Annotated in this window: 54 protein-coding genes and 1 tRNA gene (1 of these 55 running past the window's edge); 20 read left to right on the plus strand and 35 right to left on the minus strand. The window is 68.8% G+C overall.

The genetic code is table 11. The features are described from left to right. Positions 1 to 414: 414 nt before the first annotated feature. Together tyrS and FHR72_RS24270 are read right to left on the minus strand one after the other, a co-directional pair. Positions 415 to 1689 carry a tyrosine--tRNA ligase gene (gene tyrS / locus FHR72_RS24265; RefSeq protein WP_311736241.1) on the minus strand — a complete coding sequence of 425 codons (1275 nt, stop codon included), beginning with the start codon at positions 1687 to 1689 and terminating at the stop codon, positions 415 to 417. Positions 1690 to 1706: 17 nt separating this feature from the next. Further along, a complete protein-coding gene (locus FHR72_RS24270; protein WP_183473424.1) occupies positions 1707 to 2318 on the minus strand; it encodes a DNA-3-methyladenine glycosylase in 612 nt (203 codons plus the stop codon). 155 nt (positions 2319 to 2473) lie between these two features. On the opposite strand from FHR72_RS24270, the gene FHR72_RS24275 reads away from it, so the two are divergent. The 3 genes from FHR72_RS24275 to FHR72_RS24285 are packed head-to-tail and all read left to right on the plus strand — an operon-like array spanning position 2474 to position 4631. Continuing rightward, entirely contained in the window at positions 2474 to 3238 is a 765-nt protein-coding gene (locus FHR72_RS24275) for an ABC transporter ATP-binding protein (protein WP_183473427.1), read from the plus strand. Continuing rightward, positions 3172 to 4002 carry an ABC transporter permease gene (locus tag FHR72_RS24280; RefSeq protein ID WP_183473430.1) on the plus strand — a complete coding sequence of 277 codons (831 nt, stop codon included), beginning with the start codon at positions 3172 to 3174 and terminating at the stop codon, positions 4000 to 4002. Before FHR72_RS24275 ends, FHR72_RS24280 begins: the two co-directional genes overlap by 67 nt. Before the next feature lie 5 nt (positions 4003 to 4007). Then, a complete protein-coding gene (locus FHR72_RS24285) occupies positions 4008 to 4631 on the plus strand; it encodes a TetR/AcrR family transcriptional regulator (RefSeq protein ID WP_183473434.1) in 624 nt (207 codons plus the stop codon). Here the strand turns inward: FHR72_RS24285 and FHR72_RS24290 are convergent. From FHR72_RS24290 to FHR72_RS24300, 3 genes are all read right to left on the minus strand, one after another. After that, positions 4625 to 4828: a Trm112 family protein gene (locus tag FHR72_RS24290; RefSeq protein WP_183473437.1), complete on the minus strand. Its 204-nt coding sequence runs from the start codon at positions 4826 to 4828 to the stop codon at positions 4625 to 4627. The genes FHR72_RS24285 and FHR72_RS24290 overlap by 7 nt on opposite strands. A gap of 4 nt (positions 4829 to 4832) precedes the next feature. Then, positions 4833 to 5363, minus strand: a complete 531-nt coding sequence (locus FHR72_RS24295) for a hypothetical protein (protein WP_183473440.1) — start codon at positions 5361 to 5363, stop codon at positions 4833 to 4835. An 89-nt stretch (positions 5364 to 5452) separates the two neighbouring features. Then, positions 5453 to 8419: an acyl-CoA synthetase gene (locus FHR72_RS24300; protein WP_183473594.1), complete on the minus strand. Its 2967-nt coding sequence runs from the start codon at positions 8417 to 8419 to the stop codon at positions 5453 to 5455. Between the two features lie 127 nt (positions 8420 to 8546). On the opposite strand from FHR72_RS24300, the gene FHR72_RS24305 reads away from it, so the two are divergent. After that, on the plus strand, positions 8547 to 10343 hold the full coding sequence (locus FHR72_RS24305; RefSeq protein ID WP_183473443.1) for an ABC-F family ATP-binding cassette domain-containing protein: 1797 nt from the start codon (positions 8547 to 8549) through the stop codon (positions 10341 to 10343). Here the strand turns inward: FHR72_RS24305 and argH are convergent. From argH to argC, 8 genes are all read right to left on the minus strand, one after another. Further along, positions 10340 to 11752, minus strand: a complete 1413-nt coding sequence (gene argH / locus FHR72_RS24310) for an argininosuccinate lyase (protein WP_183473446.1) — start codon at positions 11750 to 11752, stop codon at positions 10340 to 10342. The two genes, FHR72_RS24305 and argH, sit on opposite strands and share 4 nt — an antisense overlap. 85 nt (positions 11753 to 11837) lie before the next feature. Then, a complete protein-coding gene (locus FHR72_RS24315) occupies positions 11838 to 13037 on the minus strand; it encodes an argininosuccinate synthase (protein WP_183473450.1) in 1200 nt (399 codons plus the stop codon). Between the two features lie 35 nt (positions 13038 to 13072). Continuing rightward, the gene (locus tag FHR72_RS24320; protein WP_183473453.1) at positions 13073 to 13558 is read right to left on the minus strand and encodes an arginine repressor; all 486 of its coding nucleotides are present in this window, start codon (positions 13556 to 13558) and stop codon (positions 13073 to 13075) included. A 22-nt stretch (positions 13559 to 13580) separates the two neighbouring features. Then, positions 13581 to 14504, minus strand: coding sequence for an ornithine carbamoyltransferase (argF, locus tag FHR72_RS24325; RefSeq protein WP_183473456.1), 924 nt, complete (start codon positions 14502 to 14504; stop codon positions 13581 to 13583). After that, positions 14501 to 15682 (minus strand): acetylornithine transaminase, encoded by a 1182-nt coding sequence (locus tag FHR72_RS24330; protein ID WP_183473459.1) that lies wholly within the window; start codon positions 15680 to 15682, stop codon positions 14501 to 14503. Before FHR72_RS24330 ends, argF begins: the two co-directional genes overlap by 4 nt. After that, a complete protein-coding gene (argB, locus tag FHR72_RS24335; RefSeq protein WP_183473462.1) occupies positions 15679 to 16551 on the minus strand; it encodes an acetylglutamate kinase in 873 nt (290 codons plus the stop codon). Before argB ends, FHR72_RS24330 begins: the two co-directional genes overlap by 4 nt. Further along, positions 16548 to 17744: a bifunctional glutamate N-acetyltransferase/amino-acid acetyltransferase ArgJ gene (gene argJ / locus FHR72_RS24340; RefSeq protein ID WP_183473465.1), complete on the minus strand. Its 1197-nt coding sequence runs from the start codon at positions 17742 to 17744 to the stop codon at positions 16548 to 16550. The genes argB and argJ overlap by 4 nt, the downstream gene beginning before the upstream one ends. Next, positions 17741 to 18775 carry an N-acetyl-gamma-glutamyl-phosphate reductase gene (gene argC, locus FHR72_RS24345; RefSeq protein ID WP_183473468.1) on the minus strand — a complete coding sequence of 345 codons (1035 nt, stop codon included), beginning with the start codon at positions 18773 to 18775 and terminating at the stop codon, positions 17741 to 17743. The genes argJ and argC overlap by 4 nt, the downstream gene beginning before the upstream one ends. Before the next feature lie 157 nt (positions 18776 to 18932). On the opposite strand from argC, the gene lhgO reads away from it, so the two are divergent. Together lhgO and FHR72_RS24355 are read left to right on the plus strand one after the other, a co-directional pair. Then, positions 18933 to 20141 carry an L-2-hydroxyglutarate dehydrogenase gene (lhgO, locus tag FHR72_RS24350; protein ID WP_183473470.1) on the plus strand — a complete coding sequence of 403 codons (1209 nt, stop codon included), beginning with the start codon at positions 18933 to 18935 and terminating at the stop codon, positions 20139 to 20141. After that, positions 20138 to 21124, plus strand: a complete 987-nt coding sequence (locus FHR72_RS24355; protein ID WP_311736242.1) for a potassium channel family protein — start codon at positions 20138 to 20140, stop codon at positions 21122 to 21124. Before lhgO ends, FHR72_RS24355 begins: the two co-directional genes overlap by 4 nt. Here FHR72_RS24355 and pheT read toward each other — a convergent pair. From pheT to FHR72_RS24375, 4 genes are read right to left on the minus strand one after another with little or no spacing between them, the layout of a single operon-like run. After that, positions 21112 to 23610 (minus strand): phenylalanine--tRNA ligase subunit beta, encoded by a 2499-nt coding sequence (gene pheT / locus FHR72_RS24360; RefSeq protein WP_183473473.1) that lies wholly within the window; start codon positions 23608 to 23610, stop codon positions 21112 to 21114. The two genes, FHR72_RS24355 and pheT, sit on opposite strands and share 13 nt — an antisense overlap. Beyond that, on the minus strand, positions 23610 to 24653 hold the full coding sequence (gene pheS / locus FHR72_RS24365; RefSeq protein ID WP_183473476.1) for a phenylalanine--tRNA ligase subunit alpha: 1044 nt from the start codon (positions 24651 to 24653) through the stop codon (positions 23610 to 23612). Before pheS ends, pheT begins: the two co-directional genes overlap by 1 nt. A gap of 54 nt (positions 24654 to 24707) precedes the next feature. Then, the gene (locus tag FHR72_RS24370; protein ID WP_311736243.1) at positions 24708 to 25466 is read right to left on the minus strand and encodes a rhomboid-like protein; all 759 of its coding nucleotides are present in this window, start codon (positions 25464 to 25466) and stop codon (positions 24708 to 24710) included. 8 nt (positions 25467 to 25474) lie between these two features. Continuing rightward, a complete protein-coding gene (locus FHR72_RS24375; protein WP_311736244.1) occupies positions 25475 to 26344 on the minus strand; it encodes an adenylate/guanylate cyclase domain-containing protein in 870 nt (289 codons plus the stop codon). Positions 26345 to 26563: 219 nt separating this feature from the next. Between FHR72_RS24375 and FHR72_RS24380 the strand changes: the two genes are divergently transcribed. The 5 genes from FHR72_RS24380 (at position 26564) to FHR72_RS24400 (ending at position 30533) form a co-directional block, all read left to right on the plus strand. Beyond that, positions 26564 to 27613, plus strand: coding sequence for an oxygenase MpaB family protein (locus FHR72_RS24380; RefSeq protein WP_396888514.1), 1050 nt, complete (start codon positions 26564 to 26566; stop codon positions 27611 to 27613). Positions 27614 to 27617: 4 nt separating this feature from the next. Next, positions 27618 to 28856, plus strand: a complete 1239-nt coding sequence (locus tag FHR72_RS24385; RefSeq protein WP_183473482.1) for an acyl-CoA dehydrogenase family protein — start codon at positions 27618 to 27620, stop codon at positions 28854 to 28856. Between the two features lie 28 nt (positions 28857 to 28884). Beyond that, positions 28885 to 29667, plus strand: coding sequence for an SDR family NAD(P)-dependent oxidoreductase (locus FHR72_RS24390; protein ID WP_183473485.1), 783 nt, complete (start codon positions 28885 to 28887; stop codon positions 29665 to 29667). Between the two features lie 66 nt (positions 29668 to 29733). Then, a complete protein-coding gene (locus FHR72_RS24395) occupies positions 29734 to 30216 on the plus strand; it encodes an SRPBCC family protein (protein ID WP_183473489.1) in 483 nt (160 codons plus the stop codon). After that, a complete protein-coding gene (locus tag FHR72_RS24400) occupies positions 30213 to 30533 on the plus strand; it encodes an ArsR/SmtB family transcription factor (protein WP_183473492.1) in 321 nt (106 codons plus the stop codon). The genes FHR72_RS24395 and FHR72_RS24400 overlap by 4 nt, the downstream gene beginning before the upstream one ends. Positions 30534 to 30549: 16 nt before the next feature. On the opposite strand, the gene FHR72_RS24405 is transcribed toward FHR72_RS24400, so the two are convergent. Genes FHR72_RS24405 through infC form a run of 4 tightly spaced genes read right to left on the minus strand, consistent with a single transcriptional unit; the run spans position 30550 to position 32574 of the window. Then, positions 30550 to 31323 (minus strand): TrmH family RNA methyltransferase, encoded by a 774-nt coding sequence (locus FHR72_RS24405; RefSeq protein ID WP_183473606.1) that lies wholly within the window; start codon positions 31321 to 31323, stop codon positions 30550 to 30552. Then, on the minus strand, positions 31320 to 31709 hold the full coding sequence (rplT, locus tag FHR72_RS24410; protein WP_183473495.1) for a 50S ribosomal protein L20: 390 nt from the start codon (positions 31707 to 31709) through the stop codon (positions 31320 to 31322). Before rplT ends, FHR72_RS24405 begins: the two co-directional genes overlap by 4 nt. 52 nt (positions 31710 to 31761) lie before the next feature. Then, on the minus strand, positions 31762 to 31956 hold the full coding sequence (rpmI, locus tag FHR72_RS24415; protein ID WP_183473499.1) for a 50S ribosomal protein L35: 195 nt from the start codon (positions 31954 to 31956) through the stop codon (positions 31762 to 31764). Positions 31957 to 31962: 6 nt separating this feature from the next. After that, positions 31963 to 32574 carry a translation initiation factor IF-3 gene (gene infC, locus FHR72_RS24420; protein ID WP_183473609.1) on the minus strand — a complete coding sequence of 204 codons (612 nt, stop codon included), beginning with the start codon at positions 32572 to 32574 and terminating at the stop codon, positions 31963 to 31965. Between the two features lie 230 nt (positions 32575 to 32804). On the opposite strand from infC, the gene FHR72_RS24425 reads away from it, so the two are divergent. The 4 genes from FHR72_RS24425 (at position 32805) to FHR72_RS24440 (ending at position 38247) form a co-directional block, all read left to right on the plus strand. After that, positions 32805 to 33167, plus strand: a complete 363-nt coding sequence (locus FHR72_RS24425; protein ID WP_183473504.1) for a DUF1844 domain-containing protein — start codon at positions 32805 to 32807, stop codon at positions 33165 to 33167. A gap of 62 nt (positions 33168 to 33229) precedes the next feature. After that, positions 33230 to 36565, plus strand: a complete 3336-nt coding sequence (gene lysX / locus FHR72_RS24430; protein ID WP_183473507.1) for a bifunctional lysylphosphatidylglycerol synthetase/lysine--tRNA ligase LysX — start codon at positions 33230 to 33232, stop codon at positions 36563 to 36565. Between the two features lie 121 nt (positions 36566 to 36686). Beyond that, positions 36687 to 37991: an alpha/beta hydrolase gene (locus FHR72_RS24435; protein WP_183473611.1), complete on the plus strand. Its 1305-nt coding sequence runs from the start codon at positions 36687 to 36689 to the stop codon at positions 37989 to 37991. Between the two features lie 10 nt (positions 37992 to 38001). Next, on the plus strand, positions 38002 to 38247 hold the full coding sequence (locus FHR72_RS24440) for a hypothetical protein (protein WP_183473510.1): 246 nt from the start codon (positions 38002 to 38004) through the stop codon (positions 38245 to 38247). On the opposite strand, the gene FHR72_RS24445 is transcribed toward FHR72_RS24440, so the two are convergent. Together FHR72_RS24445 and FHR72_RS24450 are read right to left on the minus strand one after the other, a co-directional pair. Beyond that, positions 38241 to 39329: a hypothetical protein gene (locus FHR72_RS24445; protein ID WP_183473513.1), complete on the minus strand. Its 1089-nt coding sequence runs from the start codon at positions 39327 to 39329 to the stop codon at positions 38241 to 38243. The two genes, FHR72_RS24440 and FHR72_RS24445, sit on opposite strands and share 7 nt — an antisense overlap. Continuing rightward, complete coding sequence (locus FHR72_RS24450) at positions 39326 to 40693, minus strand: hypothetical protein (protein WP_396888512.1); 1368 nt, start codon at positions 40691 to 40693, stop codon at positions 39326 to 39328. The genes FHR72_RS24445 and FHR72_RS24450 overlap by 4 nt, the downstream gene beginning before the upstream one ends. Here FHR72_RS24450 and FHR72_RS24455 point away from each other — a divergent pair. Then, positions 40692 to 41021 carry a hypothetical protein gene (locus FHR72_RS24455; RefSeq protein WP_183473519.1) on the plus strand — a complete coding sequence of 110 codons (330 nt, stop codon included), beginning with the start codon at positions 40692 to 40694 and terminating at the stop codon, positions 41019 to 41021. The two genes, FHR72_RS24450 and FHR72_RS24455, sit on opposite strands and share 2 nt — an antisense overlap. 3 nt (positions 41022 to 41024) lie before the next feature. On the opposite strand, the gene FHR72_RS24460 is transcribed toward FHR72_RS24455, so the two are convergent. From FHR72_RS24460 to FHR72_RS24470, 3 genes are read right to left on the minus strand one after another with little or no spacing between them, the layout of a single operon-like run. Continuing rightward, positions 41025 to 42236: a CHAT domain-containing protein gene (locus FHR72_RS24460; protein ID WP_183473522.1), complete on the minus strand. Its 1212-nt coding sequence runs from the start codon at positions 42234 to 42236 to the stop codon at positions 41025 to 41027. After that, complete coding sequence (locus tag FHR72_RS24465; RefSeq protein WP_221194362.1) at positions 42218 to 43918, minus strand: hypothetical protein; 1701 nt, start codon at positions 43916 to 43918, stop codon at positions 42218 to 42220. Before FHR72_RS24465 ends, FHR72_RS24460 begins: the two co-directional genes overlap by 19 nt. A gap of 3 nt (positions 43919 to 43921) precedes the next feature. Next, positions 43922 to 44416 (minus strand): lipoprotein LpqH, encoded by a 495-nt coding sequence (locus FHR72_RS24470; protein WP_183473617.1) that lies wholly within the window; start codon positions 44414 to 44416, stop codon positions 43922 to 43924. A gap of 184 nt (positions 44417 to 44600) precedes the next feature. On the opposite strand from FHR72_RS24470, the gene FHR72_RS24475 reads away from it, so the two are divergent. After that, the gene (locus FHR72_RS24475; RefSeq protein ID WP_183473619.1) at positions 44601 to 45764 is read left to right on the plus strand and encodes a winged helix DNA-binding domain-containing protein; all 1164 of its coding nucleotides are present in this window, start codon (positions 44601 to 44603) and stop codon (positions 45762 to 45764) included. A 25-nt stretch (positions 45765 to 45789) separates the two neighbouring features. Here the strand turns inward: FHR72_RS24475 and uvrA are convergent, their stop codons facing one another. Further along, the gene (gene uvrA / locus FHR72_RS24480) at positions 45790 to 48693 is read right to left on the minus strand and encodes an excinuclease ABC subunit UvrA (RefSeq protein ID WP_183473525.1); all 2904 of its coding nucleotides are present in this window, start codon (positions 48691 to 48693) and stop codon (positions 45790 to 45792) included. 160 nt (positions 48694 to 48853) lie between these two features. Between uvrA and FHR72_RS24485 the strand changes: the two genes are divergently transcribed. Both FHR72_RS24485 and FHR72_RS24490 read left to right on the plus strand, forming a co-directional pair. Further along, on the plus strand, positions 48854 to 49531 hold the full coding sequence (locus FHR72_RS24485; protein WP_183473528.1) for an MBL fold metallo-hydrolase: 678 nt from the start codon (positions 48854 to 48856) through the stop codon (positions 49529 to 49531). 34 nt (positions 49532 to 49565) lie between these two features. Continuing rightward, positions 49566 to 50450 (plus strand): fructose bisphosphate aldolase, encoded by an 885-nt coding sequence (locus tag FHR72_RS24490; RefSeq protein WP_183473531.1) that lies wholly within the window; start codon positions 49566 to 49568, stop codon positions 50448 to 50450. A gap of 60 nt (positions 50451 to 50510) precedes the next feature. On the opposite strand, the gene FHR72_RS24495 is transcribed toward FHR72_RS24490, so the two are convergent. The 6 genes from FHR72_RS24495 to FHR72_RS24520 all read right to left on the minus strand — a co-directional run bounded on the left by FHR72_RS24495 (position 50511) and on the right by FHR72_RS24520 (position 54386). Next, entirely contained in the window at positions 50511 to 50954 is a 444-nt protein-coding gene (locus FHR72_RS24495; protein ID WP_183473534.1) for a universal stress protein, read from the minus strand. A 211-nt stretch (positions 50955 to 51165) separates the two neighbouring features. Beyond that, positions 51166 to 52212 (minus strand): hypothetical protein, encoded by a 1047-nt coding sequence (locus FHR72_RS24500; protein WP_183473537.1) that lies wholly within the window; start codon positions 52210 to 52212, stop codon positions 51166 to 51168. Between the two features lie 164 nt (positions 52213 to 52376). Then, positions 52377 to 53054, minus strand: coding sequence for a cutinase family protein (locus tag FHR72_RS24505; RefSeq protein ID WP_183473539.1), 678 nt, complete (start codon positions 53052 to 53054; stop codon positions 52377 to 52379). A 128-nt stretch (positions 53055 to 53182) separates the two neighbouring features. Then, positions 53183 to 53506, minus strand: a complete 324-nt coding sequence (locus FHR72_RS24510) for a DMT family transporter (protein WP_183473541.1) — start codon at positions 53504 to 53506, stop codon at positions 53183 to 53185. Beyond that, complete coding sequence (locus FHR72_RS24515; RefSeq protein WP_183473544.1) at positions 53503 to 53829, minus strand: DMT family transporter; 327 nt, start codon at positions 53827 to 53829, stop codon at positions 53503 to 53505. The genes FHR72_RS24510 and FHR72_RS24515 overlap by 4 nt, the downstream gene beginning before the upstream one ends. Continuing rightward, positions 53826 to 54386: a TetR/AcrR family transcriptional regulator gene (locus tag FHR72_RS24520; protein WP_183473547.1), complete on the minus strand. Its 561-nt coding sequence runs from the start codon at positions 54384 to 54386 to the stop codon at positions 53826 to 53828. Before FHR72_RS24520 ends, FHR72_RS24515 begins: the two co-directional genes overlap by 4 nt. Positions 54387 to 54740: 354 nt before the next feature. Between FHR72_RS24520 and FHR72_RS24525 the strand changes: the two genes are divergently transcribed. After that, complete coding sequence (locus tag FHR72_RS24525) at positions 54741 to 55217, plus strand: hypothetical protein (RefSeq protein ID WP_183473550.1); 477 nt, start codon at positions 54741 to 54743, stop codon at positions 55215 to 55217. Positions 55218 to 55299: 82 nt separating this feature from the next. Here the strand turns inward: FHR72_RS24525 and FHR72_RS24530 are convergent. Next, positions 55300 to 55370: transfer RNA gene (locus FHR72_RS24530), tRNA-Cys, on the minus strand. Positions 55371 to 55428: 58 nt separating this feature from the next. Beyond that, positions 55429 to 56831, minus strand: the 3' portion of a protein-coding gene (locus FHR72_RS24535; protein WP_183473553.1) for an MFS transporter. 13 nt of this gene lie beyond the right edge of the window; the window shows 1403 of its 1416 coding nt (coding positions 14–1416); the start codon falls outside the window, past its right edge — the gene reads right to left on this strand; the stop codon is at positions 55429 to 55431.

Consider the following 56831-nt stretch of genomic DNA (forward strand, 5'->3'; position numbering starts at 1 on the left):
AAAAAAACATCGCGCCCCCAAACGGGAAAATGCGGACACGACAAAAAAACAACAAACAAAAACCACCAAACACACTATTGAGTTCTCAAACAACACGCCCAGCCTGACCGCGCAACGATCCCTCGGCTGAAAGCCGATGTCTCTAGAGCGGACAGTTGAGGACTCCCGCCGAAGCGGACTTTCCTCCTGGAGGCCGCCGCGCTCTCCGGGTTTTTGGCCCGTGTCGCGGCGACTCCGATAAGTTACGCCAGGGATAACTCTGAGTCAAATGGCCTGCTAGATCGCGGTTTTGGGTCCGGATCCAGCGCGCGCACCGACAGATGCGTCGACTCGTACAACCGCCAACGGCGCGGCCCCGTCGTTTGTTCCCGAGGCGCGGGAGCGACTTCTGACCAGAGCATTCACTGCGACTCCTCAGCCCACACGCTCGATGCCGGCGATGTTCCGCTTCCCGCGCCGCAGCACCAACCACTTGCCGTGCAGGAAGTCCGACGGCTGCGGAACCCACTCGTCTGTGGTGATCTTCACGTTGTTGACGTAGGCGCCGCCCTCGGCGACGGTCCTCTTGGCCGCTCCCTTACTCACCGACAGACCGCTTGCGACCAGAAGATCGGTCACGGAATCCGGTCCGCCCGGCCTGAGTTCGGCAACTGAGGCTTCCCGGAGCGCCGCGGCCAGCGTCGGCTCGTCGAGTCCGGACAGCTCTCCCCGGCCGAACAGGGCCTGGCTCGCGTGCTCCACCGCCGCGGTCGCCGCCTCCCCGTGGACCAGGTCGGTGAGTTCGCGGGCCAGCCGCCGTTGGCCGGCGCGTTCGTGCGGCCGTTCCGCCGTCGCCTGCTCCAACTCCGCCAGTTCCTCAGCGGACAGGAACGTGAACCACCGCAGATACGGCATCACATCCGCATCGGCGGTGTTGATGAAGTACTGGTACCAGGCGTATGGGCTCGTCATCTCCGGGTCGAGCCACAGGCTGCCGCCTCCGGTGGACTTGCCGAACTTCTTTCCTTCGGAGTCTGTGACCAGCGGCGTGGTGAGCGCGTGCACGGTCGCGCCCGCCTTCTGCCGGACCAGACGCACCCCGGCGATGATGTTGCCCCACTGATCGGAGCCGCCGATCTGCAGCGTGCAGCCGTATTGCCGGTTCAACTCCACGAAGTCGTTGGCTTGCAACAACATGTAGCTGAACTCGGTGTAGGAGATGCCCTCTCCCTCCAACCGGCGGCGCACCGTGTCCCGGTCCAACATCACATTCACCGAGAAGTACTTACCGACGTCACGGAGGAACTCGATCGCCGACATCTGGCTGGTCCACGTCAGGTTGTTGGCGACGACGGCCCCGGTCGGTGAATCGTCGAACTCGACGAAGCGCTCGAGCTGTCCGCGGATCCGGCCTGCCCAGTCCGCCACGGTGTCGGCGGTGTTCAGCGTGCGCTCCCCCACCTCGCGCGGGTCTCCGATCATCCCGGTGGCGCCGCCGGCGAGCACGATCGGTCGATGCCCGGCCTGTTGGAACCGGCGCAACGTCAACAAGGGAATGAGATGGCCGGCGTGCAGGCTCGGCGCGGTCGGATCGAATCCCGAATATATGGTCACCGGCCCTTCGGCCAGCGCGTCGGAGAGCGCATCGCGGTCGGTGGACTGTGCGATCAGCCCACGCCATTCCAATTCATCCAGGATCGACATGCCCATGGCTCGATCTTTCCGTACTAGTCGCTGTCTCCCGGAGCCGGTGCCCGCGGGCTGCGCCGGTAGGCCGACACCTCGCGGTATCCGGGCAGCCACATCCGCCAGGGCCGGTCCGCGGCCTTGCTCACGCCGACCCGTGGGCCGGTGTCGCCGACCCGGAGGTCGTTCAGCGTGAGCCCGAGGGGAGCGGACGGGTCGAAGAGGTCGGTGCCGTTGTCGTCCATGGTGATGCCGAGCGCCGAGCACAGGTTGCCGGGACCGCGCGCCAGGGCGGGTTCGGCGACGGTGACGCCGCGCCGGGCCCACGCCGTCTCGAGGCCGGTCTCGATCACCGCGGCCCGCAGCAATACCGCTGCCGCCACCCCGTCGTCGGCGCAGGCGACGTTGGCGCAGACATGGATGCCGTGGCTGCGGTAGGTGTACAGCCTGCCGGGCGGACCGAACATCACGGAGTTGCGCAGACCGGGCCCGCGGAACGAGTGGGCGGAGGCATCCGGCCACGGGCCGTCCGCCGGACCTCCGTAGGCCTCCACCTCCACGATGGTCGCGGTCACGCCTCGGCCTGCGAGCTGCGCACCGAGAAGCAGGCGGGCGGCGCTGAGCGGGTCGACGCGGAGAAGCTCAGCCGACATGCCGAAGTCCGAACGCGGCGGCAGTCGCCTCAACTGCGCACGCCGGGAGCTGTCCCGGATTTGATTCCTCCCGGATCCGGCGCGGCGACTCTTCCACCGTCGACATCCTACGGATGCGGTTGACACGGCTCGCCGCTGCGAGCAATATTCATCGCATGATGAGTTCATCTGTTGATGAATTACAGGCGCAGTCCCGACCACCGGCGGTCGAAGTCAACACTCTGCAGGTCCGACGCGGCCCACGGGTCGCTCTGGACGGTGTCGACGCGCGGGTGGCGCGGGGCTGCATCACCGGACTCCTCGGGCCGTCGGGCTGCGGCAAGACCACCCTGATGCGCAGCATCGTCGGTACCCAGATCCTGTCGGCCGGGTCGGTGACCGTGCTGGGCCATCCCGCCGGCTCCCCCGCGCTCCGCCGGCGCGTCGGCTACGTCACGCAGGACGCCACGGTCTACGCCGACCTGCGGGTGCTCGACAACGTTCGCTACTTCGCCGCGCTCTACGGTGTCCCCGACACCGCCGCCGACGAGGCCGTATCCGCAGTCGGGCTGGATGACCATCGGAAGGCACTGGCGCACAACCTCTCCGGTGGGCAACGCGCCCGCGTCTCGTTGGCGTGCGCGCTGGTCGCGCACCCCGATCTGCTGATCCTCGACGAACCGACCGTCGGACTCGATCCGGTGCTGCGGGCCGATCTGTGGGAGCGCTTCGCCCGGCTCGCCCGCGCCGGCACGACGCTGCTGGTGTCCTCGCACGTCATGGACGAAGCCGATCATTGCGACGACCTGTTGCTCATGCGAGACGGACGGATCCTCGCCCACACCACTCCGACCCGCCTGCGAAAGGACACGGGATGTCAGTCTCTGGAGGAAGCATTTCTGTCGGTCATCACGCACGGCATCGGAGCCGGGCCGGCCTGACACCCTCCGCCGTCCGTCCGTACGCCGCCACCACGGGCCGCATTCTTCGACAGCTGCGGGGCGACCATCGCAGTGTGGCCATGATCCTGGTGGCGCCGAGCCTGATCATCGTCCTGCTCTACTTCATGTTCAGGGACGTTCCCACACCTCCGGCCGGCTCGGCGTCCCCGTTCGACAACGCCTGCCTGATCATGCTGGGCGTGTTCCCGCTGATCGTGATGTTCCTGATCACCTCGATCACGATGCAACGCGAGCGGGTGTCCGGAACGCTCGAACGGATCCTGACGACGCCGCTGCGCCGGTTCGACCTGCTCGCCGCCTATGGCACCGCGTTCTCGGTGGCCGCCGCCGCGCAGGCCAGTCTCGCGTGCCTGGTGTCGTTCTGGCTGCTGGGCCTGGACACCGCCGGCAGCGCCGTCTGGGTGTTCGTCATCGCGATCATCAACGCCGTACTCGGCGTCGGGCTCGGTCTGCTCTGCAGTGCGTTCGCGCGTACCGAGTTCCAGGCCGTCCAGTTCATGCCGCTGGTGATCGCCCCGCAGCTGCTGCTCTGCGGCATCATCGTGCCGCGCGGCCAACTGCCGGACTGGCTGCAGTGGATCAGCAACGTGATGCCCGCGAGCTACGCTCTGGAGGCGCTCCGAGAGGTCGGCGCGCACCCGCAGCTCACCTCGGTCGCGGTGCGCGACATCGCGGTCGCCCTCGGGTTCGCGGTGCTGGCGCTGGGCCTGGCCGCGGCAACCCTACGGCGAAGGACACCTTAGGCACCGTGACGACCACACCGGACCGCAAGCGGCCGGGGCGACCACCCGGCCCTTCGGACACCCGCGATCGCATCCTCGCCTCAGCCCGAGAATTGTTTGCGCGCAACGGAATCGACAACACCTCGATCCGATCGATCGCGTCGGGCGCCGGGGTCGACCCCGCCCTGGTGCATCACTATTTCGGCACCAAGACCCAACTGTTCGCCGCGGCGATCCACATACCCATCGACCCCCTGACGATCATCGGCGCCCTGCGGGAGGTGCCCGTCGACCGGATCGGGCATGTCCTGCCCACGCTGCTGCTCCCGATCTGGGATTCCGAGCTCGGCAAGGGATTCATCGCGACGCTGCGCTCGATGCTGGGCGGCAGCAGCGCCGACGTGTCGATGGTCCGCTCGTTCCTGCAGGACATCGTGGTCGCCGAAGTGGGCAGCCGCGTCGACAGTCCGCCGGGCACCGGACGGGTGCGGGTGCAGTTCGTCGCGTCTCAGCTCGTCGGCATCGTGATGGCGCGCTACATCCTCGAGCTCGAGCCGTTCAAGTCGTTGCCGGTGGAGCAGATCGCCGAGACCGTGGGGCCGAACCTTCAGCGGTACCTCACGGGCGACCTACCCGATCTGACCTACTGACCCGCTGCGGCGACAAGACGGCGATGCTCGTCATCGTCGACCGCGACGGCCTCGTCGACCAGCAACACCGGGATGTCGTCGTCGATGCGGTACTTGCGCTGAAGGCGGGGGTTGTACAGCGATCCATCGACGAACAGCAGGGGTCCGCGGTCCTGCGGACAGACGAGGATCGCGAGCAGCGTTTCGTCGAGTGCCATCAGGTCAGCGACCGGGCATCGGGAAGATGGTGTCGCCGTCCTGCTGCATCGGGTTGCCCGGGCCCCAGGCCGGACCCATCCCCGCATTCGGGCTGCCCGGCGTCGCGACCGGGGGCGCACCGCCACCGGTGGGCTGCTGCTGGGACGCCTGCGCCATCGTCTTGCGCTGGTAGGCCAGCGTGCCCTGCAGTGCCTCGATCAGCGGACCCTGGTTGGGCCTGGCGTCGAGGCCGGCCTGCAGCGCCTGCGCGTTGGCGATCGACGGCCGGATACCGCGCTGACGCATGTTCATCACCTGCTCGATCAGCTTGGAGACCTGGCCGCCACCGCGGCCCACCTGGTACTCCTGCGAGATCATCATCAGGATCTGGTCGGGATTGATCCGCGGGGCGGGCGGCTCCTCGGCCTTCGTCGTGGGTTGCGCGGATGCCGACGGTGCGACGCCGACGATCAGTCCGACGCCGAGTGCGGCCCCCATCAGGGCTCCCGCGGCCACGCGATACAGCGGCGAACCGTTGGTGCTCTGCGACGTCATCTCATCCTCCAGCGCATGTGGCGCGGCCGACCCGACCAGGCGACGACCTGCCGCCAGCGCGAGCCTAACAGTGCGCCTCGAGGCGGGCATCACTGCTGATCGCCCACGATCTCGCTGCGCACGGCAACGGTCAACCGCTTGTACCGATGGGTATCGGGGTCGAGATACCACGCGTTACGCGAGGCTTTCGGCACGCCTTTTTTCTGCAGCGGACCGGCCAACGGACGGAAGGTTGCGGTCAGCGTCATGTCGGGGACCACGTGCACGATGTCGGGCGCATGGCCGACCGGGAGATCGGCCAGTGCCTCCGACAGGTCCGCGGACGGAACGCTGCCGCCCGGCCGCAACGCCAGCGCCGTGACCGCCACGGTCTGTCCGCCGGCGCGCACCCCGTAGGTGACGGCCATGTCGACGGCGCCGAGCCGGCCCACGGCGTCGTTGACCGTTGCGGCGAACACGACCCCGCGGGGCGTGTGGATGACGGCGTCGCGGTTGTCCACCAGCCAGTAGTCGCCGTCCTCGTCGCGCCGGAAAAGGTACTCGGTGGACACCCACGTGTCCGCAGGCGCGAACACGCCTCGCTTGACCGACGCCAGCGGGTCGACCGGGCCGCGCGGATGGGCGAGCAGCACCCCGACCTCGCCGATGTCGGCACGGCGGACGAAGCCGCGGTCGTCTTCCAGGATCAGGTTGTCCTCGGGGTCGTAAGCGGCCAGCGCTATCTCGCCGCCGCCGGGCAGGGGTCTGCCCTTGCTGCCGATCTTGGCGCCCTTGACGTTGGCGAGGACGGCCTGTCCGTCGGTGGTGGCGAAGAACTCGACGACGTGCGCCGGTTCGAAGACGTCGATGACGCGCTCCCACAGACCGGCGGGCATCCCCGAGCCGATGAACAACCGCACCGGGTGGCTGCCGTTGAGGGAGAAGGCCGGATCGTCGATGACCTCGCGCAGCATCGCCCACGTGTAGGAGACGACGGTGACGCCGTACTGCCGGATCTCCTGCACGAAGCGGTCCGGGCGCAGTCCGCGCGACAGCGCGATGCGAGCGCCTCCGACGACGGCGCCGCCGAGGCTGACGAGCAGACCCGACTGGTGGTGCAGTGGCGTCAGGCAGTACACGGTGTCGTTGCGGCTCAGGTTGGCCGCCGAGGCCGTGCCGAACGCCGACAGTGCCCACCGGTAATTCGTGATCTGGCGGGCGACCAGTTCCCCGCTGATCGTGCTGAACCCGATGAACGCGAGATCGCGGGCCAGGCCCGGGTTGGGCCGGTACCAACCCGGCAGCGCGACGAGGTCCGGGTCGATCTTCTCCATGTCGATCACGTCGGCGTCCTGCGGGAGGTGCAGATCGCGGGACTCACCGCCGCCGAGCACCAGCACGCGGGTGTCCAGAGCGCGCGCGGCGTCGAGGCTGCTGGGGTCGGCGATGATCTCGGTGACGCCACCCAGCCGGGCGGCCTCGGCCAGGTCCGCGTCCGGCGGCATCAGGACCGCCACCGCCCCGAGCCGGGACAGTGCCGCGATGGCCACCAGCGCGCTGGGGCGGGTCTCCATCAGCAGGCCGACGCGGGCACCCTGGCGCACGCCGACCTCGATGAGGCCCCGCACCACGTTGTTGATGCGGCGGTCGACGGCCTCGTAGGTGTGCACCCGCCCGTCGAAGAGCAGCGCCTCACCGTGCGGGAGATCCCGCGCCTGCTCGGACATGATGCGCCCCAGCGAGATCCGGGTGTGGTCGTTGACCTGACCCAGTCGCGCCAGGCGTGGCAGGGTGCGGGCCGTCTCGACGGCCAACGTGCGGGCCGATCTGTTGGCGGCGACGAACGCGTCGGCGGCGGACTTCGCCAGGGTCAGCGCCATCTCGGTCGCGGCCGCGGTGCTGTGGGCCAGCCGTGAGGCCAGGGTGACGCCGCTCTCGGTCGGCTCGGCGGGCTGCAGGGCCATCGGCGTCACGCCCTCGGGCATGTCTCCCCCGCCGTCGAGCCAGCGCACCCACTCGGCCACCGTCGGCCAGGTCTGCGTCGCCGCCTTGGAGCCGACCACGAGGCCGAAATGTCCTGCGCGAATGAGGAACTCGTAGACATCGGCCTGGGGTGCGGCGCGCTTGATGCCGCGCACCGAGGCCGGTTGACCGATGTCGTCCACCTCGCCGATGACCGCCAGCACCGGGCAGTCGATGTCCGACAGGGTGACCAGGTCGCCGTGAATGGAGAAGCCGCCGGTCATCATGCGGTTGTGCGCGATGAACTGCTTGAGCAGTTCGGAGATCGCCGGTCCGGACCACGCGATCCAGCCCTCGGAGGCCAGGAACCGCCGCTGCTGCTCGCGGGGCAGCAACGCCTCGCGGTCGTGGAGTTGGCGGAGGAAGTCGACGCGCGACTGCGCGGTCTTGATCGGGTCGAGCATCTGAAAGCCCGTGCGCGCCAGCCACCCCGGGATGTCGATGCGGCTGAACACATGGTCGGCCATGAAGTCGGCCGCCGCGGGAGCCAGGCTGGCGGGCAGGTTCATCGGCAGTGCCGCCAGCGTGTCCACCGGTGAACCGAAGCCCACGATGCTGGCGAGGTCCTTCGACCTGCGGTAGGCCGCGGCCTGGTAGGCGAACATGCCGCCCTGCGAATAACCGGCCAGGTGGACGTCGCGGCCCGTGACGGACTTGACGGTGTCGATGGCTTCGCTGAGCGCCACCACGTGATCGGCGAGGTTGCGCTGCATGCCGCCCTCGACCTTGTCGGGCGAACCGAAGTCGATGACCCAGGGATCGACGCCGGCCTTGTGCAGGATGCCGACCGCCCCTTCGTCGCGGGTGACGTCCCACATGTCGGCCGACATCATCATCGGATGCACCATCAGCACCGGCGGGCCCGCCGGCCTCGCGCCGGGCCGCGTGTCGGGCGGGAAGTAGCGCCGGAGCCGGTACATCGGGACGCTCTCGATGATCTGGAACGGTGACGGCACGGCGCCGGTCTCCAGTCCGCCGTAGCGCAGAACCTCCAGACCGTTCTGGGCGGTGGCGACCAGCCGCCCCACGGGTCTGGTGATCGCCGAGAGGTCCACCACCGAGTCACTCCCCTATCACGCGTTGTGCCTGTTCGTTCCCCCGACTGCCCCGCGTGGTCATGATCGCACAGGCGCAATCGGCGGTTTCTGGTAATCACGGCGCGCCCACTAAGGTCGGCTGACGATGGCACACCTGCTCGGGGGCGAGAACCTCCACCTGGAGTACCCCACCGGAGTGGTGTTCGATTCGCTGACCGTCGGCGTGAGCGAGGGTGACCGCATCGGCATCGTCGGGCGCAACGGTGACGGCAAGTCGACCCTGCTCGGCCTGCTCACCGGCCGCATCGCACCGCACGCCGGACGGGTGACCCGACGCGGTGGGCTCCGGGTCGGCGCCTTGGACCAGACCGACACGCTGGATCCGGAACGCACCGTCGGGTGGTCGCTGGTGGGCGACCGGGCCGACCACGAGTGGGCCGGCGATGCCCGCACCCGGGACGTGATCGGTGGCCTCGTCGCCGACATCGGGTTCGACGCCCTGATCGGCACGCTGTCCGGCGGGCAGCGCCGACGGGTCCAGCTGGCCGCACTGCTGATCGACGACTGGGACGTGATCGCGCTCGACGAGCCCACCAACCACCTCGACATCCAGGGCATCACCTGGCTGGCCGAACACGTGAGGCAACGTTGGGCGCGCGGGTCGGGCGGGCTGCTGGTGGTCACCCACGATCGCTGGTTCCTCGACGAGGTCGCCACCATGACGTGGGAGGTGCACCCGCAGGGCGCCCAGGGCCGGGGCAGCATCGTCGAACCGTTCGAAGGCGGCTACGCCGCGTACATCCTGCAGCGGGTGGAGCGCGACCGCCAGGCCGCGGCCGTCGAGGCCAAACGACAGAACCTGATGCGCAAGGAGCTGGCGTGGCTGCGCCGCGGGCCGCCGGCGCGGACGTCCAAGCCCAAGTTCAGGATCGACGCGGCCAACGCGCTCATCTCCGACGTCCCGCCGCTGCGTAACAGCGTCGAGTTGTCGCGGGCGGCCATGGCGCGGCTGGGCAAGGACGTCATCGATCTTCTGGACGTGTCGGTCACCTACGGCGACCGCGACGTGCTGCGCGATGTCGAATGGCGCATCGCTCCGGGCGAACGGACCGGGGTCCTCGGCGCCAACGGCGCGGGCAAGTCCACCCTGCTGGGTCTGATCGCCGGGACGGTCACACCCACCGCCGGGCGGGTGAAACGCGGCAAGACAGTGCAACTGGCCGTCTTGGACCAGGAGTCGCGCGAGCTCGACCCGCTCGCCGGCGACATGGTGCGCGAAGTGCTGGGACGTCTGCAGACCAGCTATCAGATCGACGGCAAGGACGTGACGCCCGCACAACTGCTCGAGCGACTGGGCTTCGGTCGCGAACACCTGTCCGCCCGCGTGGGAGAACTGTCCGGCGGGCAGCGGCGCCGGCTGCAGCTGATGCTCGTGCTGCTCTCCGAACCCAACGTGCTGGTGCTCGACGAGCCGACCAATGACGTCGACACCGACATGCTCACCGCGACCGAGGATCTGCTGGACTCCTGGCCGGGCACGCTGATCGTGGTGTCCCACGACCGCTACCTGCTCGAGCGCATCACCGATCAGCAGTACGCCATCCTCGACAGTCGTCTGCGACACCTGCCCGGTGGGGTCGAGGAGTACCTGAAGCGGGCGGACAAGGGGTCCGGCGTGGCCACCCCTGCGGCGAAACCGGTTGTCGCCGAGGGGATGTCAGGCGCCGAGCTGCGCACTCTGGAGAAGGAGATCGCGTCCGTCGACCGGTCGCTGGCCAAGCTCGCGGAGCGCATCGCCGCCAAACACGAGGAGCTGGCTGCTCACGACCAGTCCGACCACGTCGGCCTGGGCCGCCTGAGCGGCGAGTTGCGAGACCTGGAAAGCCAGGTGGCCGAGCAGGAGTCGCGCTGGATGGAGCTTTCCGAACGCCTCGAGGGTTAGGCGCGCAGTCGCAGGCGCAGCCGGTCGGCGCGGTCCCGCACCACCCCGAGCTGTCTGGCCACCTGCACCGGCGCTGTGCCACCGCGGGCATCACGCGAATTCACCGACCCGTCGACGGTGAGAACCTCGCGCACCTCGGGGGTCAGGTCGGGGTGGATGCCGGACAACTCGGCGTCCTCCAGATCTTCGAGCCCCACCCCGCGTGCCTCGGCCGCGCGCACCGCCGCACCGGCGGCCTCGTGCGCCACCCGGAACGGCACGCCGCGCCGGACCAGCCACTCGGCGACGTCAGTGGCCAAGGTGTACCCCAGCGGAGCCAGTTCGGCCATCCGGTCGACGTCGAACCGCAGGGTCGACACCAGGCCCGCCATCGCCGGCAGCAGCAGTTCGAGCTGGGCCACCGAATCGAACACCGGTTCCTTGTCCTCCTGCAGATCCCGGTTGTAGGCCAACGGCTGTGCCTTCAACGTGGCCAGTAGACCGGTGAGGTTTCCGATCAGCCGGCCCGACTTGCCACGCGCGAGCTCGGCGATGTCGGGGTTCTTCTTCTGCGGCATGATCGAGCTTCCGGTCGACCAGGCGTCGTGCAGCGTCACGTAGCCGAACTCGGTGGTGCTCCACAGGATCAGGTCTTCGGCGAGGCGGGACAGGTCGACCCCGATCATGCTGAAGACGAACGCCGCCTCGGCCGCGAAATCGCGCGATGCGGTGGCGTCGATCGAATTGTCCGCCGCAGCATGGAAACCGAGCTCCTCGGCGATCGCGTCGGGATCCAGCCCCAGCGACGACCCGGCCAGGGCCCCGGACCCGTACGGCGACACCGCCGCCCGCGTGTCGAAGTCGGCCAGCCGGTCCACGTCGCGCAGGAGCGGGTGTGCGTGTGCGAGCAGATGGTGGGCCAGCAGCACCGGCTGCGCGGATTGCAGATGGGTCTTGCCCGGCATGATCGCGGTGGGGTGCGCTGCGGCCTGGGTCGCCAGCGCCGACACCACCTCGAGGGCACCGTCGGCGACTCGGCGGATCGCGTCGCGCAGCCACAGCCGGAAGAGCGTGGCCACCTGATCGTTGCGGGAGCGCCCCGCGCGCAGGCGGCCGCCCAGCTCGGCACCGACCCGGTCGATCAACCCGCGTTCGAGCGCGCCGTGGACGTCCTCGTCGGTCACCAGCGGCCCGAAGGTGCCGTCGGCGACATCGGAGCCGAGGCTGTCGAGCCCGGCGAGCAGGCCGTCGCGCTGCTCTTCGGTGAGCAGTCCGGCGCGGAACAGGACGCGGGCGTGCGCTCTGGACGCCGCCACGTCGTAAGGGGCGAGCACCCAGTCGAAATGTGTCGACTTGCTCAGCGCAGCAAGGGCTTCGGAGGGTCCGTCGCTGAACCGGCCGCCCCACAGGGACCCCTCGTTGGTGCTCATGGGAAATCCTTCCGCGAGCGTGCGTGAACTCCGGTCTGGCAGCGGCGCGTCGCCTGCAGACGCGCACGCTCGCGGAAGAGTGGGGTCACGAACCCAGGTCCCGCTTCGCGGCGATCTTCGAGGACAGGCCGTGCACGTGGACGAAGCCCTTGGCGCTGGACTGGTCGAAGGTGTCGCCCTCGTCGTAGGTCGCGAGGTTGAAGTCGTAGAGGGATTCGGCACTGCGACGGCCGTTGACCGCGATGTGGCCGCCGTGCAGCACCAGGCGGATCTCGCCGGTGACGTGCTCCTGGGTGTGCTCCACGAACGACTCCAGCGCGCGCTTGAGCGGCGAGTACCAGAGTCCGTCATAGACCAGCTCGCCCCACTTCTGATCGGTCCCCCGCTTGAAGCGGCCGAGTTCACGCTCCAGCGTGACGTGTTCGAGTTCGGTGTGGGCGGTGATGAGCACCATGGCGCCCGGGGCCTCGTAGATCTCGCGGCTCTTGATGCCGACCAGCCGGTCCTCGACCACGTCGAGCCGTCCCACGCCCTGCGCGCCGGCACGCCGGTTGAGTTCCTCGATGGCCTGCAGCACCGTCACGGGCCTGCCGTCGATCGAGACCGGTACGCCCTTCTCGAAGCCGACGATCACCTCGTCGGGGGTGCTCCAGTTGACCGTCGGGTCCTCGGTGTAGTCGTAGACGTCCTTGGTCGGGGCGTTCCAGAGATGCTCCAGGAAGCCCGTTTCCACGGCACGGCCCCAGACGTTCTGGTCGATGGAGAACGGCGAGCGCTTCGTGACGTTGATCGGGATCGCGTTCTCCTCGGCGAACGCGATGGCCTTCTCCCGGGTCCACGCGTAGTCGCGGACCGGCGCGAGAACCTCCAGATCGGGCGCCAAGGACGCGAATCCGACCTCGAAGCGGACCTGGTCGTTGCCCTTGCCGGTGCATCCGTGCGCGACGATGCCGCCGCCGTGTTCGCGTGCGGCGGTCACGAGATGTTTGACGATGAGCGGCCGGCTGATCGCCGACACCAGCGGGTAGCGGTCCATGTAGAGCGCGTTGGACTTGATCGTGGGCAGGCAGTACTGCTCGGCGAACTCGTCGCGGGCGTCGACCACGACCGCCTCGACGGCGCCGCAGTCGAGGGCACGCTGCCGCACCACCTCCATGTCCTCGCCGCCCTGTCCGAGGTCGATGGCCACGGCCACCACCTCGCGGCCGGTCTCCTTGCCGATCCAGCTGATGGCCACGGAGGTATCCAGGCCGCCGGAATAGGCGAGGATGACGCGCTCGGACATGTGGGAACTCCTTCTTGTGGTACGACTTCGGGTCTTCAGGTCTTGGAGAGGTTCTCGATGGTCACGGCCAGTTCGGCGCCGGTCATCGGTTCGCGCGCGATCACCAGGATGGTGTCGTCGCCGGCCACGGTGCCGACCACGTAGGGCAACGCCGCCCGGTCGATGGCGCTGGCCAGGTAGTGCGCTGCGCCGGGCGGGGTTCGGAGCACCGCGAGATTGGCGCTCGCGTCCGTGGACACGAGGAGGTCGCCGAGCATCCGCGACACCCGCTCGGTGCCGCCGGTCACGCCGCGCACCGGGCTGCCGTCCTCGGGCACGATGTACACACCCACACCGCCGTCGGCGCCACGCAGCTTGACCGCGCCGAGTTCTTCGAGGTCGCGCGAGAGCGTGGCCTGCGTGACATCGATTCCTTCGCCGGCCAGCAGGGTGGCCAGCTCGGTCTGACTGTGGACCGACTGCGCCGACAGCAGGGCCACGATGCGGGCCTGCCGTCCTGCGCGGGTGGTGGCGGCTGTCATCGCTCGACTCCCGCTCGCGGAGTCACGCGCGCTCCAGCAGCCACACCAGCAGCGCCTTCTGGGCATGCAGCCGGTTCTCGGCCTCGTCCCACACCGCACTCTGCGGGCCGTCGATGACCTCGTCGGTGATCTCGTGACCGCGGTGGGCCGGAAGGCAGTGCAGCACAATCGCTTCGGAATCGGCGTGGCCGAGCATCTCGGCGTTCACCTGGAACGGGCGGAAGGGGCGTACCCGGTCCAGGCCGTCGTTCTCCTGACCCATCGAGGTCCACGTGTCGGTCACCAGGACATCGGCGCCGGCGGCGGCCCGCACCGGATCATCGGTCAGCGTCACCGTGGCACCTGTCTGGTGCGCCCTGGTCTCGGCTGCCGCGATGAACATCGGATGCGGGGCGAACCCGCGCGGCGCGGCGATGGTCACGTCGATGCCGGCGGTGACGCCGCCGAGCATCAGCGAGTGCGCCATGTTGTTGGCCCCGTCGCCGAAGTAGGTCAGCCGCAACCCTTTCAGCGATCCCTTGCGTTCGGCCAGGGTCTGCAGATCGGCCAGGACCTGGCACGGGTGGAACTCGTCGGACAGGGCGTTGATGATCGGCACCGTCGACCCCGAGGCCATCGCGGTCAGCCGCTCCTGGGCGAAGGTGCGCCAGACGATCGCATCCACATAGCGGGACAGGACCTGACCGGTGTCCTCCAATGTCTCCTCGCGGCCCAGCTGGGTGCTGCGGCCGTCGACCACCACCGCGTGCCCACCGAGCTCGGCGATGCCCATCTCGAACGAGAAGCGGGTCCGGGTCGAGTTCTTCTCGAAGATGACGGCGACGCCGCGCGGCCCGTCGAGGGGGCGCCTGCTGAAGCGGTCCTTCTTCAGCGCGGCCGCCAGCGCGAGCACCTCGGCCTGCTCCTCTGGAGAGAAGTCGTCGTCGCGAAGGAAGTGGCGGGTCATCCGGCGTTCTCCTGTGTCGCGTGGTCAAGGATCTGCGGCAGCGCCGCGAGGAAGGACTCGACCTCCGCCTCGGTGATCACCAGCGGCGGTGCGAGGCGGACGACGTCGGGAGCGGCCGCGTTGACCAGGAATCCCGCGTCGCGCGCAAGGGTCTCGACGGGTTTGGCCGCCCCGGAGGTGAGCACGATCCCGCGCAGCAGTCCCCGGCCCCTGACATGGTCGACCAGCGGATGGTTCAGCGACTCCACACCGTGGCTGATGGTCTTGCCGAGCACCTCGGCGCGCTCGATCAGACCCTCGTCGCTGAGGACCTTGAGGACCGCCAAGGCCGCCGCCGTGCAGACCGGGTTGCCGCCGAACGTGCTGCCGTGCAGACCGGGTGTCAATAGGTCGGCGGTGTCGCCGACCGCCAGGCACGCGCCGATCGGAAGCCCGCCGCCCAGCCCTTTGGCGAGGGTGACGATGTCGGGGGTGATGCCGTCGTGCTGGTGTGCGAAGAAGGCGCCGGTGCGGCCGACCCCGGTCTGGACCTCGTCGACGACGAGCAGAGCGCCGTGCTGCGCGGTGAACTCGCGGGCGGCGACCAGATACCCGGGCGGAGGTACGACGACGCCGCCCTCCCCCATGATGGGCTCCAGGAAGACCGCCGCGGTGTCGCCACCGACCGCGTCACGTAGTGCGTCCACATCGCCGTAGGGCACGTGGGTGACATCCCCCGGCAGTGGCTCGAACGGCGCCTGCTTGGACGGCTGCCCGGTCAGCGCCAGGGATCCCATGGTCCGGCCGTGGAAGGCGTTCTGTGCGGCAACGATTTTCGTCCGGCCGGTGAGGCGGGTGATCTTGAAGGCCACCTCGTTCGCCTCGGTGCCCGAGTTGCAGAAGAAGACCTTCGCGGGCGCCCCCAGCAGCCCGACGAGTTCCTCGGCCAACGCGACACCCGGTTCGGTGGCGTACAGGTTGGAGGTGTGCCCGAGTGTGTTCATCTGACGGTTGACCGCCTCGATCACCGCGGGGTGGCGGTGGCCGAGCACGTTGACGGCGATCCCGCCGAGCAGGTCGATGTAGGACTTGCCGTCGACGTCGGTGACGACGGCGCCCTGACCGCTGGCGAGCGCCAACGGCGGTGTGCCGTAATTGTTCATCATCACCGCAGACCAGCGGTTCAACAGCTCGGTCATGAGCTCACCACCTTCGTACCGGCGCCTTCGTCGGTGAACAGTTCGACGAGCACACAGTGCTCGACCCGGCCGTCGATGACGTGGGCGCTCGGCACCCCTGCGTCGATCGCACGCAGGCAGGCCTCGATCTTGGGCACCATGCCCTCCTCGAGCGTCGGGAGCAGATCGGTCAGGTCGGCCGAATTGATCTGGCTGACCAGCGAATCGCGGTCCGGCCACCGGGTGTAGAGGCCTTCGACGTCGGTCAGCATCAGCAGCTTCTCGGCGCCGAGTGCCCCGGCGAGCGCCGCCGCGGCGGTGTCGGCGTTGATGTTGTGGACGACGCCGGCGGAATCGGGAGCGATGGTCGACACGACCGGGATCCGGCCCGCGGCGATCAGATCGAGCACCGCAGCGGTGTTCACCCTGTGGACGTCACCCACGAGACCGATGTCGGTCGCCACCCCGTCGACCATCACCGTGCGTCGCACGGCGGTGAACAGGTGGGCATCCTCACCGGTGATCCCGACGGCGTACGGGCCGTAGGCGTTGATGAGATTCACCAGTTCCCGGCCGACCTGACCGAACAGCACCATGCGCGCGACCTCGAGCACCTCGGGGGTGGTGACCCGGAACCCGCCCTTGAATTCCCCTGCGAGGCCCAGCTTCTTGAGCATGGCCGAGATCTGGGGGCCGCCGCCGTGCACGACGACCGGATGGATGCCGCAGTTGCGCAGGAAGACCATGTCGGCCGCGAACGCCGCCTTGAGCCGGTCGTCGGTCATCGCGTTGCCGCCGTACTTGACCACCACGATCTTGCCGTTCAGCGCGGTCAGCCACGGCAGCGCGTCGGCGAGGATCTGCGCCTTCTCGGCGGTGCTTGCACTCATGAGCTGTAGGCCGAGTTCTCTTCGACGTAGGCGTGGGACAGGTCTGTCGTGCGGATGGACGCCGAGCCGGAGCCCACACCGAGATCCACGACGACGGCGATGTCCTCCCCCGTGAGGTCGACCTCACGGGCCCCGGGGGCGCCGACGCTGTCGATACACACCGGAGACCCGTTGAAGGACACCGTGATCCGTTCGGCGTCCAGTTCCACCGGGGCCATCCCGACCGCGGCGAGGACCCGGCCCCAGTTCGGGTCGGAACCGAAAAGCGCCGTCTTGACCAGGCTGTCCCGGGCGATCACCCGCGCCGCCGTCAGCGCGTCGTCCTCCCCGGCGGCGCCGGTGACGGTGACGGTGATCCGCTTGGTGACGCCTTCGGCATCGGCCTGCAATTGCGCGCACAGGTCGTCGCACACCCGCAGCACCGCGTCGTCGAGTTCCTGTTGGCTCGGGGTGATCTCGCTCGCGCCGGAGGCCAGCAGCAACACGGTGTCGTTGGTGGAGCAGCTGCCGTCGACATCGAGCCGGTCGAACGTGCGCGACGTCGCCTTCCTCAGTGCCGCCTGCAGCGCCTCCGGGCTCGCGACCGCGTCGGTGGTCAGCACGCTCAGCATGGTGGCCAGGGACGGCGCCAGCATCCCGGCGCCCTTGGCCATTCCGCCGACCGTCCAGTTGTCGTCGTGATGCAACGCGACCTGTTTGGGCACGGTGTCGGTGGTCATGATGGCGCGCGCGGCCTCTTCACCCCCGCTGAGGCCGCCGGCCATCTCCTGCACGATCTCCTTCACCCCGGTGAGGACCTTGTCCATCGGGAGCCTGTCGCCGATGAGACCTGTCGAGCAGACGGCCACCTCGATCGCTCCGGTCTCGGTGCCCCAGCCCGACATCGCCTCGGCGACGGCTTCGGCGGTCGCGTGCGTGTCCTGGAACCCGCCAGGCCCGGTGCACGCGTTGGCGCCGCCGGAGTTCAGGACGACCGCCCGCAACCGGCCGGTGGTCAGCACCTGCTGGGACCACAGCACCGGTGCCGCTTTGACCTTGTTGCGCGTGAAGACGCCCGCGGCGCCGTGGTCGGGACCTTCGTTGACCACCAGCGCGAGATCGAGCGCCCCGGAAGCCTTGATGCCGGCGGCGATCCCGGTGGCCCGGAAGCCCGCGGGCGCGGTGACGCCCTGGGTGCGCAGGAGACGGGTCACGGCGCGACCCCCACCGTCGAGAGACCCTCCGTCTCCGGCCAGCCCAGCGCGAGGTTCATCGACTGCACCGCTGCTCCTCCCGTCCCCTTGGCAAGGTTGTCGATGGCGGCGATGGCGACGAACGTCGACGCGTCCTCGTCGACCGCGATGGCCAGTTGCGCCGCGTTGCTGCCGATGACCGACCCCGTCCTGGGCAGCTGACCGTCGGGCAGCAGATAGACGAACGGTTCTGCCGTGTAGGCCTTTTCGTAGGCGGCGCGCAGTTCCGACAACGGAGCTCCGGTACGTGCCGTACAGGTGGCCAGGATGCCCCGCGAGGTCGGAATCAGCACCGGGGTGAAGGAGACCGTCACCTCGGAGTCGGTGACGCTGCGCAGCCCCTGGGCGATCTCGGGCGTGTGCCGGTGCTTGCCACCGATGTTGTACGCCCGCGCCGATCCGAGGACCTCGGCGCCGAGCAGGTCCACCTTGGCGGCGCGTCCCGCACCGGAGGTGCCGCTGACCGCGACGACGGTGACCGCGGGCTCGATGAGCCCCTCGGCCAGCGCAGGCCACAGCGCGAGCAGCGCGGCGGTGGGATAGCAGCCGGGCACCGCGACACGCTTGGTCCCGCGCAGGCGATCGCGCCCACCGGGAAGTTCGGGAAGCCCGTAGGGCCAGGTTCCCGCGTGCTCGGATCCGTAGAACCGCTCCCAGTCACCGGCGTCGGTCAGACGGAAGTCGGCGCCGCAGTCGACGATCAGCGTGTCGGGACCCAGTTGCTCACCCAGGGCGGCCGAATGGCCGTGCGGCAGAGCCAGGAACACGACATCGTGCCCCGAGAGCACGTCCACCTCGGTGGGCTCCAACATCCGATCCGACAGTGGGAGAAGATGCGGATGATGTTCGGTCAGTGGTGTGCCGGCGCTGGACGCGGCGGTGAGCGCGCCGATGCGCAGACGGCCGTCGGCGTAGGCCGGGTGGCCCAGAAGCAAGCGGAGGATCTCTCCTCCGGCGTAGCCACTGGCACCGGCGACCGCGACGGAAGTCATACCGCGATCATGCATGGTTATGCAGAAACATGCAAACCCATTATCACGCCCGATGCGCACCTCACACCGACCTTGACGCGCCCGCACGACCGCTGCGAATGTCGAGCCACACCGTCACGCGCCGCGCCGAGCCGACGCACCACTGAGAGGGTGACCGATGGGCCCACGTGTCGCAGTGATCGGTGGCGGCATCCTCGGAGTCGCGGTGGCCCGTGAATGCCTGCTCCGGTGGCCCGACGCCGCGGTGACCCTCTTCGAGAAGGAGGACCGCCTTGCCGCGCACCAGACCGGCCGCAACAGCGGTGTGGTGCACGCCGGGCTCTACTATCCGCCGGGGTCGGCGAAGGCCGTGCTGTGCCGGCGCGGCGTCGGCCTGCTCGAGGCCTACTGCGCACAGCGGGGCATCACACGGATCGCCTGCGGCAAGGTGCTGGTCGCACGGGACGAGGTCGAACGCAGCCGCCTGGACGACATCGTGGAGCGGGCCCGCGCCAACGGGGTCCCAGGGGTGCGTGTCGTCGGCGCGGCCGAGCTGCGTGACCTGGAACCCCACGTCCGCGGGATCGCGGCGTTGCACTCACCGTCGACGTCCATCGTCGACTTCGCCACGGTCACCAGGTCCCTGGCCTCAGACGCCACAGCGTGCGGCGCCGAGATCCTGCTGGGGCACGAGGTCACCGGCATACGCGTGCAGGGTGACGAGGTGGTCCTGGCCACGCGGACCGCGGACGGATTCGGTGAGGCTCCCTTCGACCGGGTGATCGTGTGCGGCGGTCTGCAGAGTGATCGCCTGGCCGACATGGCCGGGGACGGTCCGGATCCGGTGATCATGCCGTTTCGAGGCGAGTACTACGCCCTCCGGCCGGAACGCCGGGGACTGGTCAACGGGCTGGTCTACCCGGTGCCCGACCCGCGCTACCCGTTCCTGGGGGTGCACGTCACACCGCGGGTCGACGGTGAGGTGCTCATCGGCCCGAACGCCGTGCTGGCGCTGGCCCGTGAGGGATACACGTGGAAGACGGTGTCGCCCTCAGATCTTGCCGGCGTGGTCCGCTCGCCGGCGTTCTGGCGGTTCGCTCGACGGCACTGGCGCACCGGGATCGAGGAGATGTACGGCTCGCTCAGCAGGCGACGCTTCATCGCCGCCGCCCGGGCCTACGTGCCGGAGATCGACGACGACGACGTTGTTCCCGGCCCGGCGGGTATCCGGGCCCAGGCGCTGGACATCGACGGCGGCCTCGTCGACGACTTCCGGATCAGCGTCCGCGGTCACGTCGTGCTGCTGCGCAACGCACCGTCGCCGGCCGCGACGTCTGCACTGGCCATCGCCGAACAAGTCGTCACAGGACTCAGCGACCGGGTGTGACCCGTGTGCGACCCGTGCAGGCACTCGGGTCGATAGGTTGGCAGGTGTACTCGCGGCACCGCGTCGCGGAACGCGACTTCGGGGGCCTGATGGACTGGTTCTTCTCAATCGTCGGTGTCCTGATCGTGCTGACCGTGGTGCGCGACGTGTTCCACACCCTGTTCCACCCGGTGGGCAGCGGCAACATCGCACCGGTGGTCATGAGGGCTGTGTGGCGGACCCTGCGGCTGTTCCATTCCCGGCGCCGGATCGCGTCACTGACCGGCCCCCTGGGCGTCGCGGCCGTGATCAGCACCTGGCTGCTGGCCTCGGTGGTCGGGTGGGCGCTGATCTACGTCGCTCAGATGCCCGGCGGGTACACCTACGGCAGTGAGTTGGACCCCGCGGGGCGCAACGAGTTCATGGACTCGCTGTACCTGTCGCTGGTGACCGTGGCGACCCTCGGTTTCGGCGATGTGGTGCCCTCGTCGCCCTGGCTCCGGGTGGTGGTGCCGCTGGAAGCGCTGTTCGGCTTCATGCTGGTGACCGCCGCCGTGTCGTGGGTCCTCCAGATCTATCCGGCGTTGCACCGCCGCCGCGTCCTGGCGCTGCAACTGTCCACGCTGGACCAGGCGCGGAGGTCCTGCGACGCCCGTATCGAGAGCGTGCCGGTCGACGTGCTGACCTCCCTGGTGACGCTCATCGTCGAGTCCCGCAACGACTTCACCCAGTACGGAGCGACCTACTATTTCCGCGACCTGGAAACGGATGCCTCACTGGCTGCGTCGCTGCATTACGCCGACGACCTCGCCGCGGAAGCCGCGGGCAGCGAGGACGCCACGGTCCGGTTGGCGGGCGCCATGCTGTCTGCCGCGGTCTCGCATTTGGCGGGTCTGCTCGCCCGGGAGTTCCTGAGCCTCGGCGAGGACAGCGACACCGCATCCATCGTGGAGGCGTACGCCACCGATCACGGGTTCGGCGCCGAGGAATCTCAGCGACGCTGAACGGCGCCGACGCGCTCCTCGGCCACCGCGACCGCGGCATCACGGGCGGCGCTGGCCTCTTCCTCGGTCAGCGTGCGGTCGGGGGCCCGGAATCGCAGTGCCAGGGCCAGCGACTTGCGCCCGTCACCGATCTGCGGGCCGGTGTAGACGTCGAAGATGCGGACATCCTCGAGCAGCGCACCCGCGCCGCTGCGGACCGCGTCGACCACACTCTGGGCGGCCACGTCGTCGTCGACGATCAGCGAGACGTCCTGGAATACGGCGGGGAACGGCGAAACATTGGGCGCCGGAAGCGTTTCGACGAGAGGCACGGCGTCGAGATCGACCTCGACGGCGCACGTCCCCTTGGGCAGGCCGGACCGCTCCACCACCGCCGGATGCAGCTGCCCGGCGTGTCCGACCACGACCTCGCCGATCAGCACCTCGGCACATCGTCCCGGATGCCACGGAAGTGTCTGCGCGGCACGGAAGGTGAACTCCACACCTGCCGCGCGGCCGATGACCCGCACCGCCTCGAACGCATCGGCCGCGTCCACCGGGCGACCCGCACCCCAGGGGCCCGAGGGCTCCCTCAGTCCGGTCAGCACCGCTGCGACGTGCTGGGGCTGACGCGGCAACGACGCATCGAGCGTGGCGATCTCGTCATCGGTGGGTCTGCGGTCGTTCGGGATCCGCTCGACCGCCCGGGTCTGTGTCGTCGGCTCGACCACCTGGGCGATGGCGAACAACGCGGTGTCCACCGCTCCTCGGGACACGTTGCGCGTCAACGCTTCCAGCAGACCCGGCAGCAGGGTCGTCGCCAGGCTGGGCCGGTCCGATTCCAGCGGGTTGAGCACCGTGGTGGTGTCCCGCCGTGGGTCGTCGGCGGCCAGACCCCACTGGTCGAAGATCCCGGCAGGCAGAAACGGCGTCGGCAGGATCTCGACGAAACCGCTGAGCGCCAACGACTTTCCGATGGCGCGTCGGCGTTTCTGCGTCGCGGTCAGACCGCGGCCGGCGGGCGCGGTCGGCAGCACGGAGGGAATGACGTCGAGGCCCTCGAGCCGCATGACCTCTTCGACGAGGTCGGCGGGCTGCCGGATGTCGGGCCGCCAGCTCGGCGGCGTGGCGGTTATCCGGTCGCCGTCGACCTCGACGTCGGCGCCGATCTGGCGAAGGCGCTTCTCGGTGGCGCCCTGCGGGTACCCGACACCGGCGGTACGGTCGGGAAGCTCGAGCGGCATGCTGACCGCCGGATGCGACCAATCGTCGCGGGGCGGCGCGCCCCGCCAGTCGGTCAGGGTGTTTTCGACGGTGCCACCGGCGATCTCGGCCAGCAACGTCGCGCAGCGGTCGAGCGCGGCGACGGACACGGCGGGGTCCACGCCGCGCTCGTACCGGCGCCCGGCCTCGCTGTGCAGGTGCAGCCGGCGCTGGGTGCGGGACACGGCGGCGGGATCCCACACAGCGGCCTCGAGCAGCACGTCGGTGGTGGTGTCACGGACCTCGGTCGTTCCGGCGCCCATCACGCCACCGATGGCGGCGGTGGCGACGTCGTCGACGATCAGGACATCCGCGGGGTCGAGCGTGCGCTCGACGTCGTCCAGGGTGACCACGGTCTCCCCCGCATCCGCGAACCGCACGCGGAACCCGCCGGTGATGAGCCCGCGGTCATGGGCGTGCATCGGGTGGCCGAGCTCGAGCATCACGTAGTTGGTGACATCGACGGCCGGGGAGATGGCGCGGATACCGCTGAGCAGCAGCCGGCGCTGAAGCCACCACGGCGACACGGCGTTCGGGTCGATCCCGGTGACCGGGCGCAACCCGAAGCGTTGCACACCGGTGCCCGGATCTATCGAGACAGGCAACGCATCACCGTCGGCGGGCAGGGGTGCGACATCGGCCGGGTCGACGTAGTCGAGGTCGAAGGCGTTGGCGACCTCGCGCGCCATGCCGCGCAGCGACAGGCAATAGCCCCGGTCCGGGGTGATGGCGAGGTTGAAGACCACGTCGTCGAGCCCCAGCACCTCGACGCCCGAGGCGCCGGGCTCCGCGGTGCCCGGTGGCAGCACCAGAATCCCGGAGTGGTCGGAGCCGAGGTTCAGCTCCGAGACCGAGCAGATCATGCCGTCGGAGGTGCGGCCGTACGTCTTACGTGTCGCGATGGTGAAGTCACCAGGTAGCACAGTGCCCGGAAGCGCCACCACGACGAGATCGCCGACCGCGAAATTGGATGCCCCGCAGACGATGTCGCGCGGCTGCCCGTCGAGGTTCTGCGGCCCGACATCGACCTTCACCGCCCGGATCGGCTTCTTGAACTCGATGAGCTCCTCGATGGCCACGACAAGGCCGACCGTCAGCGGCCCGGCCACCGGCCCGACGGGGATGATCTCCTCGACCTCGTGACCGATGCGGATCAGCGCGTGTTCGAGCTCTTCGGGGGACACATCCCAGCCCGGCGCCCCGGCCTGCACCACCTCGCGCAGCCAGCTGTAGGGAATGCGCATCAGGCGCCCACCCCGAACGGCAACGAGAACCGGACATCTCCCTCGACCATGTCTCGCATGTCAGGAATGCCGTTGCGGAACTGCAAGGTACGTTCCAGGCCCATGCCGAACGCGAAGCCGGAGTGAACCTCCGGGTCGATCCCGCAGGCGCGCAACACATTCGGGTTGACCATGCCGCAGCCGCCCCATTCCACCCAGCCGGGCCCGCCCTTCTTGTTCGGGAACCAGATGTCGACCTCGGCGGAGGGTTCGGTGAACGGAAAGAAGTGGGGCCGGAACCGGGTGCGACCCTGCGGCCCGAACTGGGCTCGTGCGAACGCGTCCAACGTGCCCCGCAGGTTCGCCATCGTGAGGCCCTTGTCGACCGCGAGCCCCTCCACCTGATGGAACACCGGGGTGTGGGTGGCGTCGAGCTCATCGGTGCGGAAGGTGCGGCCGATCGAGATGATGTAGACGGGGAGTTCCCGCTCCAGCAGCGCCCGGATCTGCACCGGTGAGGTGTGGGTGCGGAGCACCTGCCGCGACCCGTCCGGCGCGACGTGGAAGGTGTCCTGCTCGCTGCGCGCGGGATGGTCGGGCGGGAAGTTGAGCGCGTCGAAGTTGAACTGCTCGGTCTCGACCTCGGGGCCTTCGGCCAGCTCCCAGCCCATCGCGACGAACGTGTCGGCGACGTTCTCGGCCAGGATCGTGATGGGGTGGCGCGCCCCGACGGGCTGGCGCGTCGACGGCAAGGTCACGTCGATCCGTTCGGCGACAAGGACGGCGGCGTCGCGTTCGGCGCGCAACACCGCAAGGCGTTCGTCGTAGGCCGCCTGCCCCTCGGTGCGTGCGACGTTGACCCTTTTGCCCGCATCAGCGCGCTCCGCCTTGGGCAGCGACCCGAGCGCCTGCCGAGCCGTCGCGATCGCGGAACGGTCACCGAGGTGGTCCGTCTTCGCCTTGGCCAGCTCATCCAGTGTCGACGCCGCATCGAAGGCACGCCGGGCTGCGCTGACGGCTTCGGCCAGCGCTACGTCTGAGAGGTCTACCGGCTGCTCAGCCACCCGGCGATCATAGGCGATCCTCCCGAAACCGCTTCCCGGCAGGTCCTTCTGCGTTCAACCGCTCACAGAACGCGCTCGCGGCCGCAGGAGCCCCAGACCCGCGACCGCGCCGAGGACGCCCCAGGCCGCGGTGAACGGCATCGCGGCGCCCTCGGTGAGCACCATGAAGCCGAACGCCGCGCCGAGAACCGACACCACCACCCTCGGCACGGTCCACGGCCGCGAATGTCCGAAACGCGCGGAGACCGCCATCCCGAGCGTGAGCGCGACGACGTGACCGACATCGGTGAAGTCCGGCCCGGACGCGACCACCATGATGGCGGCCGCCACCCACCACCCGGTCCATGCGGCACGCCACCGTCGCGGGACGGCAGCGGTCAGCGCGCCGAGCGCTGCCATGGCGACGTAGCTGATGCCGACGTCGGAGGCGTGGACCACCGCCGGCGCCACCCACCCCCACCGCAATGCCGCGACCAGTCCCGCCGCGACGATCAGCGACGCCCCCACATGACCCGCCACGATGCTGATCACGGCGCGCAGACTCCCCCAGGCGAGCTCGACGGCCGCGAGGAGGCACATTAGCCCCGGCAGCCAGAGGTAGACGGGACCGGCGTCGGCGACGAACGCGCTGCCCAGAAGGGTCCCGATCCGGCCGTGGCCGAGGTTGTGCAGGTTCGTGCTGGCGTGTCTGATCACGGCCGCCTGCACGCCGGGTGTCATCTGCACCATCGCCCACGAGACCGCGCCGACGAGCAGGGCATAGCCGAGCGTCACGCGAAGGGACCAGACGCGGGCGAGCCATCCGGACGACACCGTGCCCACTATCCGCCGGCTGCGGCCTCGTCATCGTCCTCGTCGGCTGGCAGTTGCCTGCGAGTACGCAGCCGGTACATGCCGAAATCGGCCGGAACGCCCTCCTGCCGAGGCGCGAACATCTGCTTGCGGAGCTTCTTGGCGGTCACGCCGAGGGTCTCGAAGTCCTCTTCGGGGATCCGTTCGAGGGTGGCCTCCGACACCACCAGTTCGCCTCGGGTCGCCCTCTCCATCACCCTGGCGGCGAGGTTGACATCGATGCCGAGCCAGTCCGATCCGATACGTTGCGGCCGGCCGGTGTGGACTCCGACCCGCATGCGTGGCGTATACCCGTCCACGACAAGCGATTTGACCGCCTCGCGGGCCTCGATCGTGGCGCGCACCGCGGTGGTCGGATCGGCGAACACCGCCATCAGCCCATCGCCCATGCGCTTGACGATGTGCCCGCCCGAGGCGAGCAGCGGGGGCTCGACGACCTGGGACACCCGCCGTAACAGTCGCAGCGTCGCGTCGTCGCCGGCGCTCAACGACCAGGAGGAGAATCCGACGAGGTCGGTGAAGACCAGCGTGACCTCGGCGTTGGCGGGCCGTCCCGAAACCCGTTCCGTGAGCGCTTGCCACACCTGCAGCGCCCCCAGGCTGACCTCCCGGGTCACCGCCTCGCGTTCCAGGAGACGGTCGGCGGCACGCGCGGCGGCCGACGGGCCACCCACGCCGCTGACCGAGAGCGGATCCCCGAACTCCGGGTCGCCCGGCAGGGCTCGGCGGGCCCGACGCAGGAAGGCGATGACACCGTCGTGGTGGTTGGCATCTCTGAGCCACCCCAGCGGTCCTGCGGACCGACCGCCTACTGGCTCGCCGGGCGGGTCGTCGTCCACGTGGCCAAGCCTAATCGAGGCGTATCCCGGCAATAAATTGGCAGGTCACGGCCCAATGGCCGCCAGGTGGAGTCTGCGTAACGCCCGCGCCGGCCACTGCTCGATTCATAGACAACGACTGTTGTCAGCCCCTATCGTGGGGAGATGCGATCACCGGCGATGGCACACTCCTCCCCACGCCCGTCCTCCTCCTCTGCGCCGTCTGCGGCCTCCGGCCGGATGCCGTCTGCGGCCTCCGGCCGGATGCCGTCCGCGGCCTCCGGTCGCGCGCCCCACCCGCTGGGTCCGGACTCGCTGACGTGGAAGTACTTCGGCGACGTGCGCACGGGCATGCTGGGTGTCTGGATCGGCGCGATCCAGAACATGTATCCCCAGCTCGGCGCCGGGGTCGAGGACCACTCCGTGTTGCTGCGGGAACCGCTGCAGCGCGTCGCACGGTCGGTGTACCCGATCATGGGCGTCGTCTACGACGGCGACCGCGCCGCGGACACCGGGGCACAGATCCGCGGCTACCACACCACCATCAAGGGCGTGGACGCCGAAGGTCGCCGCTATCACGCGCTCAATCCCGAGACGTTCTACTGGGCGCACGCGACCTTCTTCATGCTCATCATCAAGACCGCGGAGTACTTCTGCGGCGGGCTGACGGAGAACGAAAAGGAGCAACTCTTCGACGAACACGTCCAGTGGTACCGGATGTACGGCATGAGCATGCAACCCGTCCCGGAGTCGTGGGAGGCGTTCCAGGCCTACTGGGACCGGCAGTGCCGCGAGGAGCTGGAGATCAACCAGGCGACGCTGGACATCTTCTCCCTGCGCATCCCCAAGCCGTGGTTCGTCCTGATGCCGACGCCGCTGTGGGATCAGATCTTCAAGCCGATGGTCGGAGCCCAACGATGGATCGCCGCAGGCGTTTTCGATCCGGTGGTCAGGGAGCGCGCCGGGATGCGCTGGACACCGGGCGACGAGATCGTCCTGCGTCTGTTCGGCAAACTCGTCGAGATCGCGTTCACGGCCGTCCCCGACGAGATCAGACTGCACCCCAGGGCGGTGGCGGCCTATCGCCGCGCCGAGGGCAAGATTCCGGCCGATGCCCCGCTGGTCGAGGCACCGGCGTTCATGGCGCCGCCGCGGGACCGCCGCGACATGCCCATGCACTACCTGCCGCCGCACAGGTCACTGCTCGACCGCGTGGGGTCGCTCGTCCACACCACCTTCTCGCTGGCGGGGGTGCGCCCGGGCGCCCGCAACCGCGGCAAGGCAGCCTGATTGCATGCTCGAATGGTCTGATGTCGATATCGCTGTGCGCGATGCAGTGCGCGAATTCGTCGACAAGGAAGTCCGCCCGCACGTCGACGCTCTCGAAAGCGGCGACATGGCGCCCTATCCGATCATCCGCAAACTATTCGCCACCTTCGGCATCGCCGACATGGCGCGGGAGTCGCTGACCAAGCGGCTGGACCGGTTGCGCAGCGGTGCCGCGGCGACGTCCTCGGGCGGCGGGATGTTCGGCGGCGACGGCGGCTCGGCCGGAATGGGATTCGTCGTCGTCAGCGAGCTGTGCCGGGTGTCGATGGGCGTGGTCACCGGCATGGGTGTCAGCCTGGGCCTCACCGTCCCGACGATCATGGGCCGCGGCACAACGGCGCAGCAGGAGCGCTGGCTGCCCGACCTGGTGACGTACGACAAGGTCGGCGCCTGGGCGATCACCGAGCCCGACTCGGGTTCGGATGCGTTCGGCGGGATGACGTCGTCTGTGGTCCGCGACGGCGACGACTACATCCTCAACGGGCAGAAGACGTTCATCACCAACGGCCCCGATGCCGACGTCGTGGTCGTCTACGCCAAGCTGGACGAGGGAGATCCCAGCGTCGACAGACGCGACCGGAAGGTCCTGACGTTCGTACTGGATCGCGGCATGGAGGGTTTCGTCCAGTCGAAGCCGTTCCGCAAGATGGGAATTCACTCCTCGCGCACCGGCGAGCTGTTCTTCGACGACGTCCGGCTCGGTCGGGATCGCCTGCTCGGTGAGACCGAGGACGCCGCCGGCGGCGACGGCCGCGACAGTGCCCGTGCGAACTTCTCCGCCGAGCGTCTCGGCGTCGCCGCAATGGCGCTCGGGGTGATCGAGGAATGTCTGCGACTGTGCGTCGATTACGCGAAGTCACGCACGTTGTGGGGTCGGGAGATCGGGCAGTTCCAATTGATCCAGCTCAAGCTCGCCAGCATGGAGGTGGCTCGAATCAACGTGCGCAACATGCTGTTCCGGGTGATCGAAGCGGCTCAGACCGGCACCCCCATCTCGCTGGCGGAAGCCTCGGCGATCAAGTGGTACTGCTCGCAGGCCGCGACCGACGTCGCCATGGAGGCGGTCCAGGTCTTCGGCGGTAACGGCTACATGACCGAGTACCGGGTCGAGCAGCTCGCGCGCGATGCCAAATCCCTGATGATCTATGCCGGCAGCAACGAGGTTCAGATCACCCACGTGGCCAGGGGTCTGCTCAGCGGTTAGCCTTGGGGCGCCGACGAAGGAGCCCCAGGTGGAATTCGACAACCTCACCGCAGTGGTCACCGGAGCGAGCGGGGGCATCGGCGAGGAGTTCGCCGTTCAGCTCGCCGCCCGCGGATCCCATCTCATCCTGGTCGCCCGCCGGGCCGAGAAGCTGGCCGCATTGCGGGACACCCTCACCGCACGACACCCCGGCATCGTCGTCGATGTCATTGCCGCCGACCTGGCGACACCCGGTTCGGGCAGCGAACTCGCCGCCGAGGTGCGGCGGCTCGGCCGTTCGGTCGATGTTCTGGTGAACAATGCCGGCGTCGGCGTCCACGGACGGTTCGTCGACCAGGAGCCCGAAGCGAACGCGAACCAGATCCAGCTCAACTGCGGCACCCTGGTGGACCTGACGGCGCGGTTCCTGCCGGCGATGGTGGAACGGGGACGCGGAGTCGTTCTGAATGTGGCATCGACGGCCGCGTTCCAGCCGACGCCGGGCATGGCCGTCTACGGGGCCACCAAGGCGTTCGTCCTGTCCTACAGCGAGGCGCTGTGGCAGGAGTGTCGAGGCACCGGTGTCCGGGTGCTGGCCCTGTGTCCCGGTGCGACCAAGACGGAGTTCTTCTCCCGCACCGGAAAGGAGTTCATGACAGACGGTCGGCAGACGTCCAAGCAGGTGGTGGACACCGCCTTCGCCGCGCTCGACCGGTCGACTCCGACCGTGGTCTCGGGGCTGCGCAACACCCTCCTGGCCTCGGGCTACCGGGTGGCGCCGCGCAAACTGCTGCTGGCCGTCTCGGAGCGGATGTTGAAGGCCAGCCACTGAAGGCAACCTGCAGGTTGCGCTTTTCGGCGGTCGGTGGTGGAGTATAAGGCAACAGAAAGGTTGCCTATGTCTGTCGACCGTATCGAGAAGCAGGCCCTGCTCGACGCACCCCTGGAACGGGTGTGGGACGCCCTCATCGATTCGTCGAAGTTCGGCACGTGGTTCGGCATGCGCCTCGACGGACCCTTTGTCGAGGGCGCGACCGTCTCGGGTGAGATCACCGAGACGCAGGTCGACGACGAGATCGCCGCCAGGCAGCGACCCTACACAGGCGCCCCGGTGACCCTGTGGATCGTCGCCGTCGAGCCGCTGCAGCGGCTCGCATTCCGCTGGAATCCGTTGCCAGACAGCGACTTCGCCGAACTCACCACTCTCGTCGAGTTGACGCTCAGCCGGCAGCCGGACGGAACCCTGCTCGAGATCGTCGAATCCGGGTTCGAGGCACTGCCCGACGACCACCGCGACCGGACCCGCGACGGCAACAGCGAGGGTTGGTCCCTTCAGCTGCAGCTCATCGCGAAGTTCGTCGCACTCCACGCCGCCCGATGACGTCCGTTTCCTCGACGGCGTCGGTGTTCGACGCGCTGGGTGATCCGCACCGGCTGCGGATGGTCATACGGCTGTGCGAGGCAGGGCCGAGTTCCACTCTGCGACTTGCCCAGTCGATCGACCTGTCGCGGCAGGCAGCGACGAAACACCTCGAGATCCTGCAGGCCGTCGGGGTGGTCAGCAGCGCCAAACGCGGTCGCGAGCGGATCTGGAACGTGGAACGACACCCGCTCACGTCGGCCGGCGATTATCTGCAGCAACTGTCGCTGCGATGGGACAGGGCCATCGGGCGTCTCAGGACACTGGTCGAGGAATGACGATGTTGCCCGGCGTTCAGCGGGAACGCCGCGCGCGTGCCGTCTGATACAGGCAGATGGCCGCTGCGGCGGCGACGTTGAGGCTTTCGGCGCTGCCGCTCATCGGGATGCGCACGGTCGACGTGGCCAGCGTGACGACCTCGGGCGCCAAGCCGTGTGCCTCGGGTCCGAACAGCCATGCCGCGGGCGGCGACAGGTCCACGTCGTCGAGGCTGACCCGGCCGTCGAGCACCGTCGCGAGAACCTGCAGGCCGGCATCCCGGACCTGCCGCACGGCGTCGACCGCATCACCGTGGGTGACCACGGGAAGGGAGAAGATGCTGCCCGCAGAGGCGCGCAGGCACTTCCCGTTGTAGGGGTCCACACTGTCACCGGCGAGCACCACCGCATCGGCGCCCATCGCATCGGCGACGCGGATCAACGTGCCGGCGTTCCCGGGCTCGGAGATCTCGACCGGCATCGCCACGAACGTCGGGCCGGTGGCCAGCACATCGTCGAGCCGCGTGTCCGGCATCGCGCACACGGCGACCAGGCCGACGGGAGTCACGGTGTCCGACAGGACTTTTGCGGCCTTCTCCGTGACGAGGTGCACCTCGGCACCGTCCAACAGCGCGCCGAACTTGTCCGCGGCGCTCTCGGTCGCGAAGACCTCGGAAACGAGTCCGCGCCGCAGCGCGGCCTCGACGAGGTTGGGACCTTCGGCGAGGAAGCGTGCGGCGCGGCGGCGCCCGGTGTGGCGGTGCAGCTTCGCTGCGGCCGCGACCCGGGCAGAACGCTCGGTGAGGGTCAGGCAGCCTCGCCCGACGGAGCATTCACATCGGCGGGCAACGCAGCCTTGGCGACCTCGACCAGGGCGGCGAACGCGGCAGCATCGCTAACGGCGATCTCGGCCAGGTTCTTGCGGTCGACCTCGACACCGGCGGCCTTCAGGCCCTGGATCAGCCTGTTGTAGGTGATGCCGTTGAGGCGGGCCGCGGCGTTGATGCGTGTGATCCACAACTTGCGGAAGTCGCCCTTGCGCGCCTTGCGGTCACGGTAGGCGTAGGTCAGCGAGTGGAGCTGCTGCTCCTTGGCCTTGCGGTACAGGCGCGACCGCTGGCCGCGGTAGCCCTTCGAGGCCTTCAGTACTGTGCGCCGCTTCTTCTGCGCGTTGAGTGCGCGCTTCACGCGTGCCATGGGGGTAGTCCTATCTCAGTGGGGTCAGGTTCAGGCTTCGGTGTGCCGGCGGCTAGCCGTTCAGCATCTTGGCGATGCGCTTGGCGTCGTTCGGCGCCACCACGGTGCGGCCGTCGAGACGACGGGTGCGCTTGCTGGGCTTGTGCTCCAGCAGGTGCCTACGGTTGGCCTTCTGCCGGACGATCTTGCCGGTTCCGGTGCGACGGAACCGCTTCGAAGCGCCGCTGTGGGTCTTCGCCTTGGGCATGTTTCCTCAGTTCTGTGGTGTATCGGTCGGTGCGTCGGCGGGCTGCGCAGTGGCGCGCTGGGCCGCCGGGGCGTCGGCATCGTGCGCCGCCTTCGCGCGAGTCTTCGCGCCGCGGTGCGGTGCCAGCACCATCGTCATGTTGCGTCCGTCCTGTTTGGCGGACGTCTCCACGAAGCCGTAATCGGCGACGTCGGCGCCGAGGCGCTGCAGGAGTCGGAAGCCCAGTTCCGGTCGCGACTGTTCGCGCCCGCGGAACATGATCGTCACCTTGACCTTCGACCCCGCCTCCAGGAAGCGGATGACGTGACCCTTCTTGGTCTCGTAATCGTGCGGGTCGATCTTGGGACGCAGCTTCTGCTCTTTGACGACGGTCTGCTGCTGGTTCTTGCGAGACTCGCGCGCCTTCTGTGCCGTCTCGTACTTGAACTTGCCGTAGTCCATGATCTTGCACACCGGAGGCTTGGCATCCGGGGCCACTTCGACAAGGTCGAGATCGGCATCCGCGGCGACGCGGAGTGCATCTTCGATGCGCACAATGCCTACCTGTTCACCGCCCGGTCCGATCAGGCGGACTTCAGGTACGCGGATGCGCTCGTTGACGCGGGTCTCAGTGCTGATGGGGCCTCCTATGTTGTCCTCAGGAGTCCCTCACGCCGTCGGCACACTGTTCTGACAGAACAGATAAGCCCTGCTCAAGGCAGGGCCCACAGCCGACCAGGACAGACATCGTCGATGTCTGTGACCGGACCGCTGTACCTTCGAATGAACGTCGGTCAGCGGTGGGAGCGGGACTCCACTTGCTGTCCCTGGCGTAAGCCGGGACGGTCGCGCATGCCAGTCTAGCAGGCATGACGGATTTCCCGACATCTGCCGAACCGGCGGATCAGCCGCCCGTGCGCGAACTGGCCGAGATCCCCGCTGTCGAGGTCATCACCCGGTCGGCCCTCATGCTCATGAGCGCCGCCGCGGAGAAACTGGGGCTCTCCGACGCCGACCCCGACGACAGCCCGTATCGGGACCTCGACGAGGCGCGGCGACTCATCACGGCGCTGGCCGGGCTGGTGACGGCCTCGGTGGAGTATCTGGGACCCCATGCGGGGCCGGTGCGCGACGGACTGAAGAGCCTTCAGCTGGCGTTCCGCGAGGCCAGCGCGGCGCCCGACGAGCCGGGGCACGGTCCGGGAGAGAAATACACCGGGCCGGTCTGGTAGCGCCACTCGGCGCAACCGAACATCCCCGCGAGTAGGCCGCCGAGCGAATATCCTCGCGGCCTATGACCCCCACCAGCCTCGTCAGGGCACATCCGAAGTCGGGCTACCGGTGGGTGCCCGCGGCCGCCGGCTGGATCGTCGGCGTGATCGCGACCCTGTCGCTGCTGGCAAGCCTGTCCCCGCTGGTCCGCTCGATCATCCGGGTCCCCCGCGAGTTCGTCGACGACTACATCTTCAACTTCCCCGACACCAGCTTCGCCTGGGCGTTCGTGCTCACCCTCCTTGCCGCGGCGCTGGCCGCGCGCAAACGCATCGCCTGGTGGATCCTCGTCGGTTACATGGCGGCCGCGGCCGTCTGGAACATCGCCGATCTCGTCGAAGGCGGGGAGCGATGGTTCCAGGAGATCGGGGAGGTCATCGGCCTCGGCTTCCACGTGGCCGCGGTCGCTTTCCTGCTGCTGGCGCGCAAGGAGTTCTGGGCCCGCGTGCGCCGCGGGGCTCTCGTGAAGGCCGCGGCGACCCTGGTCGCCGGCATGGCCGTCGGCACCCTCATCGGGTGGGGGTTGCTCGAGCTGTTCCCCGGCAGCCTCGCCAGGCCTGACCGCTTCTGGTACGCCCTCAACCGGGTCAGCGCGTTCGCCGGAGCCGACGCCGACTCGTTCAGCGGCCACCCGCACGTTCTCGTCAACGCCGTGCTGGGGCTGTTCGGCGCGCTGGCACTGATGATCGCCGCGATCGTGCTCTTCCAGTCACAGCGCGCCGACAACGCGCTCACCGGCGAGGACGAATCGGCCATCCGCGGCCTGCTCGAGCAGTACGGCAAGAACGACTCGCTCGGCTACTTCGCGACCCGCCGCGACAAAGCGGTCGTGTTCGCCCCCAACGGCCGCGCGGCCATCACCTATCGCGTCGAGGTCGGGGTCTGCCTGGCCAGTGGGGATCCCGTCGGCGACCCGAAAGCGTGGCCGCTGGCGATCGAGGCATGGCTGAAACTCTGCGAGACCTACGGCTGGGCCCCGGGGGTGATGGGCGCCAGCACGACGGGCGCCCAGGCGTTCCGCGAGGCCGGCCTCAACGCGCTGCAGCTGGGCGACGAAGCGATTCTGCACCCGGACGAGTTCCGGCTGTCGGGGCCCGACATGCGCGCAGTGCGGCAGGCCGTGACCCGTGCGCGGCGTTCCGGGGTCTCCGTGCGTTTCCGCAGACATCGCGAGCTGACGAGCGAGCAGATGGCGGAGGTGGTCAGGCACGCCGACGCGTGGCGCGACACCGAGGACGAGCGGGGCTTCTCGATGGCACTGGGCCGCCTCGGGGACCCGGCCGACGCCGACTGCCTGCTGGTGGAAGCGATCCAGGACGACGCGGGAGGGCAGGGCGGGAGCGGCACCGTCGTCGCGATGCTCTCGCTGGTGCCGTGGGGCAGCAACGGGGTGTCGCTGGATCTGATGCGGCGTTCCCCACAGTCGCCGAACGGCACCATCGAGCTGATGGTCAGCGAGCTGTGCCTGCAGTCCGAGGACGTCGGCATCACCCGGATTTCGCTGAACTTCGCGATGTTCCGGTCCGCCTTCGAGCAGGGCGCCCAACTCGGCGCAGGCCCGGTGGCCCGGCTGTGGCGCTGGCTGCTGGTGTTCTTCTCACGCTGGTGGCAGTTGGAGACCCTGTACCGCTCGAACATGAAGTATCAGCCCGAATGGGTGCCTCGCTACGCCTGCTACGAGGACGCGCGACTGGTGCCCAGAGTGGGCGTCGCCTCGGTCATCGCCGAAGGCTATCTCGTCCTTCCGTTCTCGCGTCGTCACGAGCAGCCGCACACCGGCCACCACATCGCGGCGCCGGGGTCTCTGGTGGCGACCGGGATGCTGCACAGTGACGGGACCGCACCCGACTCCGACGGTCTCGGCACCGACCGCGACGACGACAACCCACCTCGGAAGCTGCCCGAGCAGGAGCGGGTCCGGATGGCCAAGCTGAAAGCGCTGCAGGCCGACGGCGTGGACGCCTACCCGGTGGGCGATCCGCCGAGCCACACCGTGGCCGAAGCGCTGGCCTGCCAGGAGGGCGCCGAGGTGACCGTCGCGGGCCGCATCCTGCGCCTGCGCGACTACGGCGGTGCGCTCTTCGCCCAGATGCGCGACTGGTCCGGCGAAACCCAGCTGCTCCTCGACAATTCGGTGTTGACCGAGGGCAGCACCGCGGACTTCACCCGCACCATCGACCTCGGTGACCTCGTCGAGGTCACCGGGACCATGGGTCACAGCCGGTCGGGCACGTGGTCGGTGCTGGTCACCCGCTGGCGGTTGACCGGCAAATGCCTGCGTCCGCTGCCGGACAAGTGGAAGGGTCTCACCGACCAGGAAGCCAGGGTCCGGGCCCGTTACGTGGACCTCGCGATCAACACCGATGCCCGCGAGCTGATCCGGGCTCGCAGCGGGGTCCTGCACGCGATCCGGGAAACGCTGGTCGCGAAGGGTTTCCTGGAGGTCGAAACGCCGATCCTGCAGCAGATTCACGGCGGGGCGAACGCGCGTCCGTTCCTGACCCACATCAACGCCTACGACCTCGACCTCTACCTTCGGATCGCCCCCGAGCTCTACCTGAAGCGGTTGTGCGTCGGCGGCGTGGAGCGGGTGTTCGAGCTGGGCCGGGCCTTCCGCAACGAAGGTGTGGACTTCAGCCACAATCCGGAGTTCACACTTCTGGAGGCCTATCAGGCGCACGCCGACTACAACGTGTGGATCGACGGGTGCCGGGAGCTGATCCAGAATGCGGCGCAGGCCGCAAACGGCGCCCACGTCTTCCTGCGCCCCCGCAAGGACGACCCCGGCGTACTCGAACCCGTCGACATCTCCGGGCAGTGGGCGGTCAAGACGGTGCACGGCGCGGTCTCCGAGGCACTAGGCGAGGAGATCGGCCCCGAGACGGACCTGGCGACCCTGCGCAGGCTGTGCGACAAGGCCGCAATCCCCTACCTGACGCACTGGGACACCGGTGCGGTGGTCCTGGAGCTCTACGAACGTCTCGTCGAGGACCGCACCGAGGAGCCGACGTTCTACAAAGACTTCCCGACGTCGGTGTCACCGCTGACCCGCCCGCATCGCAGCATCCCCGGTGTCGCGGAACGCTGGGACCTCGTCGCCTGGGGCGTCGAGCTGGGCACGGCCTACAGCGAGCTCACCGACCCGGTGGAACAGCGGCGCAGGCTCGAAGAACAGTCGCTGCTGGCAGCGGGCGGCGATCCCGAGGCGATGGAGCTCGACGAGGACTTCCTGCAGGCGATGGAATACGCCATGCCCCCGACCGGGGGGCTCGGCATGGGTGTCGATCGCGTCGTCATGCTCATCACCGGCCGCAGCATCCGCGAGACACTGCCCTTCCCGCTCGCCAAACCGCGCTGACACCGGTCCCCCACCTCGTTGGCAGCCTGCTCACAGCGCCCGCCAAGGAACCCCGGCCATCCTGGTCCTCGTGACGTTGCCCGGCACTGTGGCAGAGGCTCTGCGCCACAACCTTTCGCTGATGCACGGTTGGCTGCCGCTGACCGTGCAGTGCCTCGCCGCGGCCGCGGTCGTCCTCGCGCTCGGGTGGCGCACCGGGCGCTGGCGGCGGGTATGGCTGCCGTGGTCGGCGCTCATCGGCGGGGCCCTGGCGATGGCGACCTACTGCTACATCGAATCCGCCGGCGTCGCCGACGACACCAACCCCGCACCGCACACCCTCTGGCTGTGGATCGCGCTGTCGGGGTTGTCGATCGGGGTGCTGGTATCGGGGTGGCGGGGCAGCCGGTGGCGACCGCGGGTGGCCGCGTTGATCGCCGTGCCCCTGTGTGCACTGTCGGCGGCACTGGCCCTCAACCTGTGGGTCGGGTACTTCCCCACCGTGCAGACGGCGTGGAATCAGATGACCGCCGGACCGCTGCCCGATCAGACCGACGCCGTCACGGTCGCGGCGATGCAGAAGCAGCACCGGGTGCCCATCAAGGGCAGCGTGGTTCCCGTCGACATCCCGTACAGCGCCTCGGGATTCAAGCACCGACAGGAGTTCGTCTACCTGCCGCCCGCGTGGTATGCCAGCGACCCACCCCCCGCACTGCCGACCGTGATGATGATCGGCGGCGAGTTCAACACCCCCGCGGACTGGTTGCGCGCCGGGGGCGCGATCAAGACGCTTGACGACTTCGCTGCGGCACACGGCGGCTACGCACCGGTGTTCGTGTTCGTCGACCCCGGCGGCACGTTCAACAACGACACCGAATGCGTCAACGGAACCCGCGGCAATTCGGCTGACCACCTCGTCAAAGACGTTGTCCCCTACATGAAGTCGGCATACGGGGTGAGCGCGGGCAGCGCGAACTGGGGCGTGGTCGGCTGGTCGATGGGCGGCACCTGCGCGGTCGACCTCACCGTGATGCATCCGGACACGTTCAGTGCCTTCGTCGACATCGCCGGCGACGCGGCGCCCAATGCCGGCGACCGGGCCGAGACGATCGACCGGCTGTTCGGCGGCAACCAGGCGTCCTACGCCGCGTTCGATCCGGCGGCAGTGATCACGCGGCACGGTCCCTACCAGGGCGTCGCCGGATGGTTCGACGTGAACAGCTCCGGCGCCGCCGGGAGCAGGCCGAATGACCAGGCGGTGGCCGCCGGGTCCCTGTGCGACCAGGGCAGGCAGGCGGGTATCGACTGTGCGGTGGTCAGCCAGCCCGGCAACCACGACTGGCCCTTCGCCTCCACCGCGTTCACGGCCGCCCTGCCTTGGCTCGCCGCGCAGATCGGCACACCCGGGGTGGCTCAGGTCGGCTTCCCCGAGGCCTTGCGCGGGTAGCGTGACCGTTATGTCGGACGAACCCACCAGCGCCCCCGAGAGCGGGTACTCCTCTGACGGCGTGCCCACGTTCGAATCCGTCCGCGAGAAGATCGAGACCCGCTACACGACCTCGATCGGGTCGGCGGAACTGGCGTCCGAGACGACCGAGGGACGCACGATCGAGCAGCAGTACGACGCCCGGCAACGCGCTGCGGCCGAGCGCCTCGCGCAGATCCGTGAATCCATGGGCCCGAAACCGGACGCCGGTCAGTAATCGGATTCGGCGGCCCGCACCTCGGCCAGGAACGCGTCACCACCGGGGCGCTGCAGCCGCGCCCGGGCGAAAGCGCGGACCCGGTCCCGGATCTCGGGCGACTCCGCGACCTCGGCCCCCACGGACACCGCCGTATCAGTCCAATCCCGGCCCCAGGCAGCAGTTTCGGAGATCGACGCGCGACTCCGGTCGACCAATGCGATGGTGGCCGTCCCCGCCGCGTCCAGCGAGCCCGCACCGCCGATGTCACCGGAGCTGACACGCACGGCGATGCCCGTGGGCGACGCAGGTCCCGACAGCTCGGCCTGCACCACGGCGGTGGCAACCTCGCAGTCGGATTGGACCCGCCAGCTCACCGTGCCCTCGGCGGCGTCGAACACCCGGGGCGGCACCGCGGTCCAGTTCACCGACGCCACACCTGCGGCGATGGCCTGGCCGGCACGCGGACCGGCCGCGCCGGCGACGAGCGCATAGCCGTCCCGTGACGCCGGTGTCGCGTCCTGCACCGGGGCAGCGACCTCAACACCCACCTCATCGGCCAGGTCGGCGCAGGCACCGACCAACTCCCCCACCCGCGGATCGCCCTGACGCGCCAGCGTGCCGAGGACCCCGGCGTGGGGCCGCAGGAGCTCCGCCACGTCCGAATCGAACGTGTCGTCGGTGAGATAGGCCTCGGCGGCGGTGGTCAGCAGCGCCACCTCGCAATCCAGGATCGTGTCGTCCAGTTCGGCGATCCCGTCACGCTGGCTCGCCGGCCACCACCGCCGCAGCCAGTGTCCGAGCGCCAGTCGGCGCAGCGGCTCCAGAGATTCCATCCGCACCGTCGCACCGCCGACCTCGACGACAGCGCCCTCGGAGACGCCCAGGAGTGCCCGCGTCACCGCGTCGTGACCGTCCTCTCCCAGGATTCGCCAGAGCCAGTCCGCACGGACCGGATCCGTGAAGGTGATCTGCGGGCCCGCGGTGGGATCGTCGACCGTCCACGACAGCACCGCCCCGGACACCTCGAGGACCGCTGTCACCTCTGGGGCATCCGGTGTGGGACCCGTCGTCCACAGCCCCGATTCGATCGTGAATCTCATTGTGCCACCTGCGCTTCGAGCATCGCTTTGATGCGCTGCCGGTGGTCCAGACTCACCGAGCGGGACACGCCCTCCAGGAGTTCACGCACCTCGTCGACGTCCGAGCACGGTTCCTGCCAGACGTCGCGACCGTGCAGCCTGGCCCACAGCCGGCTCAGGTAGGGCCGCCGGAACGCGGCGAGTTCGTCGACGATGTGTTGCTGTCGGGGATGCACCGCGGCACCGTCGGCCAGGTACCGCCGTGCGTGCAGGACGTAGGCCTCCTTGCGCAACCGGGCCTGGATCTGGCGGGCGAGATCGGTGCGGCACTGCGCCGTCTCGTCGAGCGGCGCGAGGTCGACCGCCACCTCGATACCCGCGATCAACGTGGCCTGTTTGTCCTCGCCGAGCAATCCCCAGGGAGCGCAGGACCGGTCGACCTCTTCGGCGCACAGCAGCGGGACATCGGGCAGTTCGTCGCGCGCCAGCGCCCGGCGCAGCGTGGCCCGCACACGGTCGACCACACTGCGGTCCAACGGTCGGTCGCCCTCGCCCGCCGTGATGGCCGGAGGTCGTTGCGGCTCACTGGAACTCAAGCCGAGGCCGACGATCGACCACGGCAGCGCCGGCTCGGCGCCGCGCGCGGCCGCACCGAGGTTGTACGGCGTCGCGTCGGCCACGAGCGCCGACCACACCCGCTGGCGGGCCACCGTCGCTTTGTGACCGTCGGCGCGCCCCAGCACCGTGGTCAGCCCGGTGAGGAACGGCCCGGTGATCTCGGCTCCGGCCCGCACATCGAGCCAGCTGTCCAGGACCTGCGCCGACAGCGCCTCGACGACGTCCTGATCGGTGACATGCCGGTTCAGCACCTCGATGGCGGTGCGGTCGCGGTCGGAATGGATCTCCTGGAGGATCGCGGTCGCCGCGTCGTGGTCCTCATCGGCCGGCGCCCCGCGGGTCACCGCGAGCTCGAAGCACAGCGGAAAGTACAGCTCCTGAGCGTTGCCGGTGGTGATGCGTAACCGGCGACGGCCTCGTTTGAGCAGGTCGAACCAGCCGGCCGTGGCGCGCAGGTCCTCGGCGTGGCCGAGGATGGCGTCGTGCATCTCGGCGGCGACGTCGGGGGGCACACACGGCGCCGAGAACTTCGTGTTGGAGCGCAGCCGCAGAACGAGCGGATCGATGATCCGTTTCACGGTGCGGCTCAAGGGACCACCGTCGTCGGCGCTGAGCACCTCGACGCCCGGGCCGATCGCGCGCCAGGCGCGTTCGATCACCGCCCGGCGAGGCTGTCGCACGGCCACCGTGGTCTCGGGTCCCGCAGTCACCGGAACAGAATAGAAGTTGGGTTCGGTAGCCGTGGCGATCATCGACTCTCTTCGCATGCCCAGCCTGTTGACCCTGATGTTCTTCAGCTTTCTGATCGCCGGCACCGCCGCTGTGCTGCTCGTCCCCAGCCACGCGGTGGTCAGGTCGCGCGGCGTGGTGGTCGGGCTTCGCCTGACCGGTGACTTCACCGCGGACTGCCATGAGGTCGAGCTCGACGTCATGGTGAGCCGCCCCGAGGGCGGGCAGTTCCCGGCCCGCGAGACCACGCTCATCCCGGAAGCGTCTCTGGCGCACTTCACGCCCGGCAGCATCATCGACATGTACTACCGTCCCGGTGACGAGTCGTCGGTCGCTGTGCGCGTCCCGCGCCGCGGGCACTCGTGAGCCTCACCGCGCACCGTCCACCGCGAAACTGACCAGCGCCGCCCAGTACAGCGGGCTGGCGCCGAGATCCCCTCCGCGCCAGCGGGTCAGCTGCTCCCGTTGCCAGGCGTTGACGGCGCGGCCCGCGTCCGGCGCCTCGTGTGCGACGTCGACGGCGATGACGGCGTCGGCCATCGGATCCGCGTCTGCGGTCGCCGACCGGCAGAACTGGCGGTACCCCGCCGCGGTGGGCAACGACCACAGGGTGGCGGTCACCAACACGGCTCCGCCGAGGATCAGCGCGGCGACCAGGCCCGTGGCCTCGTCGAACCGGTAATCGCTGCCGGAAGAGCAGGCCAGCAGTGCCGCACGAGGGGGTATGGGCAGCTGCGCGGCCATGAGATCGCCTGCCGCCAGCGGAAGCTCGTCGGCGAGGTGCACGGCGGCCCGATCGGCGTGACCTTCCTCCCCGTCGGCGGCGGTGGCGTGGCCGACGAACAACAGCCGAGCGGGCGCCCGGGACAACTGGGCCGCCAGCCAGCCTCGGTCGGCTTCTGCGGACCGGAACAGCTGCACCGGCGCCGCCACCTCGGGCAGCACGTCGCGCCGGGCGCGGACCTCGGCGAAGTGGCGGGTCAGCTGCCCCTCGGGGTCGGGCCTGCCCAGGACCGACCCCAGTGCCGAATCGGGCCGCTGCCCGGGTACACGCGGATCGAGGATCAGCAGCGCCGGCCGGTCGCGGCGCTCCGTCCACTGCACGGCCGAGCGGGGCGCGTTCGCGATGTTCGGCGGTGCCGCGAACAGGACGTCAGCGAGGTCGATCAGGCGCTCTCCCGAACCTTCGGGGTGTTCCAGCATCACCCACGGCACCTGCGCCAGTCGTCCCGTCGGAGCGACGAACACCGTCGGATGCGGGTGTGAGGTGATCAATTGCCAACCGGCGGCGGGGATCAGCGTCTCGCCGAGAACGCGCGCGAGGTGTTGCTCGGCGGCCGGAGCCGAGAAGGAGCCCGCGGTGAGGGCACGTTCGAGCGCCTGCCGCAGGCTTTCCGACGGTTTCGGATCGGGGAGGGCGTCGGCGAGAAGACCGCCCACCATTGTCAGCGCGGACTCCTCGACCACCCAGGTGACGGTCGCCTCGGGCCGGCCGACGACCCGCAGGCTGGCGTAGGTGGCTACGCCGACATCGGCGAAACGCAGGATCAACGTCGCGGCGGTCACGGCCAGGTGCTCCATTCCGGTTCCGACGAGGTGACCCGGCGGCCGTACCGCAGATGGGCCAGATCGCGGTAGTGCACCAGGACGTGTTCGGCCTGTGGGTCCATCCGCAAGGGAGGCAGGGCGCCGAGTGTCGTCAGGATCGCGCCGGTCGTCGTCGCCGGACCCGAGGCCACGAGCGCGTACTCCTCGGCATCGTCGACCGGGACCGCAGCCGTCGCGGTGTCCGCCCAGTCTGCGCCGTGCGGCGACTGCGGAACACTGAAAGTTCCTCGTGCACAGTGGTATTCGATGAGCTCACTGACGAGGGCGGTATTGCCCCACTCCCAGGCGACCGCGAATGCGCCGGCAAGCAGGCGCGACGACACGTGGGTGGCCCAGCGCATCCGGGCATCGGCATCGTTGAGTGCATGGCGGACCGAGTCGACGGCGAGCGCGGCGGGCACTTTCAGATCCGCGGCGCGGGCGAATTTCTCCTCGGCCCCGTCCGGGTTCGCCAAGGCGTCTGCGCGCAGGATCGAACCCAGGTGGTCGTCGAGCCGGGCGTACTGCAGCCAACTGTGCCGGGGCCAGGCGTCGAGGAGTTCGCGGGCGCTCGTGACGCGATCGGTGGCGGCGGCGAAGTCACCGCGCAGGATGTCGACCCAGCTGCGTTGCAACAGGATTCGGTGGATGTGCAAGGGTTTGTTGATCTCACGCCAGTGTCGCTCGGCGTGGCTGAGCCTTTCGTCGGCGTCGTCCAGCGCCCCTACCGAAATGCTGATCAGACCGAAGTACAGCCAACTGCGCGACACGTCGTGGGCCCGGTTGCCGTCGGCGATCGCCGGGTAGGCCTCGTGGACAAGGTCTTGCGCACGGGCCCGGTCACCGGCCGACCACGCCGCGGTCGCGCGTTCCAGCTGCGTTCGGGCGGTCGCGAGGCGCCAGTTACGTGCCTGCGCCCGGGCGCCGGCGCGCCGCAGCCACGGCTCGGCCTCGGTGAGCCGTCCGGTCTCCACACAGAACCTGCCGTAGCCGGTCCCGGCGAGCACGCGCAGGTTGTCGTCGAACTCGCTGCCGTCCCCCGGCCCCTCGATGGCCGCGAACACCTGCTCCCACAGCGGAAGTGACTGCACATGGAGGTCGTCGTCGCAGAGGGCGACGGCGCTGAGGATCCTCGCGTAGGTGATCAGGTACGCGTGCTCACCGGTGAGGTCATCGAACATTCCGGGCTCCTCGATGAGTGCCCGCAGATGCGCAGCAGCCGCTTCGTGTTCGCCGTGAGCGGCCGCGAGTCCTGCCCGCAGGAAAAGCGAACGCCGGCCGTAACGGCACACCATGTGGTTGACCTCGGTCGCGGTCAGCGTGACCTGCGGGACCAGATCCGGCCGACGCCCCGCCTGGATGTCGCGGTAGATCTGCAGGCAGTCCTCGATACGTTTCAGACATTCCGTCACCCCGTCGTAGGCCGTCCTGACCAGATAGAGGTCCCCGAGCTGTGCGTACACCTCCAGGAGCAGGTCGTCGCGGTCCACCTCTTCGATGCGTGGCATCAACGCCAGCAGGACGTCCTTGGCCGTGTCTTCGTCGGCGGAAAAGGCGAGATGTCGCGCTCGTTCGAGCTCCTGCTCGATGTCGCGATGACCGGGAAGTGGGGTCACCGCGCAATCATAGGAAGCGGCGGGCGTGTCGGGAACGCCCGCCGCTCCGGGCAGCGACATAGGTCAGCTGCAGGTGACCGCGACGGTGAAGGGCTTGGTGATCATGCCCGCCATCGGGTTGCTCATGTCGGCGCCGACGGCTTCGCCCGTGATGGTGTAGCTCTCACCGTCGACCGTGACCTCGGCCGCGCCGGACTTGGCGCCCATCGCGTTGGTCACCGCCAGTGCGTTGCCGTCGACGACCATGCCCAGCGATTCCACGACCGGTGTCGCCTCGTCGGTCATCACGATGCCCAGCCCCTGCTGGCCACCGATGGCGCCGCTGGCGACGTTGATCTTGCCGCCCTGCTTCACGCAGGTCACGGAATTGAGGTCCAGACCGGCCAGGTCGGCGCCGTCCACCTTGACCTCGGTCTTACCTCCGGAGGACGCTTCGGCGGAGGCCTGGGTGTTCTCCGACGACGAGCTCGCAGCAGTGGAGCCCTTGTCGTCGGAGCAGCCCACCACGAGGGCGGCGCCTGCGGCCAGACCGATCATGCTCGCGACAACTCGGTTCATCGCCTTCTTTCCCTCCACGGGAGTTTCCCTTCGTTCGTGCGTCGCCTCTGTGGCGTCGTCTGAACGAAGTCAAACCGTGCGGTGTCGCTACCGATCCCAACTTTCGGCCGCTGTCGGCGGGCGACGGTACGGTTCCCCACGCAGATGCGCGCCCGCGTGGAGAGTGGAGAGCGGAGAGATGACGATGCGGTCCTTCACGGCCGACGAACGACGTGCCCGGCTCGCGAGGCGCCACCAGCTGGCAGCCGGCGACGTCGGTTCCGCGGAGGACATCACCGGCCGGCTGGTGGGGCTGCACGCCACCGATCCCGCCACGCCGTATCTGAGCCTGTGGGCGCGGCTGCCAGATTTCACCGTCGCAGACCTGAATTGCGCGCTCTACGAAAACCATTCGCTCGTCAAACATCTCGCGATGAGGCGCACGCTGTGGATCGTGCGGCCGCTGGACCTGCCGTCCGTGCAGGCGGCGGCGAGCGACCGGGTGGCCGTCAACGAAACCCGGCGGCTGGCCGCGGACGCCCAGAAGGCGGGTGTGGCCCCTGACGGAGAGTTGTGGCTGGAGACCGCCTGCGAGGCCGTGCTGAACCATCTGCGCGGCTCCGGCCCGTGCAGCGCCCGAGAGCTGCGCGAGGCGCTGCCGGAGCTGACGGGCACTTACGACCCGGCCCCCGGCAAGGCCTACGGCGGCGAGGGCCATCTGGCCCCCCGAGTGCTGACCGTGCTGTCCGCCCGGGGACACATCGTGCGTGGGCCCAACGACGGCGGGTGGACGACATCGCGACCCCGCTGGGCCGCCGCGGCGCACTGGCTGACACCCGCGGCTGCCGTCGACGCTTCCCAGGCCCGCGCCGAGCTGGTCCGGCGCTGGCTGTACGCCTTCGGGCCGGCAACGGTAAACGACGTCAAGTGGTGGTTCGGCAACACGCTGGGCTGGGCCCGGCAAGCGCTGGCGGACCTCGACGCGATCGAGGTCGACGTCGACGGCGCACCCGCGTTCGTGCTGCCCGGGGATGACGAGCCCGAGCCCGAGGTGGAGCCGTGGTGCGCGCTGCTGCCGGGGCTGGACGTGACGACCATGGGCTGGGCCGACCGAGAGTGGTACCTCGGCGCGCACCGCAGTCAGGTCTTCGACCGCAACGGCAACGCGGGCCCCACGGTATGGGGGGATGGCCGGGTGGTCGGCGCGTGGCGTCAGGACGCCGACGCGCGCGTCGAGCTGATGCTGCTGGAGTCGATCAGCCGCGAAGCCCAGGCCGACCTGACCGCCCGCGCCGAACGACTGACGTCGTGGCTGGCTGGTGTGCGGATCAACCCGAGGTTTCCGTCACCGCTGAGCAAGAGCGGGTGACTGGCTGACAGCAGACTTGGTCAGGTCAGGCACTCACTTTGCGGCGGGTCCGGGCTTTGGGTTTCGGCCGCTGCACCCCGAGCGTCTCGGCGAGGAAGTGGCCGGTGTAGCTGTCGGGATCGGCCGCAACGTCCTCCGGGGTGCCGGTGGCGACCACGGTGCCGCCGCCCGATCCGCCTTCGGGGCCCATGTCCACGATCCAGTCGGACGTCTTGATCACGTCGAGGTTGTGCTCGATGACGATGACGGTGTTGCCTTTGTCCACCAGGCCGTTGATCACAGCCAGCAGCTTGCGGATGTCCTCGAAGTGCAACCCCGTCGTCGGCTCGTCGAGAATGTAGATCGTGCGGCCGGTCGAGCGCTTCTGCAGCTCGGACGCGAGCTTCACGCGCTGCGCCTCGCCGCCGGAGAGCGTCGGGGCCGGCTGTCCCAGCCGGACGTATCCGAGCCCGACGTCCACCAGCGTCTTCAGATACCGGTGGATCGAACTGATCGGCGCGAAGAAGTCGGCGGCCTCTTCGATCGACATGTCCAGCACTTCGGCGATGGTCTTGCCTTTGTAGTGCACCTCGAGGGTTTCCCGGTTGTATCGGGCCCCCTGACACACCTCGCACGGGACGTACACGTCGGGCAGAAAGTTCATCTCGATCTTGATGGTGCCGTCTCCGGAGCACGCCTCGCAGCGGCCGCCCTTGACGTTGAAGGAGAAGCGGCCCGGCTGGTACCCGCGGACCTTGGCCTCCGTGGTGGCGGCGAACAGCGTGCGGATCTTGTCGAAGACGCCGGTGTAGGTCGCCGGGTTCGAGCGGGGGGTCCGGCCGATCGGTGACTGGTCGACGCGCACCAGCTTGTCGAGGTGGTCGAGCCCGTTGATGCGGGTGTGCCTGCCAGGCACCAGACGGGCCCCGTTGAGCTTGTTGGCCAGCACCGAGGCGAGAATGTCGTTGACCAGCGTCGACTTTCCGGACCCCGAGACCCCGGTGACCGAGGTGAGCACGCCGAGCGGGAACGCGACGTCGATCTCGCGCAGGTTGTGTTCCCGGGCTCCCACCACGGTGAGCTGGCGCTTCTTGTCGACGACCCTGCGCATGGCCGGGACGTCGATCTGTTCCTTGCCGGACAGGTAGGCGCCGGTGATGGATTCCGGGTTCGTGAGCAGATCTTCGTAGGTGCCGCTGTGCACGATCTGGCCGCCGTGCTCGCCCGCGGCCGGACCGATGTCGACCACCCAGTCGGCGTGCGCGATGGTGTCCAGATCGTGCTCGACGACGATCAGAGTGTTGCCGAGGTCGCGCAGCCTCACCAGCGTGTCGATCAACCGGCGGTTGTCACGCTGGTGCAGACCGATGGACGGCTCGTCGAGCACGTAGAGCACGCCGACGAGACCGGAACCGATCTGGGTGGCCAGCCGAATACGTTGCGCCTCACCGCCGGACAGTGTGCCGGCAGCCCGCGACAACGACAGGTAGTCGAGTCCGACATCGAGGAGGAAGCCGAGCCTGGACTGGATCTCCTTGAGCACCTGTCCGGCGATCGCCGCCTCACGGGTTCCGAGCGTCAGGGCGTTGAGGAACTCCGCGCAGTGCGCGATCGACAGCTCGGCGACCTCGGCGATCGACTTCGCGCCGAAGTTCCCCGCGGTCATCGTCACGGCGAGGATCTCGGGCTTCAGGCGGGTGCCGTCACACTCAGGACACGGGACGTCGCGCATGAAGCCCTCGAGCCGTTCCTTCATCTGCTCGGAGTCGGTCTGCTCCATCCGCCGCTGCAGGAAGGCCATGACGCCCTCGAAATCGGCGTAATAGGAGCGTGTGCGGCCGTAGCGGTTCTTGTACCTGACGTGCACCTGCTCGTCGCAGCCCTCGAGGATGGCCCGGCGCGCCTTGGCGGGGAGCTTCTTCCACGGCGTGTTCACGTCGAAGCCCAGCTGATCCCCCAGACCCGACAGCATGCGGGTGAAGTACTCGGCCGTGTGGCCCATGGACCACGGTGCGATGGCGCCCTCGGCCAGGGTGAGATCGGGGTCGGGCACGACGAGGTCGGGGTCGACCTCCTTCTTGATGCCCAGCCCCACGCACTCCGGGCACGCGCCGTACGGGGAGTTGAACGAGAACGACCGCGGCTCCAGGTCATCGACGGCCAGCGGATGGCCGTTAGGGCAGGCGAGTTTCTCGGAGAAGCGCTGCTCGCGGTGCGGATGGTCGTCTTCGCGGTCGACGAACTCCAGCACGACGATCCCGTCCGCCAGGTTGAGGGCAGTCTCCACCGAATCGGTCAGCCGCTGCTTGGACGACGCCTTGACCGTCAGGCGGTCGACGACGACCTCGATGTCGTGCTTCTCCTGCTTCTTCAACTTCGGCGGCTCGGTGAGCGGGTACACCACACCGTCGACGCGCACCCTGCTGTAGCCCTGGGTGTTGAGCTTGTCGAACAGGTCGACGAATTCACCCTTGCGGGTACGTACGACCGGCGCGAGCACCTGGAAGCGCAGTCCCTCGTCCATCGCCAGGACCTGATCGACGATCTGCTGCGGGGTCTGCTTGGCGATCCGCTCACCACACACCGGGCAGTGCGGAGTTCCTGCGCGGGCATAGAGCAGCCGCAGGTAGTCGTAGACCTCGGTGATGGTGCCCACCGTGGAGCGCGGATTGCGGTTCGTGGACTTCTGGTCGATCGACACCGCGGGCGACAGGCCCTCGATGAAGTCGACGTCGGGTTTGTCCATCTGCCCGAGGAACTGGCGCGCGTAGGCCGACAGCGACTCCACGTAGCGGCGCTGGCCCTCGGCGAAAATGGTGTCGAACGCCAGCGACGACTTGCCGGAGCCCGACAGCCCGGTGAACACGATCATCGCGTCACGCGGCAGGTCGAGGTCGACGCCGCGCAGATTGTGCTCCCGGGCACCCTTGACAACTAGGCGGTCAGCCACCGATGCCCCTTCTGCTTCTTTCAGTCACAGTCCCCGCCCACCCCAATTCTTCGGGTGGGCGCAGTACAGACCCATGCTAGGTGCGCCCACCGACAAGTCCCCCACGAGATTGGTGATGGCCCCGACGACCGCGTCACCTCGGGAAGTAACGTGAGTCAGCATGACGGCGGTCGACGACAACTACACAGGCCATGTCGAGCCCCATACGGCAGCCCGACGCGTACTTCCGGGTGCGTCGATCGTCAAGGTGTCGGTAGGCCCCATGGACAACAACGCGTACCTCGTCACGTGTTCCCAGACCGGCGAGACACTACTCATCGACGCCGCCAACGAACCGGCGATTCTCCTGGAGCTCGTCGAGCAGTACGCCCCCACGCTCTCGCTGATCGTCACCAGCCATCAGCACCAGGACCACTGGATGGCGCTCAAGGAGGTGGCCGGATCCACGGGCGCCCCGACGGCGGCCCACAGCCTCGATGCCGGGCCGCTTCCGGTCACGCCCGACCGGCTTCTCGCCGGTGGCGACACGGTCACCGTCGGAAAACTCGACTTCGACGTCATCCACCTCCGCGGGCACACCCCGGGCTCGGTGGCGCTGGCATTGGGCGGCGCGGCCACCGACGAGCGGGTGCACCTGTTCACCGGGGACTGCCTGTTTCCCGGAGGTGTCGGAAAGACCTGGAGAGACGGGGACTTCGAACAACTGCTCGGCGATGTGAGCAGCAGGGTGTTCGACGTCTTCGCAGATCGAACCGTCGTGTATCCAGGGCACGGCGACGATACGACGCTCGGGACCGAGCGCCCTCACCTGGGCGAATGGCGTGAGCGCGGTTGGTGACCCGCGGTTAATCGAAGAAAATCGGAAAGGGAACATGAGCAGCGATCAGTTCAACAAGGCGCAGCGCGGCGCCGGGTTCATTGCGGCGCTGGACCAGAGCGGTGGCAGCACGCCCAAGGCGTTGAAGCTGTACGGCATCGCCGAGGACGCGTACTCGGGCGACGAGGAGATGTTCGATCTGGTGCACGAGATGCGCACACGCATCATCACCAGCCCGAGCTTCGACGGCGACCGCATCCTCGGGGCGATCCTGTTCGAGGACACCATGGACCGGCAGATCGAGGGCCGCGACACCGCCGACTACCTGTGGAACGTCAAGCAGGTCGTGCCGTTCCTGAAGGTGGACAAGGGCCTTGCCGACGAGAAGGACGGCGCGCAGGTCATGAAGCCGATCCCCGGCCTCGACGACCTTCTCTCCCGGGCCCGGGACAAGGGTGTCTTCGGCACGAAGATGCGGTCGGTCGTGAAGATGCCCGGCGCCGGTCTCGACGAGGTCGTGGCCCAGCAGTTCGAGGTCGGCAAGCAGATCCTGGCCGCGGGCCTGGTGCCGATCATCGAACCGGAGGTCGACATCCACAGCCCGGAGAAGGCCAAAGCCGAGGATCAACTGAAGGCCGCGATCCTGTCCGAACTCGACAAACTCGGCGACGGCCAGGACGTGATGCTCAAGCTGACGCTGCCCGACGTCGACAACCACTATCGCGAGCTCGTCGAATATCCGAAGGTCCTGCGGGTGGTCGCGCTCTCCGGCGGATACAACCGCGACGATGCCTGCGAGAAGCTCGCCGCCAACCAGGGTGTCATCGCCAGCTTCTCGCGGGCGCTGACCGAGGGTCTCACCGCCCAGCAGAGCGACGAGGAATTCAACGCCGCGCTGGATTCCGCGATCACCGCGATCGCGAAGGCTTCGAACTCCTGACAGTCGAAAACCCTGGGTCGGCTGCGCGCCGGCCCAGGGTTTTTCGTCGGTGAACCTCCGTCAGGAGGTGTGCACGATGAGCACGTCGGTCTTGGACCGCCGGGCCACATTCGCAGGCACAGAGCCCAGGAGCCGACCGGCGATCGTGCTCAGGCCGACATTGCCGACGACGAGCAGGTCCGCGTTGACCTCTTCGGCCAACTCGACGAGCGCGTCGACGGGCGCGCCGACGACAGCCTTCTCTTCGATGTTCTCGGCACCGGCGGTCTTGGCCCGCTCCTTGGCCTCGCGCAGGATCGCGTAGATCGGCGCGTTGCCGGACATCTTGTAACCCTCGTCCTTCAGCACGTCCGCGGCTCGGGAATCCTCGCTCTGCGGGAAGTACGCTGTCGCGACGATGAGCCTCGCGTGCGCTCCGGCAGCGATCTGACCGGCGCGGTCCACGGCACGTAGCGACGAATCAGATCCGTCCGTGCCAACCACCACCGTCTGATAGCCGGTCATTCATAACCTCCAAGGTCGGTTGCAACGCCAACCGAGACATTAGCCCGGTCTGAGGCCGACAGGGGTGCGATTCAGCACACAGGCATCGCATTTGCCCAGGATCCACTCCTCCACGCGCCGGAAGGATCACGCCGAGGGCCACGACGTGACGAAGCCGACAGCTCCGCAAAAATAGGCTGCGACAACTGAAGTGAGGGAGTCGGGGCGACCCTCACCGCCAGTCCTCGCGCCGCGGGTCCGCAGGAATCGCCGTCCCCGCAGAGTTTTCCGGCTCATCGCCCGCGGCGGACCACGCGGTGCCTTCGCAGACGAGGTCTGTCGGGATGGGCAGCGAGGCCGGAAGGAACGGCAACGCGGGCATGGGCAGCGACGGAGGGGCCGCTGCCGGAGCAGTCGCCGCCACCGGGACCGCGGGAATCGGCACGACGGGCACCGGGGCACCGACGGGGACGACCGGAACCACCGGGCCGGGGAGGGGTGGCGGCAGCGCCGCAGCATGCTGCACCAGAGCGGATTCGGCCGGCGCCGCGGCAGCGAGGGGCGCGGGGGCCGGTGGTGCCGCCGCGATTGCTTCTGGCGCAACCACTTCCACGGGTGGTGGTGCGGCCGATGCGGGCACGGCGGGCGCCGGAGCGGGCGGTTCGGCAACCGGGACAGCTGCCATGGACTCCAGCGGTGCCGGCGCAGCTGGGGGCGTCGGCTCAAACGCAGGTGCGGCCGGGAGCGGCGGTGCCGGAACGGGAGGAGGCGCGGCAACGGGCGGTGCGACCGGGGGCATCGCGTCCGGCACGGGCGCCGACGCCTGGACCACCGGCGCCGCCAAGGGCGGCGAGGCGACCACCGGTACCGGTGGCACGATCGGCAGCGCAGCCGGAACAAGCGGTGCGGCAACGGAAATGGGCGCCGGCGCGGGGACTGGCGCGGCCGCCTGGACAAGCGGCGCCACCGCCGGCGAGGTGTCGAGGGGCACAGGGGCGGGCCCTGGGGCCGCGAGCGCGGAGACGCCGTGCACGACCTCGGCCACAGGGATGGGTGGCAGAGCCGGAGGTTGTTCCGGCACAACGCTGTTCAGGGCGCTCGCCGCGGTGTCCAGTGTTTCGGGAACGCTGGGCGGCGCGGCCGCCAGCTGCTGAACCATCTCCAGACAGGGGACGCCGGGGCTGGGCTCGGCAGATGCCGTCGCCGCGACGGCGAACCACGGGAAGATGCCGAGAATCACCACCGACGTGGCGCCGACTCGATTCATCTTGGGTGGCATCGCTTTTCCTCGAACTCTCGAACCGGCGCCCCCACCTGTGGAGAAACCTAGCCGGTCGGCGGCCCCTCCTGCGAGAAGGTTACCGAACCGATACCGCGCGGCGGTGTAGCGGCGAACGAAAGTGGGGATGTGCCGAGAACAACTGCAGAGGAGGCGGATTCAGGTCAGTTCTGCCGGCCGAGCACCCGAGCTGCGGCGAAGGTCGCCGCCTCGTCGACCATTCCATTCCAGGGATAGGAGAAGTGGGCGAGGAAATTGTTCCCGCGCGAGCAGTACGGATCGCCGTCAGCGCAGAGGTCGATTGCCTTGCTGCCGTAGAGCGGACTGATCTTCGTGAGAGGCCCGAGGGTCGAGACGTCCCGCGACGGATTGCCGAAGACCGCGATCGCCGCCACGTGCTTGACCATCTCGTCGGGTAGCGGTGCCGGCTTGAAGAACCAGATCGTTCTGTTGCCTATCGTGATGAGATCGATCACGCCCGCGCCCTGCGACATGCCACCGAGCACGATCTTCGTCGCCGGGCAGATGGCAGCGACATAGCGGACGTGCTTGTTGGCGTCGACGGCGCCTTCGGTCGTGGACTTCGAGAAGTTCCAGCTGGCCGGGTAGTCCACGGCGTACACCGAGATGTTCTTGCCCAGCAGCTTGCGTTTGAGCGAGGTGACGAACTGCCTGCCGGTGAACCCGATGCCCGGTTTGTCGGCGGTGCCCCGGGCGAAAACGACCTCGACATCAGGGCACGTCTCAGCCACAGCAACGGGAGCGACGGCGGCGGAGTACGACAGCGCCCATGCTGTCACCGCCGCACAACCTAGGACGCGGGCTACCTGGCGTGCGAGCACGCACCCACGCTGACACAGTTTCAGCAAAGTTGAACCGCGCAGCGATGCAACGGTGACCCATTAGTTGCCGTTCCGTGTTGCAACAAAATGTGCGACGGCGTCAGCGCATGGATAATCGCGCGGATCGCTCAGTGGGCGGCGCCGATCTCGACGAGCAGGACCCCGACGGCGATCAGCACGATGCCGCCCACCATCCTTCGCGTCAACGGCTCGTCGAAGAGCAGGCGCGATGCGACGGCGGTGATCGCAACCCCCGCCGCGGCCCAGATTCCGTAGGCGACGCCCAGCGGCATCCCCTGCCGCAGGGAAGCCCACAGCAGAGTGAACGCCAGCACATATCCGACGATGACCGCGATGTAGAAGACAGCGCGACCCCGCGCAGCAACGCGGAGGGCCAGAGTCCCCGTCACCTCGCTGGCGATCGCCGCGGCGAGAAGTAGGTACTGGATCATTCGTCGTCCACATGGGATCCGGTCTCGACCAGCACGACGCCGGCGATGATGCAGCCGAGGCCGACGATCATCGTGGTGGTCAGGTTTTCTCCGAAGACCAGCGCCGACAGCACGGCGGTGAGGGCGACGCCGGTGGCGCCCCAGATGCCGTACGCCACGCCCAGGCCCATTCCGCGCTTGAGCACCAAAGCGAGGAAGACGAAGGACGCCAGGTAGCCGAGTACCACGACGACGTACAGCGCGGGGACGTCGGCCGACCCCTTCAACGACAGCGTGGCCCCCACCTCACTGGTGATGGCCAGGGCGAGAAGGAGCCAGGTCATGACGACTCCTCCCCCAGCAGCTGCAGAGCCACCGAAAGCACTTGGGGCCGTTCGTCTTCACTGAGCGGGAACGTGCGCGACGAATCCGCCAGCCACGCCCCGTCGGCCAATAGCCGCGCGGCGTGCAGGCGCGCCTTCTCGACCGCGGGGACTTCGGGCGGCACCTGGACCCACTGATGAAAACGGTGCGTCCACCGCGCCAGCATCCGATCTGCCAGCTTCGGATCGCTGAGCATGACCAGATCCGAGCGCCGGTGGTGGCTCTGCAGCGCCCAACGCACGTACGCCCCGAGGCGCTGCAGAGAGGTGGCCTGGTCCACCTCGACGTCGAGGTAGGTGGACAGCTCACGTTCCTGGGAATCGACCACATGGTCCACGAGCGCTTCCATGAGTGCCGATTTCGTCGGGTAGTGATACATGAGCCCCGGTTTCGTCAGACCCGCCGCGTGGGCGACCGACTCGAGGGAGACGGTGACGCCGTCATCGAGCAGGGCGCGCGCGGCGTCGAGGATCGCGGTCGCCGACGACGGACGCCGGCGCGAGACGGTGGACGGCACCTAGTCACTTTACCTTCCGGTCGGTAAAGTTTTAGGACCCCGGCGGGTCGCCGAGTCCGCCGAAAGGCCCCTTATCGGTTGCTGAAGACAAAGCGTTACAAGGTTTCGAAAGTCCACAGCAAATGGTCAATACCGCACAGAGACTACCTAACCCCGCCTATCTGCAGGGATGAGATTTTTTCCAATTAGCCTGTCTTACTGTGGTTTAGGTCCGAAGATCAACGGCCATAGTTCTTCGCGACGGGGGTCACGGCCAGACCGCAGAGCGAGTGCGGCAATGGCCATGGTGTAACGACACTTCCAGCTGACGCCGTACGGGTGATAGCTCGGAAACAACCGAGGAGGAACACGTCTATGGACATGAAGAAGATGACCGCCAGCGTCGCGGCCGCAGGCCTGCTGGGCCTCGGCGGCTTGGGCATGGCCGCAGGGCTCGCACAGGCCGATCCGCCGGCGAATCCGGGCAACGGCCAGGGTCAGGGGAACGGCCACGGCAACGGCAATGGCAATGGCCAGGGCAACGGGATCGGCAATACGCCCCGCCCGGACATCGTGACCGGCCCCGGCGTCAACGCCGGCGACCCGGGCAACCCGCTGCCTCCGGGGCTCGGCTACCTGCCGCCTCCCGGACACGGTGGCCCGATGCCCGCGGACACCATCGTGCTGCCGGAGACCCCGTCGTGGGTCATCACACCGGTGCTCCCGCCCGAGGGTGCGCCGCTGCAGCCGGAGCTCCCCGACTGGGCCGAGGGTCTGTCCGTCGTGTGGAACCCCGATCTTGAGGTCTGGGGCGTCTACAACGAGGACACGGGCGTCTTCGTCAGCTTGTAAGGGACCTGTCCTCAGGAACCTGGGAAGCCGCCCCACCCACCGGGTGGGGCGGCTTTCCGCTGCCATGGATGCGGCCCATGCGAGCGAGTGACGGGATTCGAACCCGTGTAGACGGCTTTGCAGGCCGGTGCCTAGCCACTCAGCCACACCCGCACGTACCCACCATCTCAGAGCCGGTCACCGGCGGACAGGGTTCGGATCGTGCAGATCTTTACCCGGGGGCGGCCCGCCCACTGCGCGTCGATGCCACTGCAGCCACCGCCGCGAGCACAGCGAACGCGCCGAAGAGCCAGCGAGCAGCGGTCGCGTCGCCGGTATCAGCGACGTTCACGATCACGCCGGCCAGGGCTGCCCCGAATGCCGCGGAGATCACCTGCACGGTGTTGATGGCCGCCGCCGCTGCCGGTCCCTCGGTCGGATCGTCGACCTTGCTCATCGCCCACGCAGACAGATGCGGCCACGCGATACCGACACCGGCGCCGGTGACCACCAGCCCCAGCGCCCAGGCCGCCACCCTCACCCCCGAGGCGTCCACCTGCTGGGTCAGCGCGCCGACGGTCAAACCCGCCGCCATCACCAGCGGAGCCACCGCCACCGTCCGGACGATCACCCGCTGTCGGCTCAGTGAGGCGCTGCTGATCTCCCCCACCGTCCAGCCGATGGCCAGGCCGGCCCCGAGGAATCCCGCCGCCACCGGCGTGAGATGAGCGAGCCGCTGACCGAACAGCGGAACGTACATGTCGACCATGGTGGCCGCCATCAGCGCCCCCAGCGTGAGATAGATCCACTTCAGTGGGCCTGGCCCGAAGGCACTCGGCGGGAGGACCGAGGCTTCGACCCGGCGGTCGACCACGACGAACAGCAGCACCAGGCCGACACCGACCGCGACGAGCCCGGCGGTGGCCCGACCGTCGTGCGGCACACCGGCCATACTCACCGACAGAGCGGCCGCACCGAGGAGCAGGAGTGACCACACCGGGATCTTGGCCACGCCGGGGTCGGCGCGAGCGGTGTCGCGACGGGCCGGGAGCGCACACGGAACCAGCGCCGACATGGCGACGACCATCAGGACCAGTACCGCGAAAGCCCAACGCCACGAACCATATTGGGCGAACAACCCGCCGGCAGCGGGCCCGAGGAGCGTGCCGACGCCCCACATGGCCGAAACCAGGGCCGAGGCCTTTGTCCACAACGCGCTAGGCAGTGCGGTGTTGATGACCGCGTAACCGAGTCCGGCCAGCAATCCCCCTGCGGCCCCTTGGACCGTTCGGCCGACGAGGAGCACCTCCATGCTGGGCGCGAGGGCGCAGCCGAGACTTCCCAGCCCGAACACGGTCAGTCCCAACAGGTAAGCCCCTCGTGGACCCAGCCGCATCAGCGTCGCATGCACCGTCGTGGCCGCCATCACCGAGCCGACCAGATAGACCGTCGTGACCCACGCGTAGAAACGGTGGCCGCCGATGTCGGCGACCGCGCTCGGCATCAGGCTGATGGTGAGGAACTCGTTGGTCGCGTACAACGCCACGCCGCCGGCCAGCACCGTCGCCGCACCCAGGTTCTTCGGCCCGAGGAGCTCACGCCAGCCGCCGGCGGCGAGGGGCGGACTGTCGGTTC

Origin of the sequence: Mycolicibacterium iranicum, assembly GCF_014190915.1 — a bacterium.
In the GTDB taxonomy this organism is placed as follows: Bacteria; Actinomycetota; Actinomycetes; order Mycobacteriales; family Mycobacteriaceae; genus Mycobacterium; species Mycobacterium iranicum_B.

Coding starts and splice junctions, on each gene's coding strand:
- FHR72_RS24395 (WP_183473489.1), top strand. CDS start 29,734: ATGTCTGTCGACCGTATCGAGAAGCAGGCCCTGCTCGACGCACCCCTG.
- argC (WP_183473468.1), bottom strand. CDS start 18,775: ATGACTTCCGTCGCGGTCGCCGGTGCCAGTGGCTACGCCGGAGGAGAG.
- FHR72_RS24435 (WP_183473611.1), top strand. CDS start 36,687: ATGCACGGTTGGCTGCCGCTGACCGTGCAGTGCCTCGCCGCGGCCGCG.
- FHR72_RS24500 (WP_183473537.1), bottom strand. CDS start 52,212: ATGCCACCCAAGATGAATCGAGTCGGCGCCACGTCGGTGGTGATTCTC.
- argF (WP_183473456.1), bottom strand. CDS start 14,504: ATGACCCGCCACTTCCTTCGCGACGACGACTTCTCTCCAGAGGAGCAG.
- FHR72_RS24490 (WP_183473531.1), top strand. CDS start 49,566: ATGAGCAGCGATCAGTTCAACAAGGCGCAGCGCGGCGCCGGGTTCATT.
- FHR72_RS24295 (WP_183473440.1), bottom strand. CDS start 5,363: ATGACGTCGCAGAGCACCAACGGTTCGCCGCTGTATCGCGTGGCCGCG.
- FHR72_RS24400 (WP_183473492.1), top strand. CDS start 30,213: ATGACGTCCGTTTCCTCGACGGCGTCGGTGTTCGACGCGCTGGGTGAT.
- rplT (WP_183473495.1), bottom strand. CDS start 31,709: ATGGCACGCGTGAAGCGCGCACTCAACGCGCAGAAGAAGCGGCGCACA.
- FHR72_RS24525 (WP_183473550.1), top strand. CDS start 54,741: ATGGACATGAAGAAGATGACCGCCAGCGTCGCGGCCGCAGGCCTGCTG.
- FHR72_RS24425 (WP_183473504.1), top strand. CDS start 32,805: ATGACGGATTTCCCGACATCTGCCGAACCGGCGGATCAGCCGCCCGTG.
- FHR72_RS24305 (WP_183473443.1), top strand. CDS start 8,547: ATGGCACACCTGCTCGGGGGCGAGAACCTCCACCTGGAGTACCCCACC.
- FHR72_RS24320 (WP_183473453.1), bottom strand. CDS start 13,558: ATGACAGCCGCCACCACCCGCGCAGGACGGCAGGCCCGCATCGTGGCC.
- FHR72_RS24440 (WP_183473510.1), top strand. CDS start 38,002: ATGTCGGACGAACCCACCAGCGCCCCCGAGAGCGGGTACTCCTCTGAC.
- rpmI (WP_183473499.1), bottom strand. CDS start 31,956: ATGCCCAAGGCGAAGACCCACAGCGGCGCTTCGAAGCGGTTCCGTCGC.
- FHR72_RS24450 (WP_396888512.1), bottom strand. CDS start 40,693: ATGCGAAGAGAGTCGATGATCGCCACGGCTACCGAACCCAACTTCTAT.
- FHR72_RS24470 (WP_183473617.1), bottom strand. CDS start 44,416: ATGAACCGAGTTGTCGCGAGCATGATCGGTCTGGCCGCAGGCGCCGCC.
- FHR72_RS24270 (WP_183473424.1), bottom strand. CDS start 2,318: ATGTCGGCTGAGCTTCTCCGCGTCGACCCGCTCAGCGCCGCCCGCCTG.
- FHR72_RS24330 (WP_183473459.1), bottom strand. CDS start 15,682: ATGACCGAGCTGTTGAACCGCTGGTCTGCGGTGATGATGAACAATTAC.
- FHR72_RS24465 (WP_221194362.1), bottom strand. CDS start 43,918: ATGTCGCTGCCCGGAGCGGCGGGCGTTCCCGACACGCCCGCCGCTTCC.
- FHR72_RS24485 (WP_183473528.1), top strand. CDS start 48,854: ATGACGGCGGTCGACGACAACTACACAGGCCATGTCGAGCCCCATACG.
- lysX (WP_183473507.1), top strand. CDS start 33,230: ATGACCCCCACCAGCCTCGTCAGGGCACATCCGAAGTCGGGCTACCGG.
- FHR72_RS24290 (WP_183473437.1), bottom strand. CDS start 4,828: ATGGCACTCGACGAAACGCTGCTCGCGATCCTCGTCTGTCCGCAGGAC.
- FHR72_RS24510 (WP_183473541.1), bottom strand. CDS start 53,506: ATGATCCAGTACCTACTTCTCGCCGCGGCGATCGCCAGCGAGGTGACG.
- FHR72_RS24445 (WP_183473513.1), bottom strand. CDS start 39,329: ATGAGATTCACGATCGAATCGGGGCTGTGGACGACGGGTCCCACACCG.
- argH (WP_183473446.1), bottom strand. CDS start 11,752: ATGAGCACCAACGAGGGGTCCCTGTGGGGCGGCCGGTTCAGCGACGGA.
- FHR72_RS24515 (WP_183473544.1), bottom strand. CDS start 53,829: ATGACCTGGCTCCTTCTCGCCCTGGCCATCACCAGTGAGGTGGGGGCC.
- FHR72_RS24385 (WP_183473482.1), top strand. CDS start 27,618: ATGCTCGAATGGTCTGATGTCGATATCGCTGTGCGCGATGCAGTGCGC.
- argB (WP_183473462.1), bottom strand. CDS start 16,551: ATGAGTGCAAGCACCGCCGAGAAGGCGCAGATCCTCGCCGACGCGCTG.
- FHR72_RS24460 (WP_183473522.1), bottom strand. CDS start 42,236: ATGGAGCACCTGGCCGTGACCGCCGCGACGTTGATCCTGCGTTTCGCC.
- FHR72_RS24495 (WP_183473534.1), bottom strand. CDS start 50,954: ATGACCGGCTATCAGACGGTGGTGGTTGGCACGGACGGATCTGATTCG.
- tyrS (WP_311736241.1), bottom strand. CDS start 1,689: ATGGGCATGTCGATCCTGGATGAATTGGAATGGCGTGGGCTGATCGCA.
- FHR72_RS24475 (WP_183473619.1), top strand. CDS start 44,601: ATGCGGTCCTTCACGGCCGACGAACGACGTGCCCGGCTCGCGAGGCGC.
- lhgO (WP_183473470.1), top strand. CDS start 18,933: ATGGGCCCACGTGTCGCAGTGATCGGTGGCGGCATCCTCGGAGTCGCG.
- pheT (WP_183473473.1), bottom strand. CDS start 23,610: ATGCGCATTCCCTACAGCTGGCTGCGCGAGGTGGTGCAGGCCGGGGCG.
- FHR72_RS24280 (WP_183473430.1), top strand. CDS start 3,172: ATGTCAGTCTCTGGAGGAAGCATTTCTGTCGGTCATCACGCACGGCAT.
- FHR72_RS24275 (WP_183473427.1), top strand. CDS start 2,474: ATGATGAGTTCATCTGTTGATGAATTACAGGCGCAGTCCCGACCACCG.
- FHR72_RS24315 (WP_183473450.1), bottom strand. CDS start 13,037: ATGTCCGAGCGCGTCATCCTCGCCTATTCCGGCGGCCTGGATACCTCC.
- FHR72_RS24380 (WP_396888514.1), top strand. CDS start 26,564: ATGCCGTCTGCGGCCTCCGGCCGGATGCCGTCCGCGGCCTCCGGTCGC.
- FHR72_RS24455 (WP_183473519.1), top strand. CDS start 40,692: ATGCCCAGCCTGTTGACCCTGATGTTCTTCAGCTTTCTGATCGCCGGC.